Annotated in this window: 45 protein-coding genes and 1 pseudogene (1 of these 46 running past the window's edge); 23 read left to right on the plus strand and 23 right to left on the minus strand. The window is 64.6% G+C overall.

Annotation, left to right across the window (positions count from 1 at the left end; translation table 11 throughout):
• The first annotated feature begins 245 nt into the window (after window positions 1–245).
• Both HYR72_01125 and hrpB read left to right on the plus strand, forming a co-directional pair.
• Complete coding sequence (locus HYR72_01125) at window positions 246–641, plus strand: nuclear transport factor 2 family protein (GenBank protein MBI1813558.1); 396 nt, start codon at window positions 246–248, stop codon at window positions 639–641.
• Window positions 632–3,238: an ATP-dependent helicase HrpB gene (gene hrpB / locus HYR72_01130; protein MBI1813559.1), complete on the plus strand. Its 2,607-nt coding sequence runs from the start codon at window positions 632–634 to the stop codon at window positions 3,236–3,238. The genes HYR72_01125 and hrpB overlap by 10 nt, the downstream gene beginning before the upstream one ends.
• Window positions 3,239–3,617: 379 nt before the next feature.
• Here the strand turns inward: hrpB and HYR72_01135 are convergent, their stop codons facing one another.
• From HYR72_01135 to HYR72_01150, 4 genes are all read right to left on the minus strand, one after another.
• Window positions 3,618–4,928, minus strand: a complete 1,311-nt coding sequence (locus HYR72_01135; protein ID MBI1813560.1) for a hypothetical protein — start codon at window positions 4,926–4,928, stop codon at window positions 3,618–3,620.
• Window positions 4,929–5,001: 73 nt separating this feature from the next.
• Window positions 5,002–6,282 carry a hypothetical protein gene (locus tag HYR72_01140; GenBank protein ID MBI1813561.1) on the minus strand — a complete coding sequence of 427 codons (1,281 nt, stop codon included), beginning with the start codon at window positions 6,280–6,282 and terminating at the stop codon, window positions 5,002–5,004.
• 169 nt (window positions 6,283–6,451) lie between these two features.
• Window positions 6,452–7,105, minus strand: a complete 654-nt coding sequence (locus HYR72_01145; protein MBI1813562.1) for a DsbA family protein — start codon at window positions 7,103–7,105, stop codon at window positions 6,452–6,454.
• 49 nt (window positions 7,106–7,154) lie between these two features.
• Window positions 7,155–7,787 (minus strand): TetR/AcrR family transcriptional regulator, encoded by a 633-nt coding sequence (locus HYR72_01150; GenBank protein MBI1813563.1) that lies wholly within the window; start codon window positions 7,785–7,787, stop codon window positions 7,155–7,157.
• Window positions 7,788–7,858: 71 nt separating this feature from the next.
• Between HYR72_01150 and HYR72_01155 the strand changes: the two genes are divergently transcribed.
• Window positions 7,859–8,728 (plus strand): alpha/beta hydrolase, encoded by an 870-nt coding sequence (locus HYR72_01155; protein ID MBI1813564.1) that lies wholly within the window; start codon window positions 7,859–7,861, stop codon window positions 8,726–8,728.
• Window positions 8,729–8,789: 61 nt separating this feature from the next.
• Here HYR72_01155 and HYR72_01160 read toward each other — a convergent pair whose 3' ends face one another.
• Window positions 8,790–10,061 carry a hypothetical protein gene (locus tag HYR72_01160; protein ID MBI1813565.1) on the minus strand — a complete coding sequence of 424 codons (1,272 nt, stop codon included), beginning with the start codon at window positions 10,059–10,061 and terminating at the stop codon, window positions 8,790–8,792.
• 162 nt (window positions 10,062–10,223) lie between these two features.
• On the opposite strand from HYR72_01160, the gene HYR72_01165 reads away from it, so the two are divergent.
• The gene (locus HYR72_01165; GenBank protein ID MBI1813566.1) at window positions 10,224–11,333 is read left to right on the plus strand and encodes a methyltransferase domain-containing protein; all 1,110 of its coding nucleotides are present in this window, start codon (window positions 10,224–10,226) and stop codon (window positions 11,331–11,333) included.
• Window positions 11,334–11,490: 157 nt separating this feature from the next.
• On the opposite strand, the gene HYR72_01170 is transcribed toward HYR72_01165, so the two are convergent.
• Window positions 11,491–13,299: a DNA mismatch repair protein MutS gene (locus HYR72_01170; protein MBI1813567.1), complete on the minus strand. Its 1,809-nt coding sequence runs from the start codon at window positions 13,297–13,299 to the stop codon at window positions 11,491–11,493.
• Between the two features lie 184 nt (window positions 13,300–13,483).
• Between HYR72_01170 and HYR72_01175 the strand changes: the two genes are divergently transcribed.
• The 5 genes from HYR72_01175 (at window position 13,484) to HYR72_01195 (ending at window position 18,403) form a co-directional block, all read left to right on the plus strand.
• On the plus strand, window positions 13,484–13,714 hold the full coding sequence (locus HYR72_01175) for an AbrB/MazE/SpoVT family DNA-binding domain-containing protein (protein ID MBI1813568.1): 231 nt from the start codon (window positions 13,484–13,486) through the stop codon (window positions 13,712–13,714).
• 398 nt (window positions 13,715–14,112) lie between these two features.
• Complete coding sequence (locus tag HYR72_01180) at window positions 14,113–14,925, plus strand: TIGR02391 family protein (protein ID MBI1813569.1); 813 nt, start codon at window positions 14,113–14,115, stop codon at window positions 14,923–14,925.
• 111 nt (window positions 14,926–15,036) lie between these two features.
• Window positions 15,037–15,741 carry a TIGR02391 family protein gene (locus HYR72_01185; protein MBI1813570.1) on the plus strand — a complete coding sequence of 235 codons (705 nt, stop codon included), beginning with the start codon at window positions 15,037–15,039 and terminating at the stop codon, window positions 15,739–15,741.
• A 333-nt stretch (window positions 15,742–16,074) separates the two neighbouring features.
• On the plus strand, window positions 16,075–17,031 hold the full coding sequence (locus HYR72_01190) for a peptidoglycan-binding protein (GenBank protein ID MBI1813571.1): 957 nt from the start codon (window positions 16,075–16,077) through the stop codon (window positions 17,029–17,031).
• Window positions 17,032–17,413: 382 nt separating this feature from the next.
• Window positions 17,414–18,403, plus strand: a complete 990-nt coding sequence (locus HYR72_01195; GenBank protein MBI1813572.1) for a hypothetical protein — start codon at window positions 17,414–17,416, stop codon at window positions 18,401–18,403.
• A 340-nt stretch (window positions 18,404–18,743) separates the two neighbouring features.
• On the opposite strand, the gene HYR72_01200 is transcribed toward HYR72_01195, so the two are convergent.
• The 4 genes from HYR72_01200 to HYR72_01215 all read right to left on the minus strand — a co-directional run bounded on the left by HYR72_01200 (window position 18,744) and on the right by HYR72_01215 (window position 21,870).
• Window positions 18,744–19,043, minus strand: a complete 300-nt coding sequence (locus HYR72_01200; GenBank protein MBI1813573.1) for an antibiotic biosynthesis monooxygenase — start codon at window positions 19,041–19,043, stop codon at window positions 18,744–18,746.
• 57 nt (window positions 19,044–19,100) lie between these two features.
• Window positions 19,101–19,772 carry a class I SAM-dependent methyltransferase gene (locus HYR72_01205; GenBank protein MBI1813574.1) on the minus strand — a complete coding sequence of 224 codons (672 nt, stop codon included), beginning with the start codon at window positions 19,770–19,772 and terminating at the stop codon, window positions 19,101–19,103.
• Between the two features lie 22 nt (window positions 19,773–19,794).
• Window positions 19,795–20,451 (minus strand): nitroreductase family protein, encoded by a 657-nt coding sequence (locus HYR72_01210; protein MBI1813575.1) that lies wholly within the window; start codon window positions 20,449–20,451, stop codon window positions 19,795–19,797.
• 153 nt (window positions 20,452–20,604) lie between these two features.
• Window positions 20,605–21,870: an acyl-CoA dehydrogenase family protein gene (locus HYR72_01215; GenBank protein MBI1813576.1), complete on the minus strand. Its 1,266-nt coding sequence runs from the start codon at window positions 21,868–21,870 to the stop codon at window positions 20,605–20,607.
• Between HYR72_01215 and HYR72_01220 the strand changes: the two genes are divergently transcribed.
• The 4 genes from HYR72_01220 to HYR72_01235 all read left to right on the plus strand — a co-directional run bounded on the left by HYR72_01220 (window position 21,869) and on the right by HYR72_01235 (window position 27,596).
• Window positions 21,869–22,288 carry a hypothetical protein gene (locus tag HYR72_01220; protein ID MBI1813577.1) on the plus strand — a complete coding sequence of 140 codons (420 nt, stop codon included), beginning with the start codon at window positions 21,869–21,871 and terminating at the stop codon, window positions 22,286–22,288. The two genes, HYR72_01215 and HYR72_01220, sit on opposite strands and share 2 nt — an antisense overlap.
• Window positions 22,289–22,428: 140 nt before the next feature.
• Complete coding sequence (locus HYR72_01225) at window positions 22,429–25,374, plus strand: hypothetical protein (GenBank protein MBI1813578.1); 2,946 nt, start codon at window positions 22,429–22,431, stop codon at window positions 25,372–25,374.
• Between the two features lie 211 nt (window positions 25,375–25,585).
• Window positions 25,586–26,494 (plus strand): MBL fold metallo-hydrolase, encoded by a 909-nt coding sequence (locus HYR72_01230; GenBank protein ID MBI1813579.1) that lies wholly within the window; start codon window positions 25,586–25,588, stop codon window positions 26,492–26,494.
• Window positions 26,495–26,714: 220 nt separating this feature from the next.
• The gene (locus tag HYR72_01235; protein MBI1813580.1) at window positions 26,715–27,596 is read left to right on the plus strand and encodes an alpha/beta hydrolase; all 882 of its coding nucleotides are present in this window, start codon (window positions 26,715–26,717) and stop codon (window positions 27,594–27,596) included.
• A gap of 289 nt (window positions 27,597–27,885) precedes the next feature.
• Here the strand turns inward: HYR72_01235 and HYR72_01240 are convergent, their stop codons facing one another.
• On the minus strand, window positions 27,886–29,583 hold the full coding sequence (locus tag HYR72_01240; protein ID MBI1813581.1) for an acyl-CoA dehydrogenase: 1,698 nt from the start codon (window positions 29,581–29,583) through the stop codon (window positions 27,886–27,888).
• A gap of 126 nt (window positions 29,584–29,709) precedes the next feature.
• On the opposite strand from HYR72_01240, the gene HYR72_01245 reads away from it, so the two are divergent.
• On the plus strand, window positions 29,710–32,838 hold the full coding sequence (locus HYR72_01245; protein MBI1813582.1) for an AAA family ATPase: 3,129 nt from the start codon (window positions 29,710–29,712) through the stop codon (window positions 32,836–32,838).
• A 474-nt stretch (window positions 32,839–33,312) separates the two neighbouring features.
• Here HYR72_01245 and HYR72_01250 read toward each other — a convergent pair whose 3' ends face one another.
• From HYR72_01250 to HYR72_01265, 4 genes are all read right to left on the minus strand, one after another.
• Complete coding sequence (locus HYR72_01250; GenBank protein ID MBI1813583.1) at window positions 33,313–34,203, minus strand: hypothetical protein; 891 nt, start codon at window positions 34,201–34,203, stop codon at window positions 33,313–33,315.
• A 131-nt stretch (window positions 34,204–34,334) separates the two neighbouring features.
• Window positions 34,335–35,204, minus strand: coding sequence for a hypothetical protein (locus HYR72_01255; GenBank protein MBI1813584.1), 870 nt, complete (start codon window positions 35,202–35,204; stop codon window positions 34,335–34,337).
• Window positions 35,205–35,227: 23 nt separating this feature from the next.
• A complete protein-coding gene (locus HYR72_01260) occupies window positions 35,228–37,015 on the minus strand; it encodes a hypothetical protein (GenBank protein ID MBI1813585.1) in 1,788 nt (595 codons plus the stop codon).
• 74 nt (window positions 37,016–37,089) lie between these two features.
• Window positions 37,090–37,326: a hypothetical protein gene (locus HYR72_01265; GenBank protein ID MBI1813586.1), complete on the minus strand. Its 237-nt coding sequence runs from the start codon at window positions 37,324–37,326 to the stop codon at window positions 37,090–37,092.
• A gap of 94 nt (window positions 37,327–37,420) precedes the next feature.
• Here HYR72_01265 and HYR72_01270 point away from each other — a divergent pair, with 94 nt between their 5' ends.
• Entirely contained in the window at window positions 37,421–37,894 is a 474-nt protein-coding gene (locus tag HYR72_01270) for an SAM-dependent methyltransferase (GenBank protein MBI1813587.1), read from the plus strand.
• A gap of 12 nt (window positions 37,895–37,906) precedes the next feature.
• Here HYR72_01270 and HYR72_01275 read toward each other — a convergent pair whose 3' ends face one another.
• Both HYR72_01275 and HYR72_01280 read right to left on the minus strand, forming a co-directional pair.
• Entirely contained in the window at window positions 37,907–39,778 is a 1,872-nt protein-coding gene (locus HYR72_01275; GenBank protein MBI1813588.1) for a response regulator, read from the minus strand.
• Window positions 39,779–39,951: 173 nt separating this feature from the next.
• Window positions 39,952–41,139 (minus strand): cytochrome P450, encoded by a 1,188-nt coding sequence (locus tag HYR72_01280; GenBank protein ID MBI1813589.1) that lies wholly within the window; start codon window positions 41,137–41,139, stop codon window positions 39,952–39,954.
• Between the two features lie 54 nt (window positions 41,140–41,193).
• Between HYR72_01280 and HYR72_01285 the strand changes: the two genes are divergently transcribed.
• Complete coding sequence (locus HYR72_01285; protein MBI1813590.1) at window positions 41,194–42,615, plus strand: secreted hydrolase; 1,422 nt, start codon at window positions 41,194–41,196, stop codon at window positions 42,613–42,615.
• 222 nt (window positions 42,616–42,837) lie between these two features.
• On the opposite strand, the gene HYR72_01290 is transcribed toward HYR72_01285, so the two are convergent.
• A complete protein-coding gene (locus HYR72_01290; GenBank protein ID MBI1813591.1) occupies window positions 42,838–43,575 on the minus strand; it encodes a ribonuclease HI in 738 nt (245 codons plus the stop codon).
• A gap of 172 nt (window positions 43,576–43,747) precedes the next feature.
• Between HYR72_01290 and HYR72_01295 the strand changes: the two genes are divergently transcribed.
• Both HYR72_01295 and HYR72_01300 read left to right on the plus strand, forming a co-directional pair.
• Complete coding sequence (locus tag HYR72_01295; protein MBI1813592.1) at window positions 43,748–44,992, plus strand: RNA polymerase sigma factor; 1,245 nt, start codon at window positions 43,748–43,750, stop codon at window positions 44,990–44,992.
• 89 nt (window positions 44,993–45,081) lie between these two features.
• Window positions 45,082–48,513: an AAA family ATPase gene (locus tag HYR72_01300; GenBank protein ID MBI1813593.1), complete on the plus strand. Its 3,432-nt coding sequence runs from the start codon at window positions 45,082–45,084 to the stop codon at window positions 48,511–48,513.
• Between the two features lie 3 nt (window positions 48,514–48,516).
• Here the strand turns inward: HYR72_01300 and HYR72_01305 are convergent, their stop codons facing one another.
• The 5 genes and pseudogenes from HYR72_01305 to HYR72_01325 form a co-directional block, all read right to left on the minus strand.
• On the minus strand, window positions 48,517–49,056 hold the full coding sequence (locus HYR72_01305) for a hypothetical protein (protein ID MBI1813594.1): 540 nt from the start codon (window positions 49,054–49,056) through the stop codon (window positions 48,517–48,519).
• A complete protein-coding gene (locus tag HYR72_01310; protein MBI1813595.1) occupies window positions 49,053–49,532 on the minus strand; it encodes an archaeosortase/exosortase family protein in 480 nt (159 codons plus the stop codon). Before HYR72_01310 ends, HYR72_01305 begins: the two co-directional genes overlap by 4 nt.
• 56 nt (window positions 49,533–49,588) lie before the next feature.
• Window positions 49,589–50,113 carry a L,D-transpeptidase family protein gene (locus HYR72_01315; GenBank protein MBI1813596.1) on the minus strand — a complete coding sequence of 175 codons (525 nt, stop codon included), beginning with the start codon at window positions 50,111–50,113 and terminating at the stop codon, window positions 49,589–49,591.
• Window positions 50,114–50,380: 267 nt separating this feature from the next.
• Complete coding sequence (locus HYR72_01320) at window positions 50,381–51,256, minus strand: SDR family NAD(P)-dependent oxidoreductase (protein ID MBI1813597.1); 876 nt, start codon at window positions 51,254–51,256, stop codon at window positions 50,381–50,383.
• Window positions 51,253–51,444 (minus strand): annotated as a pseudogene (locus tag HYR72_01325) (TetR/AcrR family transcriptional regulator). Before HYR72_01325 ends, HYR72_01320 begins: the two are co-directional and overlap by 4 nt.
• 170 nt (window positions 51,445–51,614) lie before the next feature.
• Between HYR72_01325 and HYR72_01330 the strand changes: the two are divergent.
• From HYR72_01330 to HYR72_01350, 5 genes are all read left to right on the plus strand, one after another.
• Window positions 51,615–52,550: a DMT family transporter gene (locus HYR72_01330; protein MBI1813598.1), complete on the plus strand. Its 936-nt coding sequence runs from the start codon at window positions 51,615–51,617 to the stop codon at window positions 52,548–52,550.
• Between the two features lie 227 nt (window positions 52,551–52,777).
• Window positions 52,778–54,325 carry a sigma 54-interacting transcriptional regulator gene (locus HYR72_01335; protein ID MBI1813599.1) on the plus strand — a complete coding sequence of 516 codons (1,548 nt, stop codon included), beginning with the start codon at window positions 52,778–52,780 and terminating at the stop codon, window positions 54,323–54,325.
• A 329-nt stretch (window positions 54,326–54,654) separates the two neighbouring features.
• On the plus strand, window positions 54,655–54,921 hold the full coding sequence (locus HYR72_01340; GenBank protein ID MBI1813600.1) for a hypothetical protein: 267 nt from the start codon (window positions 54,655–54,657) through the stop codon (window positions 54,919–54,921).
• Between the two features lie 601 nt (window positions 54,922–55,522).
• Window positions 55,523–56,995, plus strand: a complete 1,473-nt coding sequence (locus HYR72_01345; GenBank protein MBI1813601.1) for a hypothetical protein — start codon at window positions 55,523–55,525, stop codon at window positions 56,993–56,995.
• 17 nt (window positions 56,996–57,012) lie between these two features.
• Window positions 57,013–57,671 carry the 5' portion of a zinc ABC transporter substrate-binding protein gene (locus HYR72_01350; protein ID MBI1813602.1) on the plus strand. The gene runs 256 nt beyond the window's last position, so only the first 659 of its 915 coding nucleotides appear in the window; the start codon lies at window positions 57,013–57,015; the stop codon falls past the right edge of the window.

The raw sequence follows: 57,671 nt of genomic DNA on the forward strand, positions 1-57,671 counted from the left end.
ATCATCTTGGCCTGCTTCAGATTGTACGGCTTGTACCGCGCCATCCGCCCCTCCCCATCACCTCAGCCGTCCGAACATCCCCCAGATGCTCGCTGACCCTTGATTTACACCGACCCGCGCAGTTTTTCTACAGCCTCAACGACATCGTTTAGTCCTCCGGTGAGTAATGCGTCGGCCGACATTGACATTGCGCCCTCGCAATGTCGATACAGCGCACACCTCTTGCGGAAAGGATCGCCTCACCCATGAACGATCATCCCAATGCGACGCTGGTGCGCACCATGTTCCAAGCCCTTCGTGACGCCGACGTGGCGACGATTCAGGCGATGATTCCAGTCGACGCGACCTGGCACTTCCCCGGGCGGCACGGCCAACTCGCCGGCGCCCATCGCGGCCGCGACGCGATCTTCGCGTTCCTACTCAAGGTGCAAGCGCTGACGGATCACACCTTCCACCTCAACCTGCTCGACGTGATCGCCAATGACCAGCACGCGGTGGCACTCTTCACCGGCCACGGCACCCGCAACGGCAAGACGCTCGACAATCCCACCTGCTTGCGGATGCGCATCGTCGACGGACAGATCGCCGAGGTGTGGGAATTTGTGTGGGACCTCTACGACGTGGATGACTTCTGGGCCTAGGCGGTGCGCGCACGAACCCGGCCCACGCATCGCCGCTGCCCATCGATCTGCTGCTGCCCGACCTCGTCGCCGGGTTGCGAGCGGGATCGCGTGTCGTGCTGCGCGCCCCGCCGGGCGCAGGCAAGACCACACGCGTGCCGAGCGCGCTGCTCGACGCCGGGCTCGCGGGCAACAAGCAGGTGCTGGTGCTCGAACCGCGCCGCATCGCGGCACGCGCTGCCGCGGAGTTCGTCGCGCACGAGCGCGGTGGCAATGTCGGCGGCGAGATCGGCTACCGCGTGCGCTTCGAGACCCACGGCACGCGCGCAACCCGCGTGTGGTTCCTCACCGAGGGCATCTTCAGCCGGCAACTGGTGCGCGATCCGTTTCTGGAATCGGTCGCCATCGTCGTGCTCGACGAGTTCCATGAGCGCCACCTCCAAGGCGACGTTGCGCTGGCGGTGATCCGCGAACTGCAACAGACCGTACGACCCGATCTCAAATTGGTCGTGATGTCGGCCACGCTCGACACCGAGCGCGTCGCCGCCTATCTCGACAACTGCGGGGTCCTCACCTCCGAGGGCAAGCTGTACCCGGTGCAGGTCGAGTACACCGATCAGCTTGACGACCGCCCCTTGCCCGGCCGCGTTGCCACAGCCCTGCGCCGCGTACTTGCCAGCGCCGACGATCGCGGCGATGTCTTGGTGTTCCTTCCCGGCGCCGCGGAGATTCGCCGCACGGCAACCGCCATCGAGCCGATCGCCACCGCGCACGACTTGGATGTCGTGCCATTGCACGGCGATCTGCCGCTCGATGCGCAGCAACGGGCGCTGCACCGTGGCGCGCGGCGGAAGGTGGTGTTGTCGACCAACGTCGCCGAGACGTCGTTGACGATCGATGGCGTCACGACGGTCATCGACTCGGGCCTGGCGCGGATCAATCGCTTCGATGCACGGCACGGCCTCAATGCATTGCGGGTCGTACCGATCAGCCGTTCGGCGACCGATCAGCGCGCTGGCCGCGCCGGACGGACAGCGCCGGGCCGCTGTCTCCGGCTGTGGACCCAGGCCGAGCACACGGCGCGGCGCGATCACGACGTGCCCGAGGTGTTGCGCCTCGATCTCAGCGCGACGGTGTTGGAGCTGCGCGCGTGGGGGCTGGGCGACTTGCGCAGCTTCGGGTGGCTCGATGCTCCCAGCGTGGCGAGCCTCGCCCGCGCGGAGCAATTGCTCCAACTCCTCGGCGCCGTCGACGACACCGGTGCGCTCACTGAAGTCGGCCGCCGAATGCTCGACTTGTCGGCCCCGCCGCGTCTGGCGCGCATGTTGATCGAAGCCGAACGACGGGGCTGCGCCGACAGAGGAGCGCTGCTCGCCGCGCTCGCATCGGAGCGCGACATTTGTCTCGATCAGCGCGCGTTCGCAGTCGATGGGCTGCGCGCCACGTCGAGCCCGTCGGTTGGCGCATCCGACCTCTTGCTGCGCGCGCAGTTGTTCGACGAGGCGGCACGCAGCCACTTTGACCCACACGTCTGTCATACGCGCGGGCTTGATCTCCGCGGCGTACGCGCCGTCGAACGGGCGCGGCGGCAATTGCGCCAGGCTATCAAGACGGATCACCGCGTCGACCGCGAGGCGGACGAGTCGACGCTGTTGCGCTGCGTGCTGGCGGGGTTTCCCGACCGCGTCGTTCGGCGCCGCGCCGCCAACTCGCCTCGCGGCGTGATGGTGGGAGCAACGGGTATCGTGCTCGCCGACAGCAGCGTCGTCCGCGACGCGGAGTTCTTCGTCGCCATCGAGATCGAAGCGGGTCGACAGGAGCAACGATCGGAATCGCGCGTGCGGCTGGCTAGCGCGGTCGAACCTGAATGGCTGAGCGAGTTGTTCCCCGCCATGGTGCGAACGCATGGCGAGCTGCGGTTCGATGCCGCGCGTGAGTGCGTGGTTGAATGCGTGCAGACGCGCTTTCACGATCTCGTCCTACGCGAGACGACGCGTTTCGACGTCGATCCGGTGGCGGCAGGTGCGGTGCTCGCAGCCGCCGCACAACGCGATCCGGCGGCGGCGGTCGCGCTCGACGACCGCACGCGCGATTGGCTCGCCCGCCTGCGTTTCGTTGCGCACTGGATGCCAGAGTTGCAATTGCCGACCGACAGCGACGCGCTGGTGGCCGACGCGGTGGCCGATCTCTGCGCGGGCCGGCGCAGCTTTGCCGAGCTGCGTCGAGCCGATCTGCTCACCGCGCTGCGGCACCGTCTCACCCGCACCCAGCAACACGGACTCGATCGCGACGCTCCAACCGACTACGTGTTGCCGAGCGGCCGCCACGCCCCCGTGTTCTACGAAGACAACAAACCGCCGGCGGTCGCGGCACGCATTCAGGAACTGTTCGGACTCACTCGTACGCCGCGTCTGGCCGGTGGACGCGTGGCGTTGGTATTCCAACTCCTCGGCCCCAATCAACGCCCGGTGCAGATCACCGACGACTTGGAAAGCTTCTGGCGGCAGACCTATCCCGAGGTGCGCAAGCAATTGCGCGGGCGGCATCCTAAACACGCCTGGCCCGAAGATCCGCTGCACGTACAGCCGACCTCGCGTGTGCGCAGCGCTCGCAAGTAGTCCGCGTGGTTCAGAGCTTAGGGCCCTCGATACGATCGCTACGCGATCTACTCGGGCAAACGGATATTGGACCCCTTTGAAAATCCCCGCAGGGGCGGGGCTGTACGGGCCGCGCTTGCCCGGCCCGGTGGGGGCGCAGCGAGCAGCGCCCCTACAAGAATTCCCGTTTCGTCGTCTTGGAGCGAGCGCAGCTTATGACCACTTCGTGAGGAAAAAAGCGCTTCCCCGAGTAGCCGCAAGTAGAAGCCGAAGGCTTCGTATCGAAGGGCGGCGTATCGAGGGGCCACGTCTGATGCAAAGTCGCCCTCAAGAGCTGAAAAAAACCGGGCGGCCTCCGATGAGGCCGCCCGACAACTCCGAGGTCTGATTGCGACGAGACTCAGCGCGCGACGTTCGCGCGGCGCAACCCGAACGCCGCAACGCCAAACAGGAGCGCAATGCCGAGCAAGAGTCCGGTTCGGTCGAGCGTCGGCGCTGACGTCGGGTTGAGCGAGAAAAACGCCTGTCCGTTTCCAAACCGGGGCGAGCCATCGATGATCGCGAGCCCTTCCGCTTCGTCGAACTCAGCCTGATCGCCGGGCACGCCTGTTTCCTGTCCCTCTTCACCGCTGATGCTGAACGCGTTGCTCAGCGCCACTGCTCCGCCCGTCCCCGTCGCCTTGGCACCGTAAGCCTCTTCCTCGTTCTCGTTGCCGACGTAAAGGAATTGACCGCTGAGTAGCGAGGTGAACGCCGAGCCCTCGTTTTCCGGCCCCCCGTCCCCCGGCAGGTCGAAGATCTTGGTAAAGCTTCCGGGTGTTATGCCGCTCGGACCGGTGGTTGTGAACACTTCGTTGTTCTGGCTCAGAAACAGGTTGGCATTGCCCGGGCCGAACACGATCGTATTGTCACTCATGATGTTGGGGGCGTCACCACCGGTGCTGGCATCCGCCCACACGCTGACGAGACCCGTGCATGGCGCCTCAATAATGCAGATTTTGAACACGAACTCCGAGCCGCTGTCCGACGCGAAGATGCAGGTGCCATCGGTCGTCAGCCGAATGTCCGAGCCGGTCGCCTCGTGACCCGAGCCATCGGCAATCGTGACGACAAAGTTCGGCGCCCCGAGATCACCGTTGGTCGGATTGATCGGCAGGCGCCACAGTTCTTTGCCATCGCTGTTCACCACCGCGTAGAGGAAGTTGCCAAGCACCGCCAGGCCCGTACCTTGCCAATCGGGTTTGAACGTGAACCGCTTGATGTGACCGCTGCCACCATTGGTGTCGACGTGCTGCAGATCGAAGCGGTAGAACGCGAGCCCAGACTCTTCCGCGTTCTCTTCCTGCACATAGGCGAAGTGTCCGTTCGGCGTCACCGCCACCGGGTCGGGATCTCCACTCTCGAAGGTTTGATTGCCTGTCGTCGAATTCGCCAGGGCGATGCCCTGCTTCGGGTTTACGGTGCCATCGTTGAGGATCGGCAGCGCAATGAGATTGCGCCCCTCATCAACAGGCTCACCAAAGCTCTCTTCGTTGACGATCAGCAGCGTCTTACCCGACCAGTTCGGCACGAACAACGGGAACCGAGCCTGGCTCGCCCGTGACAACCCCGTCACGACGAGAAACGATACCACCAGGGTATGCAGGGCCGTGCGAACGATCACGCCCGTCAATGTCGTTGCCTTCGGTACCAACAAAGACTCCAGCCTCATGGTTCTCCTCCTCCTTGAAACGTGGGCCAGACCGTGGCTCAAGCCGGCAAACTTACAGTAGTGTGACTAGACTTCAGCGCGCAATGTTCGCGCGGCGCAACCCGAAGGTCGCAACACCGAACAGGAGCGCGATGCCGAGCAAGAGTCCGGTTCGGTCGAGCGTCGGTGCCGACGTGGGGTTGAGGGAGAAGAATGCCTGTCCGTTGCCGAACCGTGGCGAGCCATCGATAATGGCGAGCCCTTCCGCTTCATCGAACTCGGCGAGATCGCCGGGCACGGCCGTTTCCGCGCCTTCTTCACCACTGATGTCGAACGCGCCGCTCAGGGCCACGGCCCCGCCCGTTCCGGTTACCTTGGCGCCGTAGGCCTCCTCTTCGTCCTCGTTACCCACGTAGAGGAACTGACCACTGAGGAGAGACGTGAACGCGGAACCTTCGTTTTCCGGGCCCTTACCCGGCAGATCGAAGATCTTGGCAAAACTCCCGGGCGTTATGCCGCTCGGGCCAGTAGTAGTGAACACTTCGTTGTTCTGGCTCAGAAACAGGTTGCCGTTACCCGGGCCGAACACGATGGTGTGGTCGCTCATGATATTCGGGGCGTCACCGCCGCTGCCCGCATCCGCCCACAGGCTGACGACGGTGCCGCAGATTTTGAACACAAATTCCGAGCCGTTGTCCGAGGCGAAGATGCACGTACCATCGGTGGTCAATCGAACATCCGAGCCGAACGCCTGGTGGCCCGAGCCATCGTCGATCGTCGCGACAAAGCTCGGTGTCCCGAGATTGCCGTTGCTCGGATTGATCGGCATCCGCCACAGCTCGTCTGTATCGTTGTCCACCACCGCGTAGAGGAAGTTGTCGAGCACCGCCAAGCCTTTACCTTGCCATGACTCATCGAACTGAAATCTCTTGATGTGGCCGCTGCCACCGTTGGTGTCGACGTGCTGCAAGTCGAAACGGTAGAACGCGAGCCCAGGGTCATCGCTGTCCTCTTCTTGCACATAGGCGAAGCGGCCATCCGGCGTCACGGCCACTGGATCGGGGTCTTCCGAGAAAGTTTGATTGCCCTGGGTTGAATTCGCCAGGGCAATGCCCTGCTTCGGGTTCACGGTGCCATCGTTGAGGATCGGCAGCGCAATGAGATTGCGCCCCTCATTGAACTCCAAAGTCTCTTCGTTGACGATCAGGAGCGTCTTCCCCGACCAGTTCGGCACCCACAAGGGGAAGCGGGCGTGACTCGTGCCCGCCAGCCCGGTTACGATCAGGAGCGACACCATCAGGGTTTGCAGTCCGGTGCGAATGATCGCGCCCGCCCATACGGTTGCCTTCGGTGCCGATGAAGATTTGAGTCTCATGGCTCTCCCTCCGCGAAGCTGGGTTAGACCGCTGTGTAAACCCGCAACACGCGGGCAGGGTGCGTTGAGTAGCCGCCAAAGTCAAGCGCAAAGCCCCAGAAATCAGCCGTCGGCCGCGCGTCACGTCCCTTCCACGCTTTCCCTACAGCCCTCTCGCCCGAGGCGCGTTTCAGGCGCGCCGATGGAGTCCGTGTTGCTGCATTCGCCACACCAGCAGCTCGATGCGATCTTGGCCGAAGAACGGCTCGCCTTCGAACACCATGGTCGGCACGCCCCAATGCCCGGCGGCGAGGTGATCGCCCTGGTTCTGTTCGATGACCGCATCGTACCGTTTCGGATCGGCGGCGACCGCCGCATCCATCTCGGTCAAGTTGAGCCCGGCGCGGGCCGCCGCCGCGGCCAGGTGCGGGCCCTCGTGCCAGCCGACCACCGTCCCGTCCCAGATGATCCGCGAGACTTCATCGATGAACGCTAGACCGTGCCCACGCTGAACGGCGTCGATCCCCAGCCGTGTGAGGCGATAGATGTACGGCTGCTCGGCCGCCACCGCGCGGCTGGGAAATTCTTGGACGATCGGATCGGGGCGCGGCCAGCCGTACGGAATACCGAGCGACTCGGCAATGCGCATGGTGTCGCGCAACACGTACGGCGGCCACAAGGGATTGACCCGCTCGAAGAAGTCCGGTTGCCGCACCGCCAGCGGCAGTACCGGCCGCACGCGCAGGTCGAGGTCGTACTCGCGCGCGAGCTGCACCAAGCGGCGCGTGGCCAAGTAGGAATACGGGCTGCGGAAGGACCAGAAGAGATCAACGGTAAGCGTCATGGTCAGCCTCTTCGCGCATCCGGCGCGCTGAATCAAACGAGGCCGCCACCTACTGCGTCCGGCGCACGGCTCCCGTGAGGTGACGCCGCACCAGATCGCGCAGCACTTTGACCGTCGGCGCCAGACCCAGACCGAGATCGCGCAGTTCGCCGTTGGCGATCGCGTCGCAGGTGCGCTCGAGCGTGTAGAGCAACACCGCATCCGCTTCGGGCGAGTGCACCGGTCCATGCGCAGTCTTGCGGAGTTCGGCCAGCATATGGAGTTGGCGCTGGCGTTGCGCGCGATAGAAGCGCCGCACTTCCGGATCCGTCGCCGCGAGCGCGAGCAGACTGCTGCGCAGCCCACGCCAGCGGCGATGATGGTCAAGCACGAGGTCGATGATGCGCGCGGCCACCGTCGCAGCGCGCTTGCCGGCGCCGAGTTCCTGTTCGATCGCGCCCCACTCCGTGCCGACCCACGCCGCATACGCCGCCAACAGGATCGCGCGCTTGTCGGGGAAGTGTTTGTAGAACGTACCCGGCGCGTAACCGGCGGCGCGCGCCAGGCGATTGGAGTCGGTGCCGTGGTAACCGTCGCGGTTGAACACCTCGGCCGCCGCCTCCACCAAGCGGGCGCGCGTGTTCGCAGGATCGCCGCGCAGCGGTCGTTGGGCTGCAACCCGCGAGTCTCGTCGGCCGACCATACCCGGCTGGCTACCATACTGGACAGCGCTCCGCCACTAGTGATATATCTATCATCACCAAGGAGGTTGTCATGCTCGAACGATCGGCCGTCGGTGCCACCCACCCGTGGCATCAGGTGCAGCTCGATGGAGTCTCACTGGCGTACAACGACGAGGGCGACGGGCCAGCGGTGATCTGTCTCCACGCCATCGGTCATGGCGCAGGCGACTTCGCCCGGCTGCGCCAACAACTCCGATCGCGCTATCGTGTCATCGCGCTCGATTGGCCGGGTCAGGGCAACTCGGGCACGGACCACACTCCCGCCAGCGCCGCCCGTTACACCGACCTCCTGATGCGCTTTCTCGATGCGCTGGCGATCGAGCGCGCGGTGCTGCTCGGCAACTCGATCGGCGGCGCCGCGGCCATCCGCTGCGCGGCGGCTCACCCCGAGCGAGTGCGAGCACTGGTCCTGGCGAACCCGGGCGGACTCGATCGCGGCGGCGCGCGCGGCTTCGCCCGGGTCGTCACCGCTCTGATGGCGCGCTTCTTCGCCGCTGGGGCACGCGGCGCGCGCTGGTACCCGCGCGCCTTCGCGGCCTACTACCGCATGGTCCTGTCGGCGCCGGCAGCGGCCGAGCAACGCGCGCGCATCGTCGCCTCTGCGGTCGAGATCGCTGCCATCTTAGCGCAAGCGTGGACGAGCTTCGGCGAACCGGATGCCGACATCCGCGCGCTCGCGCCACAGGTGAGCTGCCCGGTGTTGTTCACTTGGGCCACCGGCGACCGCATCAATCAGCTGAGTCGCTGTCGCGCCGCGATCCAACAGTTTCCAAACGAGCGGCTGGAGACGTTTGCCGGTGGGCACGCCGCGTTTCTCGAAGCGCCCGACGCGTTCGAGTCGTCGCTCACGCGTTTTCTCGCTGAACTCGCGGATAGCGGCGAGTGCGCGCGACCAAATTGAAAAGAAAACGGGCAGCTCGCGCGAGCTGCCCGTTCGTCATGACGATGCTGTCGCGATCGCGCTACACTGAAAACAAGCGCCGACGGCCCAGCGTACCGGCGCCGATGGCGAGCAGGATCGCCGCGCACAACAGCAAGCCCCACGTACTCAGCGTCGGGGCGGCACCGGCCTCGCAGATCTTGAAGATCAAGTTGGTCCCGGAGTCCGACGCCAACAGACATCCGCCCAACGTTGTGAGCCGCGAGCCGCTGCCGTTGGCCACGTTACCGTTGCCATCGTCGATCGCGGTGACGAACCGCAGATCGCTGAGATTGCCCGTGGCGGAGTCCATCGCCATGCTGAAGAGACCGTGGGTGCCGCCACCGATGTTTGCCGTCGCGTACAGTCTCCAGCCCAAGACCGCCAACCCGTCATGGAGCCACTTCTCGACGAAGTCGAACCGCTGCAGGTGGCTGGTCCCGCCGCTTGAATCGACGTTCTGCAGGTCGAAGCGATAGAAGTCCTTGTCCTCATTCGCGTTGCCTTCGTCGTGGACATACGCGAAGCGGGCGTCCGGCGTCACCGCCAAGCTACCCGGGTCCGGCGCGTTGACGAAGGGACCGCTATTCGGTGACGCCAACGCGTACCCGGTCGGATCGACGCTACCGTTCTTACGAATGATCAAGGCCACCAGATTCTGGTCCTCCTCGTTCACGATCAGCAGCGTCTTGCCCGACCAATTGGCATCGACGACGGGAAAGTTCTGACCGTTCACGCTCAGTGGAGTGCCCGAGAACGACGTGGCAAAGAACGGCGTCCTGTTCACGTCGTTGAAGCGCGGTGATCCCGCGATGACCGCGAGACCTTCCGCCTCGTCGAAGTCCGCCGGCTCACCGGTGTCGGCGATATCCGGCGGATTCGTCGTACCGTCGGGGTCGGTAGTACGCGCGGTGCCGAGGCTGATGCCGATCCCGCTGCCGGTAATCGGCACCTGGTAGGCTTCCTCCTCGGACTCGTTACCGACGAAGAGGTACGACATGCCATTGATGTCCGACACGGCCGAGCCTTCGTTGGTACCAGAGTTCGGCAGGGTCTTCACGTGCGTGAATATTCCCGGTATGCCGCCAGACGGACCGGTGGTCGCGAATACGTTGCCGCTCTGACTCAGGAAGAGATTGCCTGCACCGACGGCAATCGTGTGAGAGGTACTGATGCCGGGGCCCTTCTTCGAGTTCGCATTGGCCCAGACGGTCACCTTGAGGTCGACACCAACCGCTCGCACTGTAGCCGGCTGCACCAATCCAATCGCTAGAAAGATGAAGAGTAACGCGCGTCGAGCCGTCTTGCTTCGCATGTCTTCTTCCTCCGTTTCCCTTCTCGTCAGATTCCAGCCGCGAGCGGCATCAGCAGTGCCCAGAGCACCCGCGGCAGAGTACGTTCAGGTTCAGTCCTCGTCAAGGGCAAAGCCAGCAAAGTGCCTTGCTGGCGTCAACGCTGCTGCGTAGGATCGTGGACAGTGGACTCCATCACCGCGAAAATCTACGAAGCCCACGCCGCCGAGTGGACGGCGGCACGCCGGCCGCGGGCGATTGAGGACGGCCGTCTGGCCGCCTTCGCCCGCCGCCTGCGACGCAAGGGGCGGGTCGCCGATCTCGGCTGCGGTCCCGGCTGGTACGCTGAGCACTTGAACGCGCTCGGCTTCCGCGCCGTGGCGCTCGACGCATCGCCGGCGATGTTGGCCGAAGCCGGGTGCCGTGCCCCGGCAATGGCGCGCGTGTGCGCCGATCTGCTGGCACCACCGTTCGCCGATCGCTCGCTCGACGGTGCGTGGGCTTCGGCGTGCTACCAACATCTTCCGCGCCGCGATCTGCCGCTGGCGCTGGCGCGGCTTCAGCTCGCGTTGCGTCCCGGCGCCCCCATCGAACTGACGCTGGCAGATCTGGCGCAGCAACCGACCACCGCCGCCGCGCGGGCGCGCGGCGAGACCGACCGGCGATTGCACGACGATGCGTTCGCCGGCCGGCTGTTCGCGTTTCACAGCGCCGAGCGTGCTCGCGCGTTGCTGACAGGCGCCGGCTTCGATCGCATCAGTATCGAACCGCTGCGCAATACGTTTTGGCTGCGCATCCGTGCGCGCCGCGGCCGCACCCTGCCTGACTTCGTACGGCCGCGACTGCGGCTGCTCGTCTGTGGCTTGAATCCTTCGCTGTACAGCGCCGAGCGCGGCATTCCGTTCGCCCGCCCCGGCAATCGCTTCTGGCCAGCGATGCGCGCGGCGCGACTGATCGTGCACGAGCGCGATCCGCTCGATGCCTTGCGACGCGGCATCGGCATGACCGATCTGGTCAAGCGCGCCACCGTCAGCGCCAGCGAGATCGGTCGCGCCGAGTATCGCGCCGGTGTCGTGCGCATCGAATCGCTGGTGCGGATCTATCGCCCGCGCGCACTCTGCTTCGTCGGCCTCGACGGCTGGCGCGCCGCGGTCGATCGCAACGCTCAATCGGGATGGCTTCGCGGTGGCTTCGGCGGCTGTCCAGCATACCTGATGCCCTCGACATCGGGACGCAATGCGAACGCGCGATTGAATGACCTCGTCCGACACTTGCGGCGCGCCGCGCGGTGCTGACAACTCTGACCAAAATACTTTAACGCAAAGTCGCAAAGGCGCGAAGGCGCAAGGCCAGCATGCCATGAAGAGAACCCATCTCTCCGAGAGTCGCTTCGGTGGCTTGCGCCTCTGCGCCTTTGCGACTTTGCGTTGAGTTCCCTTCTTCGGATTGAGGCTAGACGTCGAGCCCCACCGCGCGCATCAGTTCGAGCGCATTGCTCTTCTCCACCACACCTAACCGCATACGGTAGTCGAACTGCATCTGACCGTTCTCGATGTGATCCTCGAAATGAACATTGATCGCTTGTGCGCCGTCGGCAATCTCCGCCAAAGCGAGGTCGTGCGTCGTCACCAGACCGATGGCGTGATGAGCCAAGAGTCCCTTGACCAACGCCTCCGCGCCGATGCGGCGGTCGTGCGAGTTGGTGCCGTGGAGGATCTCATCGAGCAAGAACAGCAGCGGGCGCGCGCCGGCGGCTAGATCGACGAGCTGGCGCAGCCGCAGGATCTCGGCGTAGAAGCGCGAAGTGCCGGCCTGTAGCGAGTCGTTGATCCGTATCGACGCGCCCACCGCGAGCGACGACAGCGACAGGTGCCGCGCGCGCACCGGCGCACCCATCTGCGCCAGCACAGCGTTGATGCCGACCGCGCGCAGCAGCGTGCTCTTGCCTGACATGTTCGAGCCGCTCACGATCAACGCGCGCACGGCACCGCCGAGGTGAACGTCGTTGCGCACACAGCGCGCTTCCGCGAGCAGCGGGTGACCCAACCCTTCGGCCTCGAAGCGCGGCGCGTCCATCACCAACTCCGGAAACGGATCGCTCGGATGTTCGTAACTGTAACTCGCCAGCGCGCACAGCGCTTCCATTTCGCCGACAACGGCGATCCACTGCGCGATCGCCGGTCCAACGGACGCTCGCCAGGCTTCGATGGCCAACGCACACTGTGTGGCCCACAACAGCAACGCCGACGCTGGCGCGAACAGTTCGTTGTTGCGGGCGTACAGCAAGTCAACCCAGCGACGCAGCCGGGCAATTTGACGCGACGGCTGGACGCCGCCCGTCGCCAGCGCGGCTTGCAGCGCGACCAAGCGCGGCGCGCTGAAGCGCTCGCGCTCGATGCGCGCGAGCAAGTGCGACAACAGCGCGAGATCACGCGCGGGCCGGTCGATTGCGCGCAGCACCGGCAATACGCGGTCGCGCAGCGTCCACCCGAAGAGTGTCTGCGCCAGCAACGCGAGCGCAAACCAGCGCGGACCGAGCGCAGCGAGTCCCCACCCGGCCAGCGTCACCAACGTGCATGACACCAGCGCCAGCGCGCCGACGCGCAGCGCGTGACTCGACAACGACGATGGCGCCGCGCCCCATTTCGCCAGCGCGTCGGGATTCATTCCATCGCGCACATCGCGTCCGAGCACCGCCAATGCCTCGCGCAGATCGAGCAACGGACGCAGCTCCGCGATCGCGGTCTGCCGCGCGCGAATCACGTCGAGATCGGCGGGCGTCCGCAGCCATGCGGCCAACGTCTCCTCACCGGCGCGCGTACGCGCGGTGCACAGCAATTCAAACAGCGAGCCGCGCCCGAACAGATCGAGATCCGCCGCGTAGAGATGTGCGTCGTCGTGAAAGCGCTCGCCGGTTTCGCCGCCGCCCATCCAACGATGCTCCACACGCGCCAGGCCGCGCGCGTAGAACGCAACGATCCGCTGCGCCACTTCACTCGCGCTGCGGACACGATGATGCGCCACGACCAGCCCCACAAACCCCGCGAGCGGAACCAGCAGCCACCATGCCGAACACATCTTTGCACTCAATGCTGCCCATCCGAGCAGCACGGCCACACAGACGATCAGCAACCGCGCGCGAGAGAGTTGGCGATCGCGCTGCGCTTGTCGATCCACGATGGCAAGGTGCACATCGCGCCGCCGGCGGTACTCGCTGTCGGCGGAGATCGAGTCAGGTGCAGCGTCGCTCGTCGCGGTCATGGGTTTACACCCTGACAACGTCCGACGCGGAAAGCAAAACGGATCAGGCGAGACGAAGCAGCCGTGACAAAGCGAACCCGCCGCCGAGATCGCCGAGACCGCAGAGAGATTCGACCCACAGCATCATTGGCGCACTCGCGCCGCGTGTGCTTACGGTGTGAGCACGCCTCGGGAGGTCGCCAGAATGAAGGCCCGCATTGTCCGCATCGGCAACTCGAAGGGGATTCGCATCCCCAAATCTCTCATCGAACAGACCGGGTTGAGCGACGAGGTGACGATTGAGGCAGAGGGAAATCAGCTTGTCATCCGCGCGGCGCGGCAGCCGCGGGCTGGATGGGCGGAGGCGTTTCAGGCGATGGCGGCAACGGGCGATGATCACTTGCTCGACGCGGCGCCCGTCGCAGCTTCCAAATAGGATGAACGCGAGTGGCGGTGAATCGTTTTGAGTGATGTCGATATCGATCGGCTGGTGCGAAGGCTCGGGCGAATTGACAGTCGGGCCGGCGGTACTGTCTTGGCCGTGCTGCAGGAAATGTTTGCGCCGTGAGCGCCAGGCCGAGACCTGATCTGAGCCGCACCTCGAGCGTGCGCCGCTTCGCGACCAGCCGTGTCGGCTTTACGCAGACCGGCGTAACGCGGCTGCGTCTGCGTCACGCTGTCAGTCGAAGGACTTGTCACGTCGGAGCCTTCCAACCGTTTGCGACTCAAGCGTGGCCGGTGTTAGGTTCTGAGTCGTGCAGCGTTTCTCGGCACGCGGAGATCGGCCGATTGCTTGTTCGGCGGGCACGGGTAGGTCCGCCTTCGGGAAGTGACATGGAACGGGTGCCGCCATTCGAGTCCGAGCACTTGACTTCTATCGCGAGGATACTCGCGGATACTGCGGAAGGATTAACCGGCTCGCAGATCGAGCACATGCTGCGGGAGTGCCGGATACCCGACCCCAGCCCCGGCATGACGAAGTGGAAGCGCCTTTACAACGCCTTCGTCGAGTTCCAAAACCAACGCCATTTCGGCAACCATGTTGTCATCTTCATCAACCGCACCATGAAGCCAGTTCAGTACACTGCCGATCCTGGTGGGTTCGAGAGTCGGCGTGATCAGCTGAATGCCGTACTCTCATTTTCTGGCCTGTACGTTGGTGATGACGGCAAGATCCGGTGGGCGCGCAAGGCCACCAATCTCGACGAAGCTTTGGAGAGAGCCGGGCGCCTACACTCTGCCCTGATCAACCGCGGCGTTCACGACGACGTGCTGCACTACTGTAGGGCGGAGCTGCTCCAGGAGAACTATTTCCACGCTGTTTTTGAAGCCACGAAGAGCATCGCCGTCAAGATCCGCACCCTCTCCGGGCTCACCTCTGACGGCGCGGAACTTGCCCAAGGCGCGTTCGGCCAACCCAAGGACGGTAGTCCGTCACTCCTCGCGATCAACGATCTCAGAACCGACACAGACCGCGGTGAGCAGAGGGGGTTCACCAACCTCCTCATCGGTCTCTTTGGCACGGTCAGAAACCCTTTGGCTCACAACCCGAAGGTCGAATGGCCGATGGAGGAGCGGGACGCCCTCGACATATTGACTCTGACCTCTCTGATTCATCGGAAACTCGATCAAGCGCGAAAGCCATGAGAACAGGGCCGGCGGCGACCTTCGTGCTGGAACCGACCACTTCGCAGCGCCGCTCGTCACACGCGTTGGCCGAATCGTGACGCGGGCTGTGCGATGGAGGTGAACTGACGAATGAGCCTAGCGCTGACACCTCAGGGGCTGCTCCATCCCAGGATACTGAAGAATTGCCTGACCCTCTATGCTGACGGTCACTACAAGCACGCGGCGCAGGAGGCAATGACTCAGGTCGAACGGGCCATCAAGGAGAAGACTGGATTTGAGCATCGATACGGTGTGAATCTCGCGACGCGGATCTTTGGCCATGGACATGGGATAAAGTTGCGCGTCCCATTCGGGTCTCGGATGCAGGCAGAAGCCGAGCGGCTATTCGCCGCCGCGTTTTCGTACTATCGGAATTACGCCACCCACGAGGGGGACAATATTGACGAGATGTGCGCTCTTCGGGTGATGGTGTTGGCGACTGAGCTACTCGAACTCGTCGGTGCATCGCTCCTCAGCTCCGCGGACATCGGAGGCGCCCCCGGGCTCGTGTCAGAGGGCGTCTTCGCGTCGGTGACCCAGGTCGCTGAACTTCTGAAGTTCCTGGACGGCCAGCCGCTCCCAGACGACGTGTGCGACGGGTTCTATGAGGACCTCGGAACTCACGGGTTCACAGAGTCACAGCTCCAGTCGCTCCTCGACTGCGGGCTGGTGGAATACCGCAGCGTACCGGTTGATGATCCTACCGGACAGACGGACTCGGTCGGATTCTTCCACCTAACCGCGCTTGGTGAAGAGGTTTCTGATAACCCTGAATCAGCGGTAACAAGCGCGTGAACCTGCCGACCCGTGCCGCAGGTTACGTGCAGCGTTCGGCAGCGACGAAAAGCGCGTCGGAAATTGACTACAACAGCTGAGCATCCACCTACGACGCCTCACGCGAGCGCCGGCGTCGCTTCAGCGATCCTCGAAGCTTTCGGGCCGTCGAAGACGCAGTGGTTGCGTCATCGTTTCTGCTTCCTGACGCGTTGGTTGCCCAAGGCCGAGCCGGCCTAAGACCTTACGCTCTTTGTTCTCTTGCGATCGCGCACCGCACCACGTTAGGAAGCACGCATCGTTCGCACTCACACGTTGATTCGCTCCGCGGATGCGGAGCGTGGGAGGTGATTCATGGCGTTGTATCAGCGCGGGTCGAAAGGTCCTGAGGTTTCGCACATCCAAACTCGGCTCACGGAGTTGCACTTCTACGCCGGACCGATCGACGGCGACTTCGGCGGCGGCACCGAAAGCGCAGTGAAAGGTTTTCAGAAGCAACAGCACCTCGACGTCGATGGCCGCGTCGGTCCCGCCACGTTTGCCGCCCTGTTCGCCGGCGCGGTGATCGCCGCACCGGCGATTGCCAGCGCGCCGATCGAACGGCGCTGCTTGGCGCTCACCGGTTCATTCGAAACCGGGGCGCCGCCGCCCGAGTGCTTCGCGGGTTTGTCGGGCGACTTCGACGGCCAAGGTATCAGCCTCGGTGTGTGTCAGTGGAATTTCGGACAAGGCAGTCTGCAGCCCTTGTTGCTCGCCATGGATCAGGCGCATACCGATGTGGTCGACGCGGTCTTCCACGACCTCGCCGCGGAGCTGCGCCAGGTGTTGCAGACGTCGCACGGCGAACAGCTCGATTGGACGCGCTCGATTCAAGACGCGCATCAGCGTGTCATCGAGCCGTGGCGCGGGTTGTTCAAGGCGCTGTGCCGGCGCGACGAATTCCAAGCGATCCAAGTGAAGGCCGCGCAGAACCTGCTCGATTCCGCGCGCGGTCTGTGTGCAGACTTCGGCGTGCGCTCGCAACGCGCGCTGGCGCTGCTGTTCGACATCAAGGTGCAGAACGGCAGCATCAACTCAGTGGTGCGGACGCAGATCCAGAGCGACATCGCCGCCCTGGCGCCGACTGACGCCGCGGCAGCGGAAGTCGCGCGCTTGCGCATCATCGCCAACCGCCGCGCCGAAGCCGCGAATCCGAAGTGGATCGAGGACGTGCGCACGCGCAAGCTCACCATCGCCAACGGTGAAGGCAACGTGCACGGCCGCGTCTACAACCTCGCCGAGCAGTACGGCATCGGCTTGCAGGCGATTTGAGGCGGCCGGCTGATGCAATCATCGGAGGGCGCACGCCGTGCGCCCCTACAGAACTCCAACCTAACCCCAGGGTAACAATAGATTGCTGGGCGAATCTGGGAGGGCGAGCCTTCCGGCGAGCCGCCGGCGCGGTGATGGTGTGGCGGCTCGGCGGAAGCCTCGCCCTCCCAAAACCTCATTCTCCATGACGTTAGGAATGGCACGTCGAGCCCCTTCCTGACCGCGCAACTGGTGCGGGCAAGTCGTGACCCCAGCGCCCGTATTCTGTCACATCAAGGCCAACTCTGTAGGGGCGCACGGCGTGCGCCCTCTTCAGAACGCGTGCTCGTGCTTGGCACGATGACCTTGCGGCGCGGCGGCGCGGCGCCATAGAATGCGCGACATGAGCGCACCCGACCTCAGTCTCGCCGAGCTGACGAAGTTCGGTATCACGCCCGAAGACGAACGCCCGCATCCGTTCAGCCCCGACTACGAATGGTGGAACGAGTCGGTCTTCTACGATTGGTACGACGCCGGCGGCGCCAACGCCGGGCACTGCCGCATCGGTTGGCATCCGAATCAACAACGCCTGTGGGTGTGGCTCTTCCTTTACAACGGCGCCGAGTGGGTGGCGATCGAGGAGCCGCGGCTGCCGTTCTCCTCGCTCAAGCTGCCGGCGATCGCCTACGACGACGGCTGGGGCTTGAAGTTCTCATACATGGTGAAGGAACCGCTGCGCTCCGGCCGCTTCGAGATCGACGGCTTCGGGCGCGTTATCAGCGGGCCGCGCGCTGGGATGATTCTTCCGGTGTCCGTCGCGCTCGACGTCACCACCGTCGGCGCCGCGCACTCGCACGGGCAGAGCACGGTAGCCGGCCACAAGGCCGAGCAATTCTCGACCAGCCGATTCGAGCAGCCGATCCGCGCGCACGGCGTGTACACGATCGGCGGCGAGCGACGTACGATCGAGTGCCGCGGCGAACGCGATCACTCGTGGGGCCCGCGGCTGTGGAACATGGAGTGGAATTTTCTCGTCCTCAACAACGAGGCGTTCCGGGCGCAATGCGTCATCGTGCGCATTCCCGATGTCTCCGAGATCCGCGTCGGCTACCTCCACCGCGCCACGACGGTGAGCGTCAATCAGGTCGAGTTGGATCTGAGCTTCGACGACGCGAGCCTGCAGCATCCCGTACGCGGGCGCTTTGTGCTGCAAGCCGAAGACGGCGATCGTGTCGCCGGCACCATCGAGCCCATCAGTGGCGCCGAGATCGACATCACGCACACCTTCGTGCCACCGCGCCGCTCGGCGTATCGCCGCACGCTGATCCGCTGCACGACCGACGACGGCCAGCGCGCGCTGGGCTGGCTGGAGTCGAATCGGTTTGTGGATTGAGACTGCGGATTCGCTTCACTGCTGACGGTGGGTTTTACGGAAGGTGCCCCTCGATACGCCGCCCCTCGATTCGAAGCCTTCGGCTCCTACTCGGGGCGGCTACTCGGGGAAGCGGTTGTTTTTTTCTACGGAGCGGCCATGAGCTGCGCTCGCCCGAAGACGACGAAACGGGAATTCTTGTAGAGGCGCTGCTCGCTGCGCCCCGCCGGGCCGGGCAAGCGCGGCCCCGACGGCTTCCCCTGTGAGAATTTTCACGGAGCCCAATACCCGTTTGCCCGAGTAGATCGCGAAGCGATCGTATCGAGGGCTTGCTTGCACCAAGCAGATCCCAACCAAGACGCTACTTCTTGCCGCCCAATTCTTCGAACATCTTGATCTCCGGCCGTCCCGCCAACAGAGTTCCAAGAGCACCAAAGAACTGCTGCATCGGCTCGCTGCCGCCGTGCGCCGCGAACGCGCCTTGGTCGGCGTAGAGCTCGTAGAACAGAAACTCGGTCGGATCGCTGGTCGAGCGGTTGAGGATATACATCAGCGTGCCCGGCTCGTTGGCCTTCACATGCGCAATCATCTTTTCGGCCGCCTGTTGAAACGCCGCCTCGTTGCCCGCTTTCACTTTCAAAGTTGCCACTACGGTCATCATGCGCAAGATCCTCCTGTCGTCTTGTGGCGCAAGTCGCGCGCTCACGTCAACCACCGCTCACTTGAAGCCGCCGAAGACGGCGAAGCGGTAGTGCTTGTACCAACAGTCCACATCGCGAAAGCCCGCGTCCGCGAGCCACTGCGATTGATCGGCGAGCGTAGCGCTGCGATCGGCGCGCATGCGTTCCAACGCGGCGGCGAGGTCGGCGTCGCTGACGCCGTTTGCCTGCGCGCTGCGTAGCCACATCGCTTGATGGCGCGCCTCCGCGGCCGGCGTCGGGCCGAGGGCTTGATCGGCATTGATGAACGCGCCGCCAGCGCGCAGCGCCGCGAAGACGGCGCGAAACAACCGCTGCTTGTCGTCGTGACTGAGGTGATGAATGGCGAGCGCGGAGATGACGAGATCGAACGATCCGGGCAGCGTGGCCCTGCCGAAATCCATTACCACAAATTCCACCGCCGCTGAGCCGGCGAAGCGCGCACGCGCTTGCGCCAGCATCTCTTCGGAGATGTCCGCCAGCGTGACCTGCGCCTGCGGGAAAGCAGCGAGGACGAACGATGACAACAGCCCCGTGCCGGCGCCGAGATCGAGGACGCGGATCGCCGCATCGGGTTGAAACGGAATGGCCTCGATTGCAGTGCGGTAGAAGGCGTCGAAGCCCGGCACCAATTGGCGGCGCGAGCGATCGTAGATCGCCGCGTCGGCGTCGAAGGCATCTTTTGCGTTCATCGTCATGCTTGGGCGTTCATGGTCACGATTTCGCGCGCTTGGTGCCGAAGCGATTCCAGTGCGTGATGTCTTCGATCGCGCGACGGCGGCCGACGGCGAACGGCTTCTGCGGCCGCCCCATCGGAATCAACGCCACCACCTCGTAGCGCTCGGGGATCGCACACAGCGCGCGCACCTCATCTTGGTAGATGCGATACACGGTGGTCAGGGTCGTGCCAATGCCGAGACCGCGCGCGGCGAGCATGAAATTTTCCACGGCTGGATACACCGAGGCGAACGGCGTGCCGACATCGAGCGGCCCCTGCTCGTCCTGCAACGTCATCGAGATGTTGGGCATCAGCACCAACACGAGCGCGGGCGCTTCGCCGAGATGCTCGGCGAGGTGGCCCGAGGCGCGCATCATGCGCTCAGAGCTGGCGCGATGCTCGTCGGAGCGAAACGGCGGCATCGCGCGCGCCAGCGCCGGCTCGTAGCGAGCGTAGGCACGACGATAGACATCGCCCAACGCGCGCTTGGTGCTAGCTTCGGTCACCACCAGGAATTGCCACGGCTGAATGTTGCCGCCGCTCGGCGCCTGAATCGCTGCGCGAATGCAAGTGCGTATCTCCTCGTCCGTCACCGGCTCGGCAGTGAAGCGCCGCACCGCGCGGGTGGTGTTGATGGCTTCGAAAACATCCATGGTGCAAACTCTCTCTCTCCAGCCTCCCTGCTACCCGCACGCCATTCGGAGGGCGACGCATGCGTCGCCCCTACAAGGATACCGGTCGCCGCAATCTCGTTCCGGCGTAGGGGCGATGCATGCATCGCCGTCCGGTGTGCGTGTCGCTGCCTGTCACAGTTGTCCCGTATCCACATCCACGCCGAGAAAAACTCGGCCTGTCAATTCGAACGTCGCGGGCGCGACCATCATGTGTTGGGTGACGACGTGGATGTCGCGGAAGCAGCGCTGCAACGGCGAGGTCGCGTAGACCGAGGTACCGCCCCCGGCGTTGTACATGAGGTCGACGACGTTCGCAGCATTGACGGTGGCGTGAGTCGCGGCGAGCCGCAACAGCGCGCGCTGTTGCACGGCAATCGCGCCCTCGCTGAGTGCGGCCTGCCAGGTCTCGTCGATTGTTCCGAACAGAAACGCGCGTGCCGCCCGCAACGTTGCCTCCGCTTGGGCTACCTGCACCTGCACCAACGCACGATCGGCGAGACGCTTGCGACTGCCGGTCGGCGCTTTGCCGCCTGCCAGCCGAGTCACCTCATCGATGGCGTTGCGCGCCACACCGAGCGCCACACCGGCAATGCCGAGCGCGAGCATGCCGAACACGGGGAACGCATAGAGCGGTCCGGAGTGACGCGGTCGGTCCGTCATCAACGAGACCGAGCGCGCCGCCGGCACGAAGCGGTCCGCCACCTGCATGTCGTGGCTGCCGGTTCCGCGCAGACCCGAGACCGTCCACGTGTCGAGGATCTCGACCTCGGCGGCCGGCAGCAACATCATGCGCGAGTCAGGCAATTCGTTTGGGAGCAATCGCGGCGCGCCGTTCTCGATCACCACGCAGCCGCCCATCAACCAGTCGCAGTGCTGGCAGCCGCTGGCGAATGGCCAGCGACCGCTGACGCGATAGCCGCCGTCGACTACGATCGCTTTACCGAAGGGCGCGAACACGCCGCCAATGACGGCGCGCGGTGGACCATGGATTTCGCGCGCCGCATCGGCCGGCAGATAGCCGCTCACCAGGCCGCTGGTGGCGCCGATCATCAGACACCAGCCGGCGGAGCCATCGGCGTAGGCCAGTTCTTCGATGGCCCGCACCATTGTCGCCGCTTCGACCTCTCCTCCACCGAAGCGCCTGGGAACGCACATGCGGAACAGGCCGGCATCGGCCATCGCTCCGACGAGTTCGAGCGGCAAGCGGCGATCTCGTTCGATTTGGTCGGCGCGCGTGCGAATGCCGTCGGCAAGCGCGCGCGCCGCATCGATCAATTGCGTGGTCTGCTCGGGCACGGGCGGCGTTGTAGCCAATTCGTTTCCGAATGGGTAGCGGCGCTGGACGCCTGAGCGGTTCCGCAGTATGTCCCGCTGGCAAATTGTGGCGGGAGGAACCATGTTCAAACGTGTTGCGTGGATCGTCGGACTCGTTTTGTTGTTCAACGGCTCGGCCCGCAGTGCCGACGAACCGAGCAAAGCAACTCCCGGCCACCCGCCGGCGTTCGGCGCTCAGCAACACGAGTGGGCCGAGCGATTTCAGAAATCGCTGCAGCAGCGGGCACCGGGCCCCACCTCGGGTAAGCCAGCGGGCGGTGCATGCCCCGGCCCCGATTCCTGCGAGCTCAAGTTTACTCCGCCGGAAAATGAAGTGTTGGTGCTGACCGCAGTGTGGGCCGCGACCAAGCTGCAATGCGATGACGCGACCGCGGCATCGCCACGGGGCGGCGCGCCGATCGCGCCCGGTTGGCGGTGCGAACATCGGTTGCTCGTTGAGGGTCCCGGGGCCGGCTGGACCGGTTTTACCACCGCCAAGTAGCCTTTGCCCTTGACGGCGCCCGCGATCAATGAGACCAAATGACCTGCATGCAAGGCGGCCGTTGGCCGGCCGGGGGAGGGTTTAACGTGAGCATCCACGATAGACAAAAGCGCGTTTGCCTTTGGCTTCGCACAATCGGCGTGAGCGTGATTCTCCTCGGCGTCGGGACATTGCGTCCACCGACTGCATCAGCGGCGGTGTTCAACGTCGATCGTTTCGACGACCCCAGCCCGGTAGCGATGGCCTGTACGGCCGCGGCCAACAACTGCAGCCTGCGCGGTGCGATCGCGAAGGCCAACGGCAACGGTCTCACCGACACCATCAACGTGCCGGCAGGCATCTACACATTGGACTTCGCAACCTTTGACGAGTTGACGATATCGAGCGACCTGACGATTCAAGGGGCGGGCGCGGGCACCTGCGACGGCACCGACACCTGCATTCAGGCGAGCAGCAGCGAGCCAGGAGATATCGGCGCCGCCGACAACGGCGTCTTCCTCGTCACCGCCGGCATGGTCACGATCCGCGGCGTCACCATTCGACATGGCGTTGGGCGCTTTCCAATGAGTTTCCCGCTCGCCGGCGGGGTCACGGTTGAAGCCGGCGCGACGCTCGATCTGCGCGACAGCACGATCACGTTAAACCGAGCCGAATTTGGCGCCGGGGTGGTGAACTTCGGCACGACCACGGTTCGCGACACCCAGGTGATCGGAAACCCCCCGCCGGCCAGCTTTCCAAGCGGCCTGGCGCTGTGCGGCGGCGGACTCGCGAATTTCGGATCGTTGACGCTCATCGACTCGCTCGTGGGCGGCAATGCCGCCGCGTTTGGCGGCGGCATCTGCAACCTGTCCGTACCCGGCGGCGGCGACGCCGCGCTCATGCTCACCAACACCGAAGTGGTCGAGAACCTCGCCGTCTTCGGCGGTGGGATCTACAACGATGTCGGCGATCTCTTCTTCTCGTTTACGAGCAACGCCGAGTCGGCACCGGGAATCGCGCCGGTCCTTGGCGCCGCCACGGTGACAACGAATGGCCACACCGCCATCGGCGGGAATCTCGCCCTTTATGACGGCGGGGGCGTGGTCAATACGCGCTTCCCCTTCTTCGACCCGACGGCGGACCCAATCCCGGGTGACGCCACCGCCACGTTCACAGAGAGCCTCATCGTGGAAAACACCGCCGCGTGCGGTGGCGGTGGCGTGTTCAACGACGGCCTCATCATTCCAGTGTTCGCCGAGGAAAACCTGCTCTTCCAGCTTGTTGAGTTTATCATCTTCAACGGACCGCACGGCTGCGGAGTTCCGGTCGGTGCCGACTCCACTAGCGCCGCGGATGGAATCCCAACCTTCGACCATCCGCCAACGCTGACGACCACACGTTCCGACGTCCTCGGCAACGTGGCCATCTTCGGTAGCGGGGTCGCGAACACCGGGGGGCAGGCGAGCCTGTCCGACGGCACGATCAACCAGAACGGCTTCACGCCCCCCTGTCTCTCGATCGGCTCCACCGTGTGCGCGCAATCGTTACCGCTCATTATGATGGTGATCCCAGAGTTCGGCGGCGGCATCTACAACACGGCAGGCGACCTCACGGTCGATCGCTGCACGGTCGACAGCAACATTGTGGAACTCGCCGGCGGCGGCATCCTCAATGACGCGGGATTTCTTCTTTCCGAGGTGTTCTTCCCGATTCCACCCAACTTGTTGCCGCCCGCAACCTTGACGCTGACGAACAGCACGATCAGCCGCAACCAAGCTGATGCCGGCGCCGGCCTGGAGAATTTCGCCGCCAGCACGACCGCCACCAACAGCACCTTTTCCGGCAATGTCGCGCAATTCGACGGGGGCGGGATCGAAAACGATGCGCTCGGCGAGGTGGTGCTCAACAACGTGACGATCACCAACAACACCGCCGGCGACGGCGGGAGTTCCGGCAACGGCGGCGGGATCTTCGAGACGTCGGGCGATGACACCATCGTCGTGAAGAACAGCATCATCGCCGGCAACATCGACGCCGTCGGCGACGACGGCAGCACGCCGGATTGTGCGAACCCGAACGGCACCGTGATGTCATTGGGTTACAACCTCATCGGCGACGCCACCGGCTGCCCGAGTACCTTTACCGAGACCGGCGATCAGGCCGGCGATTCCACCACCCCGATCGACCCACGCCTGGCCAAGCTCGCCAACAACGGCGGACCGACCAAGACGCATCGGCCGCTCAGCAACAGTCCAGCGTCCCTGGCCATCGACGGCGTCGGCATGGACGCGTGCAAGGACAAGAACGGCGACCCGATCACCACCGATCAGCGCGGCTACGCGCGGCCGCAGCGCAACAGTTGCGACATCGGCGCCTACGAAGTCGGCTGCGGCGACGGCGTCGTCGATGACGGCGAAGAGTGCGACGACGGCAACACCACCGACGGCGACTGTTGCTCATCGACCTGCCAAGCCGAGGTGCCCGGTTCGCCGTACGACACCGACGGCGACGGGGTGTGCGACGGCTTCGAATCCCCCAGCGGCACCGACGACGATCCCATGACCGCCTCGTATCAACCCCCCGGGGGCCCGCTCCTCGTCCAACTCAAGCTGGTGAGCGGCTGCGACCGCATCCTCAATTTCCATTTCCTGCACGAGAGCGACTTGCCCGTGCAGGATCCTGTCCTGCAATTCCCGTTCGGTCTGGTCAGTTTCAAACTCTGCAGCGACAGCAACCCCCGCGACAACGACCCCTGCGACGGCACGTGTACTCAGGCCACGGTCAAGATCACCTTCCCCAACGCCAATCTCACGCAGCCGGGATTCGTCTATCGGAAGTTCGACCCGACGACGAACATGTACTTCAATCCGCACGGCGTGACGTTGAATGGAAACATGGCGACCTTCACCCTCACCGATGGCGGGGTGAACGATACCGATCACAAGATCAACGGCATGATCACCGACCCGAGCGGCCCCGGCACCGCCGGAACGGGGCCGAGGCGCGATACCGCCCCGGTGCTGTCCCCCTCTGGGCTCGGGTTGGCTGCGCTGGCCTTGCTGGGCCTCGCTGTCTTCCAATTGCGGCGACGGCGTCCCATCCAATAGCTCGCCTGACAGCGGCGCACGGCAACAGCCGGTGCGCCGCTGTCGGGCGGTGGCGCAGATTGAAACGTCTCGCTCCCGGTCGTGTCAAAGTGACAATTTTGCGTGGTGATTGCTCGGCAAATGGCCGCTGCCGCCTCCGACTTTCGTGCGTCGAGGTCATGGCGAGTGCCTTGCAAGGAATCTCCTCGATCGACGAGGGAGATCTGCATCGATGTCGACGAAGTTCACGGTTCGCTTTTGGGGAGTTCGCGGCAGCATCGCGACCGGCGGCCCCCAATACGCCGAGGTCGGCGGTAACACCACCTGTGTCGAGGTACGGGCGGGTAACGAACTGATCATCCTCGATGCCGGGACCGGATTGTTCCCGCTTGGACAGACTCTAACCGGCGCGGTGCGGGCGAGCTTCCTGTTCAGCCACTTCCACTGGGATCACATCCAAGGTTTGCCCCTGTTCCGGCCGGCCTACCAGGCGGGTAACGAATTCACCCTCTTCGGCCAAGCTGCCGACGCGGCGGAGCTGGAAGGTGTGTTCGTCCGCCAGATGCAACCGCCCAATTTTCCCGTGCCGATGCACGCGCTGGGCGCCCAGTTTGCGTTCAAGGCGTTGGCCGCCGGCGATGAGTTCCACATTGGTCCCGCGCGCATCCGCACCACCCTGCTGCATCATCCGCAATCGTGCCTTGGCTACCGGATCAGCGTCGGCGCCTTCAGCGTCGTGTTCGCCACCGACACCGAGCCGCGCGAAGCCGGCGCGTTCGACCCGGCCGTGCTCGACCTCGCACGCGACGCTGACTTGCTCATTCACGATGGCCAGTACACCACCGATGAGTACAACGGACATCGCGGGCCGTGCCGCAAGGGCTGGGGACATTCGACGTACGAAGTCGCCTGCCGCGTCGCGCGCTGGGCCGGGGTGAAGCAGCTTGCTCTTTTCCACCACGACCCCGGCCACGACGACGCGTTCGTCGAGCAGATCGGCGAGGCCGCCTGCGAACTGTTTCCCAACACGATCATCGCGCGGGAGGGAACGACCCTGGACGTGACCCACCTCGACGCTGGCTACGCCGAGGAGTCGCGAACCAGCCGCCGCATTCCCCAAGCGCTGGCGTCGGTCGGCTGACGTTGATGGCACTCATCGAGGAACACCAATGACGTGGCAACAAGCTGACTTCGTGGCTGCGGCGATCGAGATCGCGACCATGGCGATAATCGTCTCAGGCACCACATCAATTGTGCTGCGAAGCCTCGTGGGCTTGCGACGACGCTCGCAAAAATCGAAGTAGCTACCGATCGCGTGGCGGGCTTGAAACTCGCCGCGGACCCGCATATGGCTTGGCGCCATGCCTAACATACGCGCCAACGGTATCACCATCGAATACGAAACCTTCGGTAAGGCCAACGCCGCTCCGCTGCTGCTCATCATGGGCCTCGGTGCCCAGATGATTCTCTGGGACGAAGACTTCTGCGAACAGCTCGCGGCGCGCGGCCATCGCGTGATCCGCTTCGACAACCGCGACATCGGCCTGTCGACGAAGTTCGATGAGGCCGGTATACCGAACGTCATGACCGCGATGGCTTCACTGATGCAACGCAAACCCATCGACGCGCCGTACACGTTGTCGGACATGGCGGCGGACGCGGCCGGCTTACTCGATGCGTTGCAGATCGAGTCGGCGCATGTCGTTGGGGCCTCGATGGGTGGGATGATCGCGCAGACCGTCGCCATCGAGCATCCCAAACGCGTCCGCACGCTCACTTCAATCATGTCGACCACCGGGAACCCCGACCTGCCGCCGGCGAAACCGGAGGCGATGCTGGCACTCATGACACCGCCGCCCGCCGATCGCGCCGGCAACATCGAGCGCACCGTCGCCGTGTTCCGCACCATCGGCAGCCCGGGATTTCCGTTCGAGGAAGAACGCTTCCGCGAGCGCTCGGCGCGCTCCTACGATCGCTGCTTCAATCCCGCCGGCGCGGCGCGTCAACTGGTGGCCATCCTGGCATCGGGCAGTCGCAAGGACCGGCTCAAGTCAGTGACCGCACCCACCCTCGTGATCCACGGAGTCGACGATCCCCTGGTGCCCTTGGCGGGTGGACTCGACACTGTGGAATCAATCCCCGGCGCCGAGATCCTCACCATCGAAGGCATGGGGCACGACCTGCCCCGCCCCGCGTGGCCCCGCATCATCGATGCGATCTGCGGCCTCACCGCCCGCGGGTGATGCTCGGTGATGCAGCCGAGATTCCCTCTCCCAGAGGGAGCTTTGTGCGAAGAGGTTGCCCCCTCGATACGCCGCCCTTCGATACGAAGCCTTCGGCTTCTACTCAGTGCGACTACTCGGGGAAACGGGGCTTTTGGACAACCCAACGTCCGTCTGCCCGAGTAGATCGCGAAGCGATCGTATCGAGGGCCTACTTGTTCAAAGCTCTCCAGGCCGGTGGCGGAACGGACGCTCGATCGACATGCGGCGACACGCCCCCGCGAGACACCACACTAGAGAATTGATCGGGTCAGTCGTTCATGCGGTACGCGCCCTTCAGCGCGTACACGTGCTCCGTCCACACATGCTGGTAGCGGGTCGCGTCGACCGCCGGTTTGCGAATCATCCGCAGGCAATGCGCCATCTGCGCCGGCGTCGCCGACGGCTTGCTGTAGAGTTGCAGCGCGTAGCGTGAGTAGTCGCGCACGAAGACGTCGAAGATCTGATCCACCAGCGCATCGTCGATGGCATAGATGCGGGCGTTCTCCAGCACCAATTGGGCGTAGACGATCAACGCGAAGATCTCCCCGATCGCGAACAGAAAATCAATGTCGCGGCTCTGCTCCTGATCCGGCGGTGCGTGTGTCAGCAACTCTTTGAAGACTTCGATCTGCTCGCGCAGCAGCGTGACGTTGGGCAACGCGTAACGCTCGAAGGCGGCGTTGTAGTCGTGGAAGCGCACGCTGCCCAATCCCCGCGTCGGTCCCTGGTCGAACAAGAAGCCGTCGTTGGCCGCATCGCTGCGCTTCGGCACCTCGGGATACTCGGCCGGGTTGAGGAAGTAGTTCGGCATGAACTTGAGAATGAGGGCGACATTGACGTGCACGGTTCCTTCGAGCTTTGGGAGCCCACGGATGTCACGCGCCGCCATCTCGAAGTACGTGTCCTTCTCGAATCCCTTGGCAGCGATCACGTCCCACAGATGATTGATCACGTCCTCGCCCTGCGTCGTCACCTTCATCTTCACCACCGGATTGTAGAGCAGGTAGCGGCGATCCTGCGCTGAGGCCGAGCGCATGTAGTCGGCGGCGCGCAGCGCGACGAGCTTCATCGCGACCAGGCGCGCATACGCATCGGTGAAGTTCTGGCGCACGTGCGGGAAGTCGGTGACCGACATGTTGTAGAGCCGGCGGGCGGCGGCATGATCGATGGCTTCGTAGAACGCATGGGTACAGATGCCGATCGAAGCCCAGCCGAGGTTGAACTTGCCGATGTTGACGGTGTTGAGCGACGCGTTCCACGCCTCGTCGCCCTTGGAGAGAATGTCGCCCTCGCTGATCGGATAGTCGTGCAGCGCGTACTCGGAGACGTACGACTGGCTGTTCACGACGTTCTGGACGCACTCGTACTGCGGATGCTGCGAATCGACCGCGAAGAAGACGTAGAGGTCGGAGTCGGCGATCTTGCCGAACGTGGAGACCATCGCCGCCGCGTTGCCGTTGCCGATGTAGTACTTGCGCCCGCTAGCCGTGTAGGTACCTTCGCCACACGGCACCAATTTCATTTCGGAGGAATACAGATCGGCACCGTGAGCCTTCTCCGAGAGACCGAACGCGAAGATCCCTCCCTCGCGCAATAGCTGGGCGGCTTTGCGTTTGAGCGCTTCGTTCTTGCTCATCCAGATCGGTCCGAGACCGAGGATCGACACTTGCCACGTGTACCAATACGCGAGTCCATAGAAGCCAAGGATCTCGTTGAACTCGCAGATGCGCCACGTGTCCCAGCGCGCGTCGGCGTCGCCGTAATCGGCCGGCGTCAGCAGGGTCGCGAAGATTTTTTCCTGCTTCACGAACTCCAGAAAGTCGGCGTACCAGACCCGCTCGCAGTCGTCGTGCTTGAGCTGCCGCTTGCCCTTGCGCTCGAAGAAGTCGATGGTCTTGCGCATGATCGCGCGCGAGCGGTCATCCGGATACTCGCGATCGTGGTGTTTCGGGTTCAACAAGATCATGGCGGGCTCCTTCGCGGGCTGACAGCTCTGCCGCTGGGTCTATACCCGCGGCGCGCAGCGGTCCAGGTTGAGTGTGCTTTGCTCGCCGCTTGGCAAAGAACGGCACGTTTGCGGTATGAGGGCGGCGTGCGGTCGGCCAGCAGCGTGCGCTTCGGATGCTTTCGTCTCGATCTTGCCAATGAGTGCTTGTGGCGGGACGGGGACTCGATCGCGTTGACGCCCAAAGCCTTCGCGGTCTTGGCGCTCCTCGCGGATCATCCGGATCAGTTGGTCACCAAGAACGAGCTGCTCGATCGTGTGTGGCCGAACACGTTCGTGTCGGAAGCGGTGCTCAAGGTCATCATCTCTGAGCTCAGGAAAGTTCTCGGTGATGACGCGAGAGAGCCGCGCTTCATCGCGACGGCGCACCGGCGCGGCTATCGCTTCGTCGCCACGGTCGAGGCGGACTCATCCGCGCCGCTCGCAACGACGCCGACACCTTCGTCGCTGCGTCTAGTCGGGCGCGATGACGAGATGAAGCGTCTCAACGAGACGTACGCGCGCGCCTGCGGCGGCGAACGGCAGATGGTATTCATCACCGGCGAAGGCGGGATCGGCAAAAGCGCGCTCGTGGATGCGTTTGAGGCGACGCTGCCGAGCGCGGGTGTGCAGCGGGTGCGCGGCCAATGCCTCGAACATCACGGCAGCGGCGAAGCGTACTTGCCGATTCTCGAAGCTGTGGCGCAACTCTGCCGCGGGGAACAGGGTCCCAACGTCATCGAGTTGCTACGGCGCCACGCGCCGAGTTGGTTGGCACAACTGCCCTGGTTGCTCGACGAGAAGGATCGCGTGACCGCGCCGGGCTACATCGCCACGAACTCGCGCGAAAGTATGCAGCGCGAAATGGCGGACGCGCTGGAAGTCTACACCACGGCGCAGCCGCTGGTATTGATTCTGGAGGACCTGCACTGGAGCGACGCGTCGACAGTCGATCTGCTGTCGCGCGTCGCGCACCGGCGCGCGCCCGCTCGGCTGCTCATCGTGGCGACGTTCCGGCCCGTCGATCTCATCCTCAGCCAGCATCCGTTGAAAGCGCTCAAGCAACGACTCGACCAGCAACACCTGTGCACGGAACTGCGCTTGCCCTATCTGGGCGCGGCCGACGTGGGACGCTACATCGAAGTGCGCCTGCCGGGTCGCGCCGTTCCGGATGGGCTCGTGGACACCATTGTCGAGCGCACCGGCGGCAACGCGCTCTTCGTCGTCAATCTGGTGGACGACCTTCTCGCGCGAGGCTGGTTGGTTGCCGATGCGCAGGCGCTGCGCTTGAGCGTGCCGCTGGAACGCATCCACGCCGAGGTGCCTGAGGGTGTGCGGCAGATGATCGATGCGCAGATCGATCGTCTACCGGCACCCCACGCGGCGCAATTCGAAGCCGCCAGCGTCGTGGGCGAGGAGTTCTCGACGGCTGCCGTCGCCGCGGCGGTCGGGCAACCGTTGGCAGAGGTCGAGCGGTTCTGCGAACTGCTGCAGCAGCAGTCGCCGTACCTGCACACGCTCGGCGTCACCACCGTCGACACGGGAGAGGTGTGCGGACGGTATCGCTTTTCGCACGCGCTGTACCGCGACGTATTCTACCAGCGCATTGGCGGCTCACGTCGCGTCGTGTTGCACCGGCGGATCGGCGACTGGCTCGAAGCGCAGCATGGAAGCCCCGCGGAACTGGCGCGGCACTTCGTCGCAGCAGTCGACTCCGGCTGCGCTGATAAGGCGGTGAACTACTCGCGCCGCGCGGCCGAGCGTGCGGTCGAGTTGTTCGCCTATGCGGAGGCGGCCGGTCACTACCAGACGGCGCTGGATGTTCTCGCGTCGGCCGATGCCGGCGCATCTCATCGCGAGGAAGCCTGTCGCCTGCGCATCGCGCTCGGCGAAAGCCTCGAGCGCAACGGCACCGTCGCGCTCGCCGGGGAGGCTTTCACGCGCGCGGCCGAGTTGGCGCGCGAGATCGATTCGTCCGAGTTGTTCGCCAAAGCGGCGCTGGGTCGCGGGCGCGGTCATCATCCCGTCAGCGCCGTGGACCCCGATCTCGTCGCGCTGCTTGAAGAGGCGCTGCAGCGCATCGGACCGCAGCCCGGCGCCCTGCGCGCCTGCTTGCTGGCCCGGCTCGACACAGCCTTGTCGCCGATCCCCGGTGCGCATGAACGGCGCGAGCCGATGGCGCGCGAGGCCTTGGCCTATGCGCGTCAGAGCGACGATCCGGAAACACTGTTGTTGGTGCTCCAGTACACGCGCTGGGCTTTCAACGGGCGCGAGTCGCCGGAAGAATTGCGCGAGTCGGCTGAGCGCTTGGGCCGACTCGCGGCAGCGGTGCCGAATAGCGAGCAGGCGCTCCAGTTCTTGCTGCTGCGCCTCACCCAACTCCATGAGCTCGGCGATACTGCCACTGCTTCCGCCAACCTCACGCGCCTCCGCGAATCAGCCGACGCCGCGGGGATCGTGTGGTTTCAGTGGTTCGCGCAGCGCCTGGTCGCGTATCGCGCACTGGAAGAAGGGCGCTTCGCCGACGCCGAGCGGTGTATGGAGGAAGCGCTGACCCTCGGCCAGCGGAGCGATCATCCCAACGTGCTGCCGGTCTACGGGGCGCAACGCATCTGCCTGCACTTGCAACGCGGCTGGTTCGCCGAGATCGAGCCGCAGTTGACGGCGATGAGCAAGCGCCGGCCCGAGCAGTTCACGACGCGCGCCGCGCTGGCGTACGCACGCGCGCAACTCGGCGACGCGGCGGGAGCGCGGCGCGAGTTCGAAGCATTGGTCGCCGATGACTTCGCCCACATTCCGCGCGACTCATTGTGGCTGATGGTGCTCGCTCGTCTAACAGAAGTGTGCGTCGAACTCCGTGACGCACCGCGCGCCAGCACGTTGCACGAACTCTTCGCACCATACGCCGAGCGCGTGATCGGCGCCGGCGCGGGCTTCGCTTCGGTCGGGCACGGCAGCCGCTACCTGGCGCTGCTGGCGCACACCTGCGGCCGCTGGGATGAAGCGGCGGCGCAGTTCGCGCGCGCCATCGAAATACACGAGCGCATGGGCGCACAGCCGTGGCTCGCGCAAGGCCTGTACGAGTACGGCCGCCTGCTGCGCGAACAGCCTCTCAAGGGTACGGCGCGCGCCGCGGCGCGGCGGCGCGCCGCAACGCTGTTGAGCCGCGCCCACGAGCTGGCAGCGCAGCTCGACATGCGCGGGCTTGACGCCGCCCTGCGGCGGCTCAACGCGTGACGCGCCGCCGCACAGCCATGACCGCGAGGCCGCGGTGAGCAGTTGGGCCGCGGAAGGAGCCGCGGTTCACCCGCAATTTGGCGTATCTTGTGCGCTGTTGTAGCCGGTCCCAGGGCAGGAGGAGTCGTTGCGGGCGCAATTGTTGAACGTGGGTTCGTTGCCGATCTCGTCCAACTTGGCGACCGCGTGATCTTTCATTTGGATCGCCTGCAGCCGTTTCTTCCCCTTGAGACCTTGATTTCCTCGTTCATGAAACTGATGAAGCAGCGCTGGCTCTCGTGTTCGCACCAGGCACCGTTGCAATCGAAATCCCGCCGGCGACGGCCTTCTCCAACTTGTTCGCGAACCGGCGGCGCTGCGAACTCGCAGCGCCGCCGGGCGCGAGCAGCTGGCGGAGTTACTGGCGCTCGTCGACGACGCCTCCGCCGCTGCCCTGCCCCTGTCTGTCCGTGGCCCGCAGGAGGCTTTGCCGCTCTAGCAGTTCGGTGCGGAGCAACACGGCGCGTTTATACTTTCGTTGTCGAAGCCCGTACCGGGGCAGAACGACCCGTTACCAGCGCACATGTTGCCGACTAGGTCGTTGGAGATGGCGTCCTGTCTTATGACTGCCGCTGCTCGCGCTCGTTTCGCCGCGATCAGCGTTTTCTTTGACTTGGAGTCGCGAATTATCTCGTCCAGGTTATTGATGAAGCACGACTCCGACTCGTAGTCGCACCATCCTTGGTTGCAATCGAAGAATGGCACCGGCGTCGGTTTAGGCGGCGGACCGAGACCCGTCCCGCTGCCGGTGGCGCTCCCGACACCGTTGACCGAGACAGTGCCGACGACGTGTCTGCCGCTATTCTCATCGGCGCCGCGCCACTCGCCGTCGAAGAAGATCCATCCGGTTACAATCTGCTCGCCGTTGTCGGTTTCGGCGATGCGGTAGATCCCACCCTGGTTCTCGATTGCCGGCTGCGTGGAGAACGCCTGCGTGCTGCTTCCGGCGGTGACGCTGCCCGCGACGCTGTCGCCGCTCAACTGCGCGCCAAGCTGACCGCCTTTCTCCCCGTTCAACTGAATCGCCGCGCCGGTTTGCGTGCCGAGGAACCACTCGGAGATTGCGTTGCCATCGCACACGTAGGCGACGGCGACGTGCCCGTTGGTGACAACGGCGATCAGCGCATCGGTGCCGCTGACTTTCCCCACGTAGGTTGTCTTCGCCTGCGGCGCCGGATCGGCGTCCGGCTGCGGAATGGTGGCGCGCAGCGATTCGGGGGTGCTTGTGCTGTTGCTGCTGTCATCTCCCCCGCAACCTGCCAGCAACGGCAGTAGGGCTAAGCTCATCAGCCCGCGGGTCAATACTCGTCTCGTCCAGTTGCTCATGTCGTCTCCCTTTCTGTGCGCAAATGTGGTGTGGCTTGTCGTAGCGATCGTGCACGAAACGTCCGGCGGCGGTCGCGGCGTGCTCGGCATCCGCGTTCCGCGCGCGAAACACTGCGCCCTGCGGCCCGCCTTCATTGCGGCTCCGGTTCCCCGAAGAGGAAATCGTCCATCACCGCGACGTCCACCCCGGGGCCCTCATTGGGGCCGAGGGCCGACGTGCCGTAGATGATGTGCACCCGCGCCACCACCGCGGTTGGAAACGCGACGCCCAAGAACGACAGACCACCGTTGCTCGGGGGAACGCGAAAGCGCCCGAGCGAACGATCGTTCCGGTCGAAGTACTCGAACGAACTGCTGCCGCCGTCGACGTCGGTGTAGACCGCACCGAAACCACGCACCACAGCGGGTGTCTGCGTCCCGGCCACGAAGAACGTCAGGTTGACGATGTTGCTGCCGATCGGTGAGAACAGTCGCTCGGCGCTGTAGGTCTTGAAGGTGCTCGTATAGGCTGGATTGATGTTGCCGAAACGCACGGCGGCTCCCGAGGGATTGTCGCTGTCGGCACTGACTTGCACGCCGGTTCCCGGGGTGTTGAGGACGGCGCCGCGGGCGCGCGGCGCCACAGTGTCGTTGAAGAAATCCGGCGGGAGAAAGTTGGGAGCGGCTTGCGCATCGGGCACCGCGTCCCAGTTGAGCTCGCGCCGACCGGAAGGTTGCTGCCCCGGCACGCCGGCATTGTCGGGGTCGCCTAGTAAGGCCCGGAACTGACGGACCCCCGCGCTGATGTCGCCGGAGGTGGAGACCACCACCGGCGCCGTAGCGGCGGGCGTGCCGTCACTGCCGCCGCAGGCCACCAGGCACTGGATCATCAGCACTCCTACCAGCGCGGTTACCCAGGTCGTGCGTGGCCTGATGCAGATCGTTGAGTGCGGCCGTCGAACCGTCGTCGACATTGGCAGCTTCACTTCCTCTCGAACTGGTGACGTGATTCTCGCTGTCATCGAATCCTCCTTTCCGGTTCAAACTAGTTCTGTTGGTGTCGTCGGGGCAGAGTCGATGCCCGCTCTCGTGCGCGCTGGCGCCGTCGTGCGAACCGAAGGGCCGCCAACGCCAGGAGCGATAGCGCGCCTGCGCGCGGCGAGCGGCGGGGCGCTAAACTGCAGCCGTCACCATCGTCACCATTCGAAGGCACCGACACGCTGCCGACCGTGTCGAAGGATTGCTCGTCGCCGTTATCGCCAGTGGCCGCGGCTTCGACCCGGAATGTTCGCCCGGTGGTGTTGGCGTTCAGACTGACGGCAAACGTCAGATCAACGCTCGGTCCGTCGGGACCGCTGCCATGCACCACGCTGCTCGCGGGATGAAAGGTCGACTTCCCGGTGTCGACTGGATCGCCCGCTCCGGGTACGAAACTGCCGTTGCACGTATCTCCATCACACAGACTGAAGCGGTCGTCACCTTCAGTGAAGCGGCCCCAAAACGCCACGCCAGAGTTGTCGATCAGGCGCAGATCGACCGTATGCAGGTCGCGCCAGCGTCCGGGATGGGTCCAGCGCAACGTGAGCGGGATGAGATCGCCGGCGGCGACATCTCCGCTGCCTGCGACGAGCTCAGCGATACCCACCAGCAGATCGTCGTCCACGATCGTACCGGTGGCCTGACCCAGCGTGATCGCCGCGTTGGTTGGACGGCCGATGGCCACGATGAACGTCTCGTTCCCTTCGCGCCGTTTGTCGCCGAGGACAGGAACCGACACCTTAATCTGGTTAACTCCCCCCGGTAGCGAGACGGTCTTGTTCACTGCGGTGTAGTCCGAGCCGGCCGTTGCGGTGTTGTTGGCCGTCGCGAAGCGCGCCGTGATCGGCAAGCTGTGCGGGATATCGACGTCGATAGTGAACATCATCGAGCGAGTGCCCGTGTTACCCTCGACGACTGAAGCATTGTGGATGCTCAACTTGGGGAGCGGTGTGGGCGTCGACGTTGGCGTCGGTGTCGATGTCGGCGTGCGTGTTGCCGTCGCAGTCGGGGTGCGTGTCGGTGTTGGCGTCGAGGGGGCCGCCGTGAGGGCAACCGCGACCCGGAGCCCATCCCCCGAGTGTACGGCGTCCGGAAAGCCGAAGCTGACGTCGCAGTCTAGCCCGTTGCCAATTTGGTGGACGACCTGCGACTTGCACTGGGCCTCCCAAAACCATTGGAACTCATAGTGCGTGCTCGCCGCGGGATCGCCGGGAAACACCGCTGAGTTGGACGCGGCGACCACGGTGTCGCCGGTGAACGTGGTTGGTCCTCGTGTCGTCGCCGATAGCAGCGTCATACCTGGCCCATTGATGAAGTGGCCGACGATATTGTCGATCGAGGCGGTTGCTGTGCCATTGTCACCCTCGAAGAGGCCGTCGTTCGTGGTGCGTAAGACCCCACTGATCGCGCCGTCGATCCGGATTCCGTACGGCGCGGTGGCGTTCAACACGTCGAACCTCAGGGTCACACTGCCGACGTAATCCGTCGTCGTCGACTTTGGTCCACTAATGGTCGAATGCTGGTCGGCGCGTGCGTTGAACTCAACCGCCCATGTCGACGAGACCCCCGGCACTTCGTCGATCGGCCCGACCAGCCTCGATCCTCTCTCGGTGAGTCTGAGCACGCTCGAGTCCAACGCATCTGGTGATTGAAGGACGTTGAACACCAGGGCCACATTGGCGAGCGTCGCCCCCCACACGGGCGCGCTGCTGCCGAGCACCGCCACCAGCGCGACGAGGACGCCGCTCGCTGTTGCCGTCGTGAGACGCGAGAAGAATCGATGTTGATTGGTCATCTTGTACCTCCAGTGTGAGTGTTGGTGTGAGTGCAGGAGTCCGGCTCCTTCAGTTGCAGGATGCTGGCGAGGGGTCATGGATTGTGTCCATTCTTCGTTTCAAGTTCCGCGGCGAGCGATGTGTCACAGACCGCCGCCAACACCGCCGTGAAGAACGCCAGCAGTTCATCCGCCGAGCGGAACCGGCTCGCGCGTCCAGATTCAACGTGCTCGACGCGGCCAGCAGTCGCACCACGTTGCGCGCCGCTACTGACCGCGAACTGCACGACGAAGGCTCCTTGCGGCGGAAGCGTCTGGTCTGCTGCGCTCATGGCGGCAATCACTAGCCACCCGCGCTGCGGATGTCGTAAGGGAATGGTAAGGAAACAGTAAATTATCGAGGGCGACGAAGGCGAGGTGTCGGCGATGAAGATCGAGCTACAACCAATCGGATTTGTCCGCGCGGCGCGCGATCAGGCGGAGGACGACTACTGGGGCGGGGTTGAATCGGCGATCGTGCTCACCGACACCTTCGATCCCGACTGCCTCCTGGGGATCGACGAGTTCTCGCACGCGGAGGTCGTATTCTATTTCGACCGGGTCGACGAGCAGAAGGTCACCCGCGACGCCAGGCATCCACGCAACAATCCGAACTGGCCACGCGTCGGCATCTTCGCCCAGCGCGGTAAGAACCGTCCCAACCGGATCGGCACGACCATCGTCCGAATCCTGCGCCGCGACGGTCGCACGTTGCATGTCGCTGAACTGGATGCCATCGAAGGCACTCCCGTGCTCGACATCAAGCCGGTGATGCAGGAGTTTCTCCCTCGCGAACCGGTGCGTCAGCCGGAGTGGTCGCGGGCGTTGATGGAAAAGTACTGGGCGAGCGCGAGTGACTGAGCGCCGTGCACTCTACCCGGTGTTCGCCAGCACCGGGCTGTGACTATCCAGCGCGGCCGCTCGGGCAAGCTCAACGGCCGCCTTCGGCGCGCACGGCGACACCAGGACCGCAATCGTCTCAAATAGTTTTTTGGTGTCGATCGGCTTGGTAACGTATTCATCCATGCCGGCAGCGAGACAGCGCTCCGCATCACCCTTCATGGCATGGGCGGTCATAGCGATGATCGGAATGTGCGGCCGGCGAAGCGCGGTCTCGTGTCGACGAATCTCGGCGGTGGCTTCGAGGCCGTCCATTTCGGGCATTTGTACGTCCATCAAGACCGCATCGAACGGCTCGCGCAGATAGGCGTCGACCGCGGAGCGTCCGTTGTCGGCCACGACCACCGTATGTCCACGCTTCTCCAATAGGCGGACCGCGAGCTTCTGGTTCACCGCGTTGTCTTCGGCGAGCAGGAAACGGAGGCCGGTGCGGATCGGGGCGAGCGGCGTGCCGCCGGTCGGGACCGCTGTTGCGTCTGTTGCGGACCCGGCGAGCTGAATTCCCATCACCGCCGTGAAGTGGAACGTGCTGCCCTTGCCAACTTCGCTCTCCACCCAAATGCGACCGCCCATCAACTCCACGAGCTGTGATGAAATGGCGAGGCCGAGTCCGGTACCCCCGTAGCGACGGGTGATCGAGCCGTCGGCCTGTGCAAACGCGGCAAAGATCGTGTGTTGTTGATCAGGCTCGATGCCGATGCCGGTATCGGCGACGGTGAAGTGCAATCTGATTGATGCCGTCGCGTTCGGCTCCGCGTCCACCCCGATCACGATCCGACCTCGCTGAGTGAACTTGATCGCATTGCTGACCAGGTTCACCACGACTTGCCGCAGTCGCAAGGAATCACCGACGAGCGCGTCGGCGACGTCGGGCGACACGCTACAGATCAACTCCAGGCCCTTCGCACGCGCCCGCACCTCGAACGGGCGGAGTGCGCTGACCAGGGTATCGTGGAGATTGAACGCGACGGCGGAGAGTTCGAGCCGGCGCGCTTCAATCTTCGAGAAATCGAGAATGTCGTTGATGACGTGGAGCAGTGTGTCCGCGGAGTCGCGGGCCACTTGGACATATTCGCGCTGCTCGGCGTTCAACGTCGTCTGCAGCGCCAGTTCGGTCATACCGATGATGCCATTCATCGGCGTACGAATCTCGTGACTCATATTGGCGAGAAACTCGCTTTTGGCGCGGTTGGCGGCTTCGGCCGCCGCCAGCGCGACTTTGTATTTCACTTCTCCCTCGCGCAGCGCATCGTGCGCCTCGGCCAGCGTCCAGCGCAGTTGGAACTCCCGCCAACGCTGCCACCCGCGCATCGCCGTGGTGGCGATGGCGATGCCGCTGGCGGCCGCGACCGTGGAGATGTTGTCGAGGAACGCCTGATTGGCCAACCCGGTTCCGGTCGCCAACACGCCGAGGGCATAGACCGCCAGTACACCGGCGCACATCACCGCCGTCCAGGCCGGGTGCCACGGCATGATCAACGCGACGGTGAGCGGGATCATACTGAGCCCGGCGGAGTACTGACTGGCCTCGCCGCCGGTGAGTACCTGCATCACGTACATCAGCACTCCCGCCGCCGTGACGCATATCAAGGCGAGCAACGGTGCCCGGCTGCGCCCGAAACGCGTCTCCAGCAAGCCGACAATCGCCAGCATGATCGCCGCAGTGCCAATGCGCAGGATCAACGACAACCAGAAGATCTCTGGATGACGGATGTAGTCGAACAGGGCGAACCCCAGGACCAGCGGCACGCCGAAGAGGCAAACCGTGCGCACCGCACGCTCGCTGATCGCGTGGCTCTCCTCGTCGTAAGCCGCCCGCATTCGCTCGGGATCGGCGACAGGCACAACGGTCCCCATAAGCGGCGAAACTGAGCGAAGCGCATGCCGCGAGACTCAGCGGTGTTTCCAGCGCGCACGGCTCTCGGACGCGACTGTCCTTTACCGAAGAGTCGGAAATCGCCTGTTTTCTGACACCCGCCAAGTCTCGGGTTCCGGCGTACCGAAGTCCCTGACTGCTGCTAGGTAGATGCGAACACCACGGGCATGCGGACGATCCCGTTCATGATGGTGGAGCGAAGCACCTCGACCTCACCGGCCGGCGCGAAGTCTGGGAAGCGGGCAAGTAGTTCCTCGAAGAGCACGCAGCCCTCGAGTTGCGCGAGGTTGGCGCCTAGGCACGAATGCGGTCCGATGCCGAACGACAGGTGGTCCGAATCCGTTGCCCGCGTCACGTCGAAGCGATCGGCCGTCGGCCCCCACACCTCTTCGTCACGATTGGCCGAGGCGTAGAGGAGGACGACGTAGTCCCCTGCGGCGATCCGTTGGCCCCGAATCATCGTGTCCTGTGTGGCGGTGCGGGCGAACGTCTTCACCGGCGTCACCCAACGGAGCATCTCGTCGATGGCGCGCGGCAACAACGCTGGGTCGGCCGCGAGCGTGCGGCGCTCGTCGGGAAATTGCATCAACGCCCGCGCGCCTCCGGCGATGAGATTGCGCGTCGTCTCGTTGCCGGCGACCAGCAACGTCAGGCAGAACATGAGGACCTCGTCGTCGGCCAGGCGCTCGCCATCGACTTCAGCGACCGCCAGCGCCGAGATGAGATCTTCGCGGGGGACGCGGCGACGTTCTTCGAGCACGCGCAGGAAGTAGCCGAAGAGCTCCTGCACGGTAACCATCGTCGACATCACCCCGAGATCGGCTCCGGCGATGATCGCGTCGGACCAGCGCTTGAAGTCGGCGCGGTCCTGCTTCGGAACGCCGAGCATTTCAGCGATGACGATCATCGGGAGCGGGACCGCGACTTGCTCGACGAAATCGATCGGCACCCCGGGCGTCACCGCGTCGAGGCTCTCGCACGCATACTGGCGGATGCGTGGTTCCAGTTCCTTGACCATGCGCGGCGTGAACGCTTTGCTCACTAGGCGGCGGTAGCGCAGGTGCGCCGGCGAATCCATGTAGATGATGGATTGCGGCTGATCCGGCATAGTGCCATCGCGCATCGGATCCTTCACCAGCACGCCCTGCCCGGAACAGAATAGCTGCGCGTTGCGCGAGACGTGATCGATGTCGGCGTATTTCGTGAGCGCCCAGAAACCCGCGCGCTCGCACCAGTACACCGGGGCTTCGTTTCGCAGGCGCCGGTAAGCGGTCTCGACGTCGTCGAGGTAGAAGTCGGGATCGTCGATCGCATAGGATGGAAGTGACACGATGGCTCCAGTCGTTGACAAACGGCAGTGGCACACGTTGATTGACGCATGTCAATGAAATCGGACACAGGTTCTGTCCGTCCGGCGCTCGACGCGTCGGCGCCGTGGAAGCACTACCCGTACGTCCTGTCACCGTCCGATCCCCAACTCGCGTTCCCCGCCGCCGAAGGAGACCAGGGTGCGGACGGCAACACTTACTATCTGGCCGGCCGGCTAAGAGGCCTGCGGAGCCGGCGCGAGTGGGCCTACTTCGTAGTCTTCACCTTCAACAACATGGGCGGCTGGTTACGCTCCGATTTCTACACGTTCGCGCTCTTCGATCTTGCCAACGGAGATTTTGCGACCTATTCGGAGCACGACCTGCCGCGGCCTGGCCGCCTCCGGCGTACCTACAAGCTCTCAGTCGCCGTGGGACATCTGGATGTCACGTTCGCATCAGCGCTTGGACCGTGTCAGTGGACGACACGCCGGCGCCCCGATGGCTCGCTTGAACCGTTCGCGTATCATCTCCAGCTTCGCGGTCGTGACGCGCAGGGAAAGATGATGCGCCTCGACATCGATGCCGATCCCGGCAAGCCACCGCTGCCCGTGGGCGGCGCCGAGTACGCCGGGGTGAAGACCTGCCTGGGGCAATACGGCACGCACTCGTATTTCCAGAGTAACGTCCGGGCGGTGGGCACGCTGGTGTGGGGCGACGTCCAGGAAGAGGTGGAGGGCGACGCCGGCTGGATCGATCGGCAGTGGACGCCGCGTCACCTGGGCGTCCACCAAGGCCTGCGTAGCCGGAACTATCGCCACGAGTGGCGCCAGTTGCATCTGGACAACGGCGTCGAGCTGAGCGTGTGGCTGCAGGTCGACCGCCGCCGCCACAATCGCCTGGTCCCGTTCTCGGGCGTGACGATGGCGAACGCCGCGGGCGACGTCACGGCGACCAGCCAGTTCGAGATCGAGCGCCTGACGTTCGTACGCGACCCCGGCGTGATCCGTCCACGTCTCTCCCTCACTCGCGGCGCAAAGTACTTCACAGATTGTTATCGGCTGCGCGTCCCGTTGTACGAACTCGACATCTACTCTGAACCGCTGATTGCCGCCCCCGCGCACGCCTTTCCGATCGAGTACTGGAGCGGCCCCACGCGGCTGCGTGGAACGATGCAGGGGCGCGAGGTGACGGGCTTCGGCTTCCACGAGCGCACGCTGGTGTTCGCCCGCGACTTCGAACTGGTCGACGTACTGCGTTCGAGCGTGCGGCACCTCGCGCCGGCAGTGTTCGCGCCGAACACTCCTGGGCCTCTGGAAGCGGCGAACATCATCTGGGAACTCGACGCGTTCCTCAGCCACGGCGACCGGGCGGCGGCGCGCCGGCATCTCGCGCTACATGTGCGGCCGATTCTCGAGCAGGTCCGTGACGACTGCCTCGCGCACTTGCTCACGATCGCCGACGACCTCGACGCGGCCCTCGCCCGGCGACGCGGTTAACCCTGATGTGACAGAACAGGGGTGGTGGGGTCGCAGTTTGCCAGCACCAGTTGCGCGGTCGGGGAGGGTTCCAACGTGCCGTTCTTTAACGTCATTGAGAATGAGGTTTTGGGAGGGCGAGGCTCCCGCCGAGCCACCGCACCATCAACGCGCCAGCGGCTCGCCGGAAGGCTCGCCCTCCCAGATTCTCCCACCGATCTATTGTCACATCAGGATTAATGTTCAGACGTCGTTCGGTTCGAAACCCCACGCGCGTAAGATCGCGGCCTCGTCGGTCACGCTCGTCGCCTTCTTGAAGCGCGCGCCTGAGCGTCCCTTCACACGCCGTTCGCAATCTGGCCAAGTCGAGTGCTTCATCGGCTTGCCGTCGACGACACTGAGATAGGAGTACGCTGCCACCTTGCTCTTGCCGCTCGAACCGGCGGAGCGCTTGGGCACACTCGTGTCGTCCGGGATATCGAGAATCGGAATCGGGTAGCCGATCAGAGGGCCGTCGTAGAGATCGGGCGGGTGCGCAAGCGCGAACCCGTCGGCGATCTCGTCGACGCGCTCGTTGCCCGGGACGCCGGTATGGCCGCGGACATAATTCCAGGCAATGGCGCCTCTGCCGCGCGCTTCCACTAGACCTGCGAGTTGCTCCCAGAGCTCGCGATTCAGCACATCCCCGCCGGCGGCGGTTTTCCAACCGCGTCGGCGCCACGCCCAGATCCATTCGCGGATACCGCGGATGACGTAGGTCGAGTCGGTGTAGAGCGCCAACGCGCCCGGTGTATCGCGCAAACGCCGCAGCGCCTCGATCGGGCCGGTGAGCTCCATCCGATTGTTGGTCGTGTGCGGCGCGCCGCCGCCAAGCTCGGAGACGTGACCGTCGGGCGTGACGATGACGACCCCCCACCCGCCACGCCCAGGGTTGCCCTTGGCCGCACCGTCGCTGAACACCACGATCGCCTGCTCGTACATTCCGATTCCTCACGCGTGCCTGTGCCCGGTTTGCGCGGATCGCGCAACTGCAGCCAACCGCGCGCAGCGGATCATTGCGTGGTCGACAAGGTGACCCCATGACCCATCTGCCGATTGCGTTGCTGCTCACCTGGTGCGATAGGCTGCCACACGAACCGACTGAGGGGAGGCGATGGAACCGGCGCAGATCGAACGCTTCTACCGCGACGAGTTCGGGCGCATCTTGGCGACCGTGATCCGGCTCGTCGGGGACTTCCATCTCGCCGAGGAGGCGGTGCAGGATGCGTTCACGGTGGCGCTCGACCAGTGGCCACGCGAAGGACCTCCCGCGAATCCGCGCGCGTGGATCATCTCGACCGCGCGCCACAAGGCCATCGACGCGCTGCGACGGACCGGACGCTTCGAGGAGATTCGCGGCGAGCTCGGCCACATCACAGAGTCGAGCCACGGTCCCGATGTCCCGAGCGAATCGGACTCGGCAATTCCCGACGAACGCCTGCGCCTGATTTTTACCTGCTGCCACCCGGCACTCGCGCCCGAGGCGCAGGTGGCGCTGTCGCTGCGCACGCTGTGTGGGCTGTCGACCGACGAGATCGCGCGCGCCTTCCTGGTCCCATTGCCGACTATGGCGCAACGCCTGGTGCGGGCGCAGCGCAAGATCCACGACGCGCGCATCCCCTACGAAGTTCCACCACCGGCGCTGTTGCCCGAGCGCCTCGACGCCGTGATGGCGGTCGTCTATCTGGCCTTCAATGAGGGCTACGCCGCAACTGCCGGCGACGCATTGCTGCGCCCCGACCTCTGTCGCGAGGCGATCACACTCGGCCGGCTGCTGTGCCAACTGCTGCCAGATCAAGCCGAGCCGCGCGCCTTGCTCGCCTTGATGCTACTCCACGATGCGCGCCGGGCGACGCGCACAACAGCCAACGGCGAACTGGTGCTGCTCGAAAGCCAAGACCGTTCACGCTGGGACCGTGTCCAAATCGCCGAAGGCCTTGCGCTGGTCGAGTCGCTGGGCCTAGCAGCGCAGTCCGCTTCATACGCCCTGGAAGCTGGGATCGCCGCGGAACATGTTCGCGCGCGTCGCGCCGCCGAGACCAACTGGCGAGCCATCGCTCGACTCGACGAGGGGCTCGCACGCGCGCGGCCCTCACCTGTGGTCGAGCTCAACCGCGCGGTTGCGGTCGCCATGGCCGAGGGACCAGAGGCCGGCTTGGCGCTCATCAGCGAGTTGGCTTCGCGGGGCGAACTCCGCGGCTACTACTTGCTGTGGTCGGCTGAAGCCGATCTGCTGCGACGGCTCAAGCGATTCGACGAAGCAGCGCAGTCCTATCGACGCGCTTTGGCTCTCGTCACCACCGAGCCCGAGCGGCGATTTCTCGAGAAGCGGCTCCGCGAAGTGATCGCCGCGCATTGAGGGAACAAACGCGCCCAGCGAACAATCGTCCGATCGCACCGCCACCGACCGCGCTTGACTGAAGACTGACAGAGGATGAAAGTCACCGCATGCGCTGCGCCAGTTGCGGAACCGAGTTGCTGCCGGGCAAACAGTTTTGCCACGTGTGCGGAACGCGAGCGGTGCAGGCGTGCCCGAACTGCGGCGTCACCGTCAGCCCCGGCATGCGTTTCTGCGCCGACTGCGGTTTTCAACTCATACCGGACGCGCCGGCGACGGCGCCTCCGGCCAACGCACCGGCGCTAGCGGCAGGCAACGGCGATCGCCTGGAACGCCTCTCACGCCACATTCCCAACGAACTGGCGCAGAAGATCCTCGCCAGCAAGGGCTCGATTGCCGGCGAGCGCAAACTCGTCACCGTGCTCTTCTGCGATCTGGTGGGCTCCACGGCGATCGCCGAACGGCTCGATCCGGAGGAGTATCACGAGCTGCTGGAGCGCTATCTCGAACTCGCCTTCGCCGAAATCTATCGCTTCGACGGCATCGTCAACCAGCTCGCGGGCGACGGCATGATGGCGTTGTTCGGCGCGCCCGTGGCCCACGAAGACGCCCCGCATCGCGCCATCCGCGCCGCACTCGCCATCCGCGACGCGCTCACGCGGTTCAACGAGCAGGGTCAGATGGCGGCGCGCTTGGCCGGCCGCGCGCTGCGCGCCCGCGTCGGCATCCACACCGGCCCGGTCGTCGTCGGCACCGTCGGCAACGACTTCAAAATGGATTACTCCGCGATCGGCGACACCACCAATCTCGCCGCCCGCCTGCAAGCGCTCGCGCAACCCGGCACCGTGCTGATCAGCGAAGCGACGCACCGCCTGGTGCGCGGCTTCTTCGAAGTGCAGCCGGCAGGCACTTTCGAAGTGAAGGGCAAGAGTCAACCGGTGGCGGTGTACGAGGTCCAGCGCTTGAGCGGCGTGACCTCTCCGATGGCGATCGCGCAGGCCCGCGGCATGACGCCGTTTGTCGGGCGCGGCGAAGAGCTGGCGCAACTCATCGCGTGCTACGAGCGGCTCAGCGGCAGTCTCGCGCAGGTGGTCGCGATTGTCGGCGAGGCCGGCAGCGGCAAATCGCGCTTGGTGTACGAGTTCAAGCAGCAACTCGGCGGCGAGGACGTGGTGTTCTTCGAATCGCGCTGCTCTTCGCTCACGCAAACGCAGCCGCACTCACCCTGGGTGCACATGCTGCGACAATATTTCGGACTGACCGCGGGCGAGTCACCCGAGTGCGCATGCGACAAGATCCAGAGCAAGCTGGCGCCTCTCGATCTGCCGCCGGCCGTGTACACCAACTTGTGCCATCTGCTGTCGCTCCATGGCGATGCGGCGCCTGAGGAATCGGAGGACGAGATCCGGCGCCACGTCTTTGAAGCCGTTGCCCACTTCATGGGGGCTGTCAGCAAAAGCGCGCCGGTCGTTATCGTGATCGAGGATCTGCACTGGATCGACGATGCCTCGCGCGAGATGCTGGAGCTGGCCGTGACGCAGATCCGCAGCGTGCGGGTCATGCTGCTGGTGAGCCACCGCCCCGACTTCCAACCCTCGTGGCGACCGCAGGCGGCCTTCACGCTGCTCAACTTGCGGCCGCTGACGGATCACACGACCGCGGAGATCATCCGTGCGGTCGCCGGCGGCGCGCTGCCGCCGGAGTTGGAGCACACGATTCAACTCCGTGCCGAAGGCAACCCGTTTTTCGCCGAGGAACTCACCCGCGCGCTGGTCGAGGAAGGCTACGTGGTCCGCACCAACGGGCACGTGCGTTTGACGCGGCCGGCGGAACAGATCCGCATTCCCGGTTCAGTGGAGGAAGTGCTCGGCGCCCGCGTCGACCGCCTCGGCCCGCACGCCAAGCGCGTGATTCAAGTCGCGGCGGTGCTCGGCCGGCAATTTCGCCGCGAACAAGTCGAGCAATTGCTGAGCGACGAAGGGATCGACATCGCCAGCCAACTCGAAGAACTCGAGCGACGGGGCGTGATTCATCGCAAGAGCGTGCATTCCGCGGACGAGTATCGCTTCGGCGAGAGCCTGACGCAGGAGGTCGCGTACGAAGGGTTGCTCCTCCGCGAGCGGCGGCAGTTACACGATCGTATCGGTCGCATCCTGGAAGCCGAGCATGGCGGCTCACCCAGTGAGCACGCCGCTCTGCTCGCGCATCACTTCAGCCGCAGCGACAGCCACGAGAAGGCGGTCGACGCGCTCATCCGCGCCGGCCGTCACGCCGAGCAGGTGCCATCGTATCGCAGTGCCGTCGAGTTGTATCGCCGTGCGTGGGATCTGGCGAACGCGGCGTTGGTGGAGACGACCGAGCCGGCGACGCAGACGCGATTGCGCCGCGCCGCCATCAATGCCGCGGTCGCGTTCTGCCGCATGACGGTGATCTATAGCGGGACCGAAACCGCCGACAGCGAGCAGGTGGCGGTTCATGCGCAGGAACTCGCCGAGTCCACCGGCGACCCCCAGGATATGGCTTCGCTCTACACCTATCACGGCATGATCATTCTCGGCGGCGCGCGCGAACGCTTCGGTGAAGGCTTGGCGCTGGTCGAGCGCGGCGCCGAGGTCGCGGCGCGCGCCGGCTTGACCGCCGCCACGATGAACATCACCCGCGCAGTGGCGTGGGGTTACATGGTCGACGGTCAATTCGCCCGGTCTCTGGGGTCGTTCGAACAACTCCTCGCCGGCCTCGAACAATCGGGCGATGCCGCCAAGCTCTCGGACATCTATCTGGGCTCGCTATCGATGCGCACGGCAATTCATCTTTATGGCGATGATCTCGCCGCCTCCCAAACCGCCGCAACCCGGACCTACGAGTTGGCGGTGCGGGCCTCGAATCGCACCATCCAGAGCATGAACGCTGGCCACCTGGCACTCGTCCATCTCGTCCGCGCCGAGTATGCCGACGCCAAGCGCTGGGCCGATCGCTCGCTCGAAATCGCCGAAGCCATCGGCAACCTCGCCGCGGTGCGCACCGGTGCCATCACGGCCCTGGCGTCGCGCATCGAGCTGGGCGAACCCGTGGCGGTCTCGCGCTATCTCGACCAGATTGAGCAGCGCTTCACCGCGCTCGGTGACTTGGCACTTAAGATCCACGTCGCGATCGATGCTTATCTGATGGTTGGTGAACTCAAACGCGCGCGACGCCTCGCCGAGCAGGCCTTTGCGCACGCCGGCGGGCGCCTCCGCGAGGCAATCAGCGCGACCGCGCTCGGCGACGTCATGCGGCGACTCGGGCCGGAACACTGGGACGAGTCTCAACAGTGGTACGATCGCGCCGTGACCACAGCGCGCGCCATCGGATCACAGTCAACGCTGGCGATCGCGACCCTCGGTGCGGCCGAGTTGGCCGCCGCGCGCGGCGACCACGCGCTGGCCGTGGCGCACGCCGACATGGCGCGGACGCTGCTGCGCGACCTCGGCGCGGCGCGTTACGAGGCGCGAGCGGAACGCCTCCTCGCGACGCTGCACGCCGGCGCCACCGCCACCGCATAGCGGCTACTTCTTCTTCGCCTTCTGTCGCTTCGCCGGCTGCGGCGCGGGCGGCACCAGCTGCCACAACGCGCGCAGCTCCGGATAGGTCATGACAAACCACAAGCCCAGCGGCGCCACGACGAAGGCCACCAAGCCGGAGAACACCCCGAGCGTGTCTTTGAAAACATTGGGCTGATCCATGATGAACGGATAGGTGAGCACCACGCCCACATCGATCAGGACGTACAACACGCTGCCCAGCGCGGCGGCAATCGCCGCGCGCTTGATACGGATGCCCGGCGTCGCCGCCACCAGCGCGAGGAACGGCACCATCCCCATCGACAACTGGGGTAACTGCACCAGCAGGTGCAGCTTACGAGTGCCGGAGTGAAAGATCGCATCGGTGGGTTTGATGTCGATCCACCACCCATTCACCAGCGGACTGATGGCGCGGGCGATCGTCAACACGGCGCTCCGAAACAGCGTCGCTACGTCAGCCGCCCACCACAGGACGAGCAGGAGTGCGAAGCTCAGCAGAAAGATGCCGGCGAAGCGCCACTTCATCGACGCGACCACTCCACCCAGCTCATGGCGTACAACGTCACCAGCATCAGAAACGCGCCCTGCCACACGTACTCGTGAAAGTACGGGAACAACTGCGGCTTGAACTCGACCACGCGCACCAGCGTCGCAATACGAAACATGTTGACGAACGTGAGGAGCACGACGCCCACCACCATCCCGATAGCCTTGGCGCTAAGCTTGGCCGGATAGGCGGCGATGAAACTCGCGAGGACGAACAACACGAACACGCCGGTACACTCGTGGTTGATGTCGAGGGTCATCCCCGCCACTGCGATGAGGTTGTCGTTCACGGTCGCCTCGCTGCCGACGAGTTGCGCCATCCAGGCGGCGGACACAGCAATGCCCTTCTCGAAGACGTGCAGATGATTCTGCAGCGAGGTGACCACGCTGAGCACACTGAACCCGATGAGGAAGGTAAAGAAGAGCACACTGAAGCGAACGATCGGCGATTTCATGCAGCGCACCATAGAGAGCGGCGCCGGTGGACTCAAGCGCCGAGCTTGGCGCCGGCTTACGGCTCGATGTCGATCGGCGTGCCGTCGTCCACCGCGCGCCAAATTTCTTCTATCGCAGTGTCGGTCACAGCAATGCAGCCATTGGTCCAGTCGCGCCAGTGATAGAGGCGGCCGAGCCAACTCGATCCGTTACGGAAGCCGTGAATCATGATGTCGCCACCCGGCGACACGCCGGCAGCATCCGCCTGCTCAACGTCGGCAGCGTCGGGATACGAGACGTGCAGTGAGAGATGAAATCGGCTCTCCGGGTTACGCCAGTCGAGCACGTAGTGGCCTTCGGGCGTCCTGCCGTCGCCCTCGCGTTGTTTGTGGCCAGCCGGATCCCAGCCCAATGCAACCCGGTACGACTTCAGGACGACCTCGCCCTGCATCAGACGCAGCCAGCGCTCACGCTTGCGGACCACGACGCGGTCCGCCTTCACGCCCGACGGCAATGGCGAAGGCAACCACATCGTGTACGCCAGGCACAGCAGCAGGCCGGTCGTCAGCAACGTCAGCGCTCGAGACCTTGCCTCAACCATCGACTGTCGATTATCCGCATGGCGGCGATCACTCAACCGTGAAGCATAGTGGAAGCGCGACGGGCTTTGAGTCTACCTCCGGAGTCAGCGCTTGAAAGTAGAAGTAAGCCGTTCCGACGCCAGCCGGCTTCTCCGTCGCCTGCCCTATCTCTTATTTCAATGGCTGACCCCGGCGGCCCTAGGTGAGCGCGATCTCGGCACCGATGCTGCGGGCCGCGCCGGTGACGAGCGCGGACTTACCCGCGAGCCGTAGCGGAGTCGTGGTGCTCATTTGCTCTCCTTGGGAAAGTGGGGACGCAGAGCGGCGGCAAAGAGGAGGTCGAGTATCCGGTCGGGCAGGATGCGCGCCACGCGGGTGAGCAGTGCGGCGTCGCGGCCGATGGTGTAGCGAGTGCGCGGCTTGCGCGCCGTCACTGCCTTGGCGATCACCTTGGCCGCGGCGTCAGCGGGCAGGCCCGACTTGGTGAACGACGCGGTCTGCGCGGCGATGGCTTGCACCAGCCCGCCGTAGCGCTGGCTTTGCTCGGGCGTCATGGTCGACGCCAGCTCATGGGCGGTGGCGATTGCCCGGCCGGCCATTTCCGTACGCACGGCGCCCGGTTCGACCACGACCACCTGGACGCCGAACGGGGCGATTTCGCGTCGCAAGGAGTCACTGACCGCTTCGAGCGCGAACTTCGTGCCTGCGTAAGGACCATAAGTGGCCATGGCGATCTTGCCGCCCACGGAGCTGATGTTGACCACGCGACCCTTGCTGCGGATCAGGGCCGGTAGGAGTGTCTGGGTAACGGCGATGTGGCCGAAGAGGTTGACCTCGAACAGGCGTCGCCACTCGTCGATCGCGAAGGCCTCGACCGGTGCGTTGACCGCGATGGCGGCGTTGTTTACCAGCGCCCGCACTGCCCGGCCCTGCGGGTCCCCGTGCACCCGAGTAGCTAGCGCCCGGATGTGGTCCGGGTTGGTGATGTCGATGATCAGCGGCTCTATACCCGGCCCCCGGATTGCGTCGGCGTCCCGGTCGCGCCGGACACCCGCGAGGACGTGGAACCCCCGCCGGGCCAGTTCGCGTGCCGTGGCCGCGCCGATGCCGGTAGACGCACCGGTTATTATGGCGATCTCTTGGATTTCAGGTGACCCTGTCATGACCGCGCTCCTTTCTTCGACGAGCGAGGAGCGAAGCGCGCCGCGAGGAGCTGCGTTCGCTGCTCCATCAGTTCCATCGCGGGCTGATCCGCGAGCAACCCGTCCAGCGCGAGGAGGAAGACCTCGGCGCTCGCCTCGTCGCCCAGGATGGCGGCCACGCACTCCAGCGCGACCTTGCGGTGGAGCGCCTCGCCTAAAGGCGATGCGCAACGTTCGCGCCATCACCAAGACCCCTACTACGGCCGCCCGAACCGGTCCATCGCTGTTCCTACTTTCCAGGCTTGACCCTAGTTGTTCCGCTCATGACCCTAGTTGTTATTGACCCTAGTTGTTGCGCTCACTAGTTGTTCCGCTCAACGTGAAACTTCGTGGAAACGCGGCGGTTGACTGCACCGCGGCACTCCGCCAGTCGTACGCGATGGTCACCATCGCCGCCCCGCTGGATCGTCGCGCCGTGTGGGTGCGTGGCGTCGGGGTGATCGTGCTGGCTTCATTTCTGTTCGGCGCGATGGCGGTGTGCGTGCGAGTTGCCACGCTTGGCATGCAGTCGTCTCAGGTTGCCTTCGTGCGCTTTGCCGGCTCGTTACTCGTGCTGCTCGTCGTCGGTCACGGGCGCGGGCTACGGCCGCGGCCGGGCAATCTCCGCCGCGTGCTGTTGCGCGGCGTGCTCGGCGCCGGCTCGATCGTCCTCTACTACCGTGGCATCGAAGGCGCGGGTGCCGGCTTTGCGACCCTGATTCACTGCACCTACCCGGTATCGACCGCACTGTTCGCAACCACGTTGATGGGCGAGCGCTTCCACGCCCGTCTTGGGGTGGGTTTGGCGCTCAATCTGCTCGGCGTGTTCATCGTGCTCGGGCCAAGCGCGCACGTGAGTCACGCCACCATGCTCGGCGGCCTCAGCGCGATGGGCGCGTCGGTCCTTGCTGGCGGCGCAGTGGCGACCGCTCGGCAACTGCGCGCGAGCGAGGGCGCGTTCTTGATCACGACCTACTTCATGTTGGTCGGTATGGTCATCACGGCGCCGGCTCTACTGGCCGGCCTGCCGCCACCATCGCCGGCGCTGCTGCTCGCACTCGCCGGCGTGGTGCTGACCTCCGTCGGCGGGCAAGTGCTGCTGCACCAAGGCCTCGGCTTCACGCCGGCAATCCAAGGGAGCCTGGCGGCGGCCACCAGTGTGATCAGCGCAGCGGTGCTCAAAGCACTCTGGCTTGGCGACCGTCTCAGTCCGCACACACTGATCGGTGCGTGTTTGATGACTGCCGCCGTGAGTCTCGCCGTCAGCCGACGGTGATCCGCTGGGCGTCCCGATCTCGTATTTCGCAAACGTCCGTAAAATGCGATCTTCTCCGAAGGGTAGGGGCGATGCATGTATCGCCTCCCGTCTTCTCCGCAGTGGGCACGCCCATTCGCGGGCGACGCATGCGTCGCCCCTACAGGGAACGGGACACAGACAAGGCTACTACGCTGGCGATTGCGCGGTTCGTACAGTATGGAACCAGCGATGCGATCGAAGCCCCGATGACGGAGATCTCCACCCAACAGCTCGAACTGCTCTACGACGTGAGTCGTTCGCTGCATGCGCTGATCGAGTTGGACGACTTGATTCCGTGGGTAGCGGAGAAGACCAAACAACTGCTCGACGCAGAAGGCTGCTCGGTCATTCTGCTCGACGAGACCGGGCGCGAACTCTACTTCCCATACACCAGTCCGGAGAATCCCGAGGTCGCCGAGCGGCTGCGCAACTTGCGCATGCCAGCCGACAAGGGGATCGCCGGCGCGGTGGTGCAGAGCGGCGAGTCGCTGCTGGTTCCCGACGTGCGCCGCGACGCGCGGTTCTATTCGGAAGCCGATCAGCAAACCGGCGGCGATACCCGTTCGATCGTGTGCGCGCCGCTGCGCACGCAACACGGCATCATCGGCGTGATCGAGGGCTTCAACAAACGCACGGGGACTTTCGCTGCCGCCGACCTCACCTTTCTCGAAGCGCTCGCCGGCAGCATCTCCGTCGCGATCGAGAATGCGCGCCTCTATCGCACGCTCAAACTCTCGGAAGCGCGCCTACGCGACGAGGTCGCCCTGCTCAGTCGCGAACGGCCGGGTCGGAGTCGCTTTGCCGACATCATCGGCACCAGCGAGGCGATGGAACAGGTCTTCCGGCTGGTCGAGAGCGCCATCGGTTCACCCATCACCGTGCTGCTGCAGGGTGAAACCGGCAGCGGCAAGGAGGTCGTTGCGCGCGCGATTCACTTCGAAGGCCCGCGCAAGGAGAAACCCTTCGTCGCCGTGAATTGCGGCGCGTTCACTGAGAGCCTGCTCGAAAGCGAACTGTTCGGTTACCGCAAGGGCGCCTTCACCGGCGCCAACAGCGACAAGCGCGGCGTCTTCGAAGCCGCCGACGGCGGGACGATCTTTCTCGACGAGATCGGCGACACGCCGCCGACCACTCAGGTCAAGCTGCTGCGCGTGCTCGAACGCGGCGAGTTCATTCGGGTCGGCGATACCGAGACGCGCAAGGTTGATACGCGCATCATCTCGGCCACCAACAAGGATTTACAGCACGAAGTGCGCGCCGGCCGCTTCCGCGAGGATCTCTACTATCGCGTCAGCGCCTTTCCGATTCGCGTGCCGCCGCTGCGCGAACGCCGCGAGGACATCCCGCCGTTGGTGGCGCACTTTCTCAAACGGCTGACCGCAAAGTGGGGAAAGCCGGCAATGACCGCGACGCCCGACGCCATCGAGTGCCTGTTGCGCTACCCGTGGCCCGGCAACGTCCGCGAGTTGGAGCATGAACTCGAACGCGCCGTGACGCTCGCCGGCGAGTCGACCACACTCGGTCCGGAATACTTCTCCGATCGAGTGATCGCCGCGCAGAGCGGAGCGGGCCTCGTGCGGCTTGCCGGCTCGCTCAAACACGCCCGCGATCAATTTGAACGCGACTACATCGCCCATGTGCTGCGGATGCAAAACGGCAACGTCTCGCACACCGCCCGTGCCCTCGGCATCAGTCGCGTCATGCTACAGAAGAAAATGAAAGACTTCGGACTGCGCACGCCTGGTCGCGTTTGAGCTGCAAACTTTCGTCAGCAGCTAACTAGACCTAGCAGCACTCCAGCCTCAGCGATTCAGCGCGTTCTCCGCAGTTGCCGCAAAGAATAGTTTGCGCGAGTGCAGCGCGGCGACTGCGCTCGCATCGTTTGCGACAGCGTCAGTCGCGCGCACCAGCTTGGCACCGTGCTTGCGATGCAACACAAGCAGGAGGTCACGACAATGGTACTCGACATGACGGCTCACTTGGCTCCGATGATGTGGGGGATGATCGCGTTGATGCTGGTCGCGGGCGCGTCGTTACTCGCGTCGCACAACTAGCGCGGATCGATCCGCGAGGAGGTTTCACCATGACAAGCTTACTATCCTTCGCTTCACTGCCTGCGTACGGCACGCTGACGGGTGTGATTGCCGGCGGACCCACGGTGGTCGCGGTACTCGCCTGGGGACTGCTCGCGGCGCTGGTCGGATCGGGGTTGGGACTGTTGCGCAGCGGAACGTCGCGCAACGCGGCCCCGGTCCGCCATGAGTCGGGCCAGCCCGACGCGTGCATCGACGCGGATGCCGTCGCTGCGATTCATTTCGAACTCGAACAGCCGCATCAGGAAGCCGCCTGAAGCGAACCAGCGTCCTGTCGCTGTCCTCCCCTCCCCGCCCGCCGGGCCCGCGCCCGGCGGGGCTCTCGCATGATTCAAAACCCAGCCCGCCGCAAACACTCCCGCACCGTCCCGCCGAGCTGAGCGAAACATCTCGCTGCAACTTCTCCATCCGTGCGTTGCCTCCCTCGTACTTGACACCCCAGTGACCCGCGACTATAGCCGGCACGAATGACTCGCCTCCGGCAACGGACCTTGCAGCGTGTGGGGACACTCCTCGTCCTCGCCCTACTGCTTGTGCCGCTTGCCTTCAGCGGCCACCGGCACAGCGCGAGTCAGCCGACTGCGTCAGATTCGTGCCCGGTTTGCGTCGCAACCCATCATTCACCTGTGATGGGCAGCGCGCCGGCGCCTCAACCCGTACTAGCGCTGCCGATCCTCTCGGTGGCAATCACGCGTCAGGCCGCGCCAGTCGCGGTCCACCGTCCGTTCACGAGCGGTCGGGCACCACCACTCTCCCACGCCTCGCACCTAGCGTAGCGCCGTCACGGTTCCACTCGTATCTGTTCGCGCGCTGGATCATGACGGCACGGCCGTTGTGTATCCGGACGAGGAGGAACCGATGGGATACGTTCTCAGAATCCGCCATTTGGCCAGCGGGCTGATGGCACTCGTGATCATGAGCCTGAGCGCGGCGCGCGCGCCGGCACAGACCGCAGAACAGCTCCAGCAGGATTTGAAAGCGATGAAAACGCAGCTCGATCAACTGCAGCAGCAAATGAAGAAGCAGGAGGCGCTGATCAACAAGCTCTCGAAGGAAAAGGCCGCTTCGCCCGCCGCCGCGCCGGTAGCGGAGGTTCCAGTACGCACAGCGCCAGCGGCGACGAGCCTCGTCGCCGAAGCGCTCCCGCCCGTCGTCGCCACGAGGCAACAAGAGGCTTGGTCTCCAACCGCACCGATGCGGCTGTTTGGTGTGGGTGGAGCGTACATGAATATCTCCTTTGACGTGCTTGTCGATGCCGGTTGGTCGACCCAGCAGGACGTGCCGCTCATCGAGACCGGAGACCACGACCCGCAGCAGCGTGGGTTTACGATTCCGAATGCCGAGGTGGTCTTCGACGGCGCGGTCGATCCCTACTTCAAGGGCGTCGGCAACATCGTCTACAAGCTCGACCAGAACGGTCAGACCAGCGTCGAGTTGGAGGAGGCCTATCTTGTCACCAGTTCACTCCCTTGGAACCTGCAGCTCAAAGTGGGACAGCAGTTTGTTGAGTTTGGCCGCTTCAACCCACAACATCCCCACCAATGGGAGTTTGTGGATCAGAACCTCATCAACGGACGCATGTTCGGGCCGGACGGGTTGCGCTCCGTCGGCGCACGTCTCTCGTGGCTCACTCCGACCTCGTTCTACTCTGAGCTCTTGCTCTCGGTGCTCAACAGCTCAGGAGAGAGCGCCTTCAGCTTCCGCAATTCTAGTGACGACCTCTTCGGACGACCGCCCGTCGATCGGCCGGTGCGTAGCCCAAGCGATATGATGTGGGTGCCCCGATACGTCGCCTCGTTTGATCTAACCGATTCGCAGACGCTGGTTGCCGGCATGTCCGGCGCCTTCGGCCCCAATGCATCCGGTAGCAACACCAGTACACAAATCTACGGGGTCGATGGCTTCTGGAAGTGGAAACCATCTTGGCAATCGGGTGGCTTCCCCTTCGTCGCGCTTCAAACAGAGGGTATGGCACGTCATTATCAGGCGGGGATGGCGGAAGCTGACCCGGCTGCGGGCGTTCCGATATCCCTTCCGCGTGAGACCCTCTACGACTACGGATTTTACGCCCAGGCTGTGTACGGCTTCACGCTCGGCTGGGTCGGTGGACTGCGCGGCGAGTGGGTAGCCAGTGATGAGGGAGCGTTCAAGTCCGATCCTAATCGCGAAGGGCGGGTCCGTGTCTCTCCGAACCTGACGTTCTACCCGACCGAGTTCTCGAAGATTCGGCTGCAGTATAACTTCGACCAGGGTCAGATCCTTGGCGACGACAGTTCCGCGTGGCTCCAGTTCGAGTTCCTGCTCGGCTCGCACGGGGCGCACAAGTTCTAGGCATGAGGAGCCGGAATATGAAATCAATTGGAATCGTCCTTGTGCTTGCTGCACTGCTTCCTGTTGTTGGTTCGGGGCAGGCCGCCGACAAGCTGCGTGTCGTGGCAACAACGCCTGACCTAGCTGCGATTGCGCGCGCTGTCGGCGGTGACTTCGTCGACGTAACATCGATCGCGCGCCCGAACGAGGACCCGCATTTTGTCGATGCGCGACCGAGCTTCATCCGCGTCCTCAACCAAGCCGACGTCTTGATCGAGGGCGGAGCGCAGCTCGAAGCCGGCTGGCTCCCGCCCCTGGTTGAGGGTGCTCGTAACTCGCGTATCGCGGTCGGTAGTCCGGGCCGCGTCGTTGCATCCGAAGGCATCGCGTTGCTCGATGTCCCGGCGCAACTAAATCGCGCCATGGGTGATGTTCACGCCCTCGGCAATCCGCACTATCTGCTGGACCCGCTCAACGCGAAGACGGTTGCCGCTACCATCGTCACAGGGTTGTGCGTGTCCGATTCGACGCATTGCGCGAGCTATCAAGATGGGGCCCGCAAGTTCAGCGCTGACATCGACGCCAGGCTCATCGTGTGGCAAGCGCTGCTCGAACCCGTGCGTGGTACGAAGGTGGTGACCTACCACAGGGACTTCGACTACTTCGCACAGCGCTTCGGGCTCGATGTGGTCGACAC

Source organism: Deltaproteobacteria bacterium, assembly GCA_016178705.1.
Lineage (GTDB): Bacteria > Desulfobacterota > Binatia > HRBIN30 > JACQVA1 > JACOST01.

Bases quoted from the DNA above. Each gene is read 5' to 3' on its own strand.
- HYR72_01125 (MBI1813558.1), top strand. From the start codon at position 246: ATGAACGATCATCCCAATGCGACGCTGGTGCGCACCATGTTCCAAGCC.
- HYR72_01135 (MBI1813560.1), bottom strand. From the start codon at position 4,928: ATGAGGCTGGAGTCTTTGTTGGTACCGAAGGCAACGACATTGACGGGC.
- HYR72_01140 (MBI1813561.1), bottom strand. From the start codon at position 6,282: ATGAGACTCAAATCTTCATCGGCACCGAAGGCAACCGTATGGGCGGGC.
- HYR72_01145 (MBI1813562.1), bottom strand. From the start codon at position 7,105: ATGACGCTTACCGTTGATCTCTTCTGGTCCTTCCGCAGCCCGTATTCC.
- HYR72_01150 (MBI1813563.1), bottom strand. From the start codon at position 7,787: ATGGTCGGCCGACGAGACTCGCGGGTTGCAGCCCAACGACCGCTGCGC.
- HYR72_01155 (MBI1813564.1), top strand. From the start codon at position 7,859: ATGCTCGAACGATCGGCCGTCGGTGCCACCCACCCGTGGCATCAGGTG.
- HYR72_01160 (MBI1813565.1), bottom strand. From the start codon at position 10,061: ATGCGAAGCAAGACGGCTCGACGCGCGTTACTCTTCATCTTTCTAGCG.
- HYR72_01170 (MBI1813567.1), bottom strand. From the start codon at position 13,299: ATGACCGCGACGAGCGACGCTGCACCTGACTCGATCTCCGCCGACAGC.
- HYR72_01175 (MBI1813568.1), top strand. From the start codon at position 13,484: ATGAAGGCCCGCATTGTCCGCATCGGCAACTCGAAGGGGATTCGCATC.
- HYR72_01180 (MBI1813569.1), top strand. From the start codon at position 14,113: ATGGAACGGGTGCCGCCATTCGAGTCCGAGCACTTGACTTCTATCGCG.
- HYR72_01185 (MBI1813570.1), top strand. From the start codon at position 15,037: ATGAGCCTAGCGCTGACACCTCAGGGGCTGCTCCATCCCAGGATACTG.
- HYR72_01190 (MBI1813571.1), top strand. From the start codon at position 16,075: ATGGCGTTGTATCAGCGCGGGTCGAAAGGTCCTGAGGTTTCGCACATC.
- HYR72_01195 (MBI1813572.1), top strand. From the start codon at position 17,414: ATGAGCGCACCCGACCTCAGTCTCGCCGAGCTGACGAAGTTCGGTATC.
- HYR72_01200 (MBI1813573.1), bottom strand. From the start codon at position 19,043: ATGATGACCGTAGTGGCAACTTTGAAAGTGAAAGCGGGCAACGAGGCG.
- HYR72_01205 (MBI1813574.1), bottom strand. From the start codon at position 19,772: ATGAACGCAAAAGATGCCTTCGACGCCGACGCGGCGATCTACGATCGC.
- HYR72_01210 (MBI1813575.1), bottom strand. From the start codon at position 20,451: ATGGATGTTTTCGAAGCCATCAACACCACCCGCGCGGTGCGGCGCTTC.
- HYR72_01220 (MBI1813577.1), top strand. From the start codon at position 21,869: ATGTTCAAACGTGTTGCGTGGATCGTCGGACTCGTTTTGTTGTTCAAC.
- HYR72_01215 (MBI1813576.1), bottom strand. From the start codon at position 21,870: ATGGTTCCTCCCGCCACAATTTGCCAGCGGGACATACTGCGGAACCGC.
- HYR72_01230 (MBI1813579.1), top strand. From the start codon at position 25,586: ATGTCGACGAAGTTCACGGTTCGCTTTTGGGGAGTTCGCGGCAGCATC.
- HYR72_01235 (MBI1813580.1), top strand. From the start codon at position 26,715: ATGCCTAACATACGCGCCAACGGTATCACCATCGAATACGAAACCTTC.
- HYR72_01240 (MBI1813581.1), bottom strand. From the start codon at position 29,583: ATGATCTTGTTGAACCCGAAACACCACGATCGCGAGTATCCGGATGAC.
- HYR72_01250 (MBI1813583.1), bottom strand. From the start codon at position 34,203: ATGAGCAACTGGACGAGACGAGTATTGACCCGCGGGCTGATGAGCTTA.
- HYR72_01255 (MBI1813584.1), bottom strand. From the start codon at position 35,204: ATGACAGCGAGAATCACGTCACCAGTTCGAGAGGAAGTGAAGCTGCCA.
- HYR72_01260 (MBI1813585.1), bottom strand. From the start codon at position 37,015: ATGACCAATCAACATCGATTCTTCTCGCGTCTCACGACGGCAACAGCG.
- HYR72_01265 (MBI1813586.1), bottom strand. From the start codon at position 37,326: ATGAGCGCAGCAGACCAGACGCTTCCGCCGCAAGGAGCCTTCGTCGTG.
- HYR72_01270 (MBI1813587.1), top strand. From the start codon at position 37,421: ATGAAGATCGAGCTACAACCAATCGGATTTGTCCGCGCGGCGCGCGAT.
- HYR72_01285 (MBI1813590.1), top strand. From the start codon at position 41,194: ATGAAATCGGACACAGGTTCTGTCCGTCCGGCGCTCGACGCGTCGGCG.
- HYR72_01290 (MBI1813591.1), bottom strand. From the start codon at position 43,575: ATGTACGAGCAGGCGATCGTGGTGTTCAGCGACGGTGCGGCCAAGGGC.
- HYR72_01295 (MBI1813592.1), top strand. From the start codon at position 43,748: ATGGAACCGGCGCAGATCGAACGCTTCTACCGCGACGAGTTCGGGCGC.
- HYR72_01300 (MBI1813593.1), top strand. From the start codon at position 45,082: ATGCGCTGCGCCAGTTGCGGAACCGAGTTGCTGCCGGGCAAACAGTTT.
- HYR72_01305 (MBI1813594.1), bottom strand. From the start codon at position 49,056: ATGAAGTGGCGCTTCGCCGGCATCTTTCTGCTGAGCTTCGCACTCCTG.
- HYR72_01310 (MBI1813595.1), bottom strand. From the start codon at position 49,532: ATGAAATCGCCGATCGTTCGCTTCAGTGTGCTCTTCTTTACCTTCCTC.
- HYR72_01315 (MBI1813596.1), bottom strand. From the start codon at position 50,113: ATGGTTGAGGCAAGGTCTCGAGCGCTGACGTTGCTGACGACCGGCCTG.
- HYR72_01320 (MBI1813597.1), bottom strand. From the start codon at position 51,256: ATGACAGGGTCACCTGAAATCCAAGAGATCGCCATAATAACCGGTGCG.
- HYR72_01335 (MBI1813599.1), top strand. From the start codon at position 52,778: ATGACGGAGATCTCCACCCAACAGCTCGAACTGCTCTACGACGTGAGT.
- HYR72_01340 (MBI1813600.1), top strand. From the start codon at position 54,655: ATGACAAGCTTACTATCCTTCGCTTCACTGCCTGCGTACGGCACGCTG.
- HYR72_01345 (MBI1813601.1), top strand. From the start codon at position 55,523: ATGGGATACGTTCTCAGAATCCGCCATTTGGCCAGCGGGCTGATGGCA.